The organism is Streptomyces sp. NPDC056503, from assembly GCF_042794995.1.
Lineage (GTDB): Bacteria > Actinomycetota > Actinomycetes > Streptomycetales > Streptomycetaceae > Streptomyces.
Window position 1 is genome coordinate 1 of record NZ_JBHTST010000047.1, and the last position, 52,120, is coordinate 52,120.

The following is a 52,120-nucleotide window of genomic DNA, read 5'->3' on the forward strand; positions in this document are numbered from 1 at the left end:
GCCCTCTGGGCATCAGTGACAGACAACGGCGGAATCTTCGGACCCGGACGACTCATGCCCAACTAACGACGAATCTCCGACTCAGGTCACTAGGAGGCGAAGCCCAGTTCGCGGGCGATCAGCATGCGCTGGACCTCGCTGGTGCCCTCGCCGATCTCCAGGATCTTGGAGTCGCGCCACATGCGGGCCACCGGGTACTCGTTCATGAAGCCGTAGCCGCCGTGGATCTGGGTGGCCTCGCGGGCGTTGTCGACGGCGACCGTGGAGGAGTACAGCTTGGCGATGGCCGCCTCCTTCTTGAAGGGCTCGCCCAGGACCAGGCGGGAGGCGGCGTCGCGCCAGCCGATGCGGGCCATGTGGGCCCGCGTCTCCATGTCGGCGATCTTGAACTGGATGGCCTGGTTGTCGCCGATCGGGCGGCCGAAGGCGTGACGTTCCTTCGCGTACTTCACCGACTCGTCGACACAGCCCTGCGCGAGGCCCGTGGCCAGCGCGGCGATGGCGACGCGGCCCTCGTCGAGGATGCGGAGGAACTGGGCGTAGCCGCGGCCCTCCTCGCCCAGGAGGTTCTCCACCGGCACGCGGACGTCGTCGAAGGAGAGCTCGCGGGTGTCCGACGCGTTCCAGCCCACCTTGGAGTAGGGGGCGGCCACGGTGAAGCCGGGGGTGCCGGACGGGACGATGATCGAGGAGATCAGCGGGCGGCCGTCGGGCTTGCGGCCGGTGACCGCCGTGACCGTCACCAGACCGGTGATGTCCGTCCCGGAGTTGGTGATGAAGCACTTCGAGCCGTTGATGACCCAGTGGTCGCCGTCGCGGACCGCCGTCGTGCGGGTGCCGCCCGCGTCCGAGCCCGCGCCCGGCTCGGTCAGGCCGAAGGCGCCGAGCATCTCGCCGGCGCAGAGCTTCGGCAGCCAGGCGCGCTTCTGCTCCTCGGTGCCGAAGAGGTGGAGCGGCATGGCGCCCAGCGAGACGCCCGCCTCCAGGGTGATGGCGACGGAGGAGTCGACCCGGGCCAGTTCCTCCAGGGCGATGCCGAGGGCGAGGTAGTCGCCGCCCATGCCGCCGTACTCCTCCGGGAACGGCAGGCCGAAGAGGCCCATGCGGCCCATCTCGGCGACGATCTCGTACGGGAACTCGTGCCGCTCGTAGTAGTCGCCGATCTTCGGCGCCACCACGTCGTGGGCGAACTGCTCGACGGTGCGGCGCAGTTCCTCGTGCTCGTCGGAGAGCCGGTGGTCGAGGGACATGTCTTTCGTCACTCCTTGTGGGAGAGGGCGCGGACGGTACGGGACGGGCTCGGGCGGCCCAGCTGTTCGGCCATCCACACGCTCGTGGCGGTGAGGGCGGCCAGGTCGACCCCGGTCTCGATGCCGAGGCCGTCGAGCATCCACACCAGGTCCTCGGTGGCGAGGTTGCCGGTGGCGGACTTGGCGTACGGGCAGCCGCCGAGGCCGCCCGCGGAGGCGTCCACGGTCGTCACGCCGTGCCGCAGCGCGGCCAGCGTGTTCGACAGGGCCTGCCCGTAGGTGTCGTGGAAGTGCACGGCGATCCGGGAGACCGGCACGCCGACCTCGGTCAGGCCGGTCAGCAGGGCGCCGACGTGGCCCGGGGTGGCGACGCCGATGGTGTCGCCGAGGCTCAGCTCGTCGCAGCCCATCTCGGCGAGCGCCTTGGTGACGCGGACAGTCTGCTCGACCGGGACGGCGCCCTCCCACGGGTCGCCGAAGCACATCGACAGATAGCCGCGGACCTTCAGGCCCGCCTCTATGGCCCGGATGACGACCGGCTCGAACATGGCGAGCGCCTCGTCGACCGTCCGGTTGAGGTTGGCCTTGGCGAAGGACTCGGTGGCGGAGGCGAAGACGGCGACCTCGCGGGCGCCGAGCGCGAGCGCCCGGTCGAGGCCGCGCTCGTTCGGCACGAGGACCGGGAGGCGGACGGGAAGCTCCCGGACGAGCGGGAACAGCTCCTCGGCGTCGGCCAGTTGGGGCACCCACTTCGGGTGCACGAAGCTGGTCGCCTCGACGGTGGAGAGCCCGGCGGCGGCGAGCCGCCGGACGAACTCCGCCTTCACCCCGGTCGGGACGGCCGTCTTCTCGTTCTGCAGCCCGTCCCGGGGCCCCACCTCGTGGATCCGGACCCGGGAGGGCAGGGACGGGTCGGGGACGGTCATCGGCAGGGGCGTGGGAGGGGTCATTCCGCTGCCTCCTCGCGGGGGGTGACGACGGCCAGGACCTGGTCCATGGCGACGGTCGTGCCGGGCGTGACGTCCAGCTCGGTGACGGTGCCGGCATGCGGGGCCGAGATGACGTGCTCCATCTTCATGGCCTCGACGACGAGCAGGCTCTGCCCGGCCTCCACCTCGTCCCCGACCGCCACCTTCACGACGGTGACGGTGCCCGGCATCGGCGCGGCGAGCGTGTCCGCCCCGCCGTGCCGCGCGCCGGAGAGCGCGGCGGCCACCGGGTCGTGGTCCATGACGTGCCAGGAGTCCCCGTCCCGGCCCAGCCAGGCGCCGGCCCGGCGGAAGGTGTGGGTGACGCCGTCGACGGTGACGGTGACCGAACGGTCCGTCACGCGCGCGCCGCCGGGCGCCGCGACCGTGACGGGTTCGAGTCCCGCCGCCCGGAGGGGGAAGACGAGCGGCTTCGGCGTGCCGCCGAGACGCCAGCCGCTCGGCACGTCGAACGGGTCCGTCCAGCCGTCCCGGGGCTCCGGCGCCAGCTCCGCCCGCCGGACGGCGGCGGCGGCCGCGTACACCTCGTCGGGGAGGCCGTCCGGGACCAGGGACTCCGCGTCCCGCTCGACCAGGCCCGTGTCCATCGCGCCCGACACCACGTCCGGGTGGGCGAGGAGCCTCCGCAGGAAGCCCGCGTTGGTCGGGACGCCGAGGGTCGTGAGCTCCGCCAGGGCCGCGCGGAGCTTGCGCAGGGCCGTCGGGCGGTCCTTCGCGTGGACGATGACCTTCGACAGCATCGGGTCGTAGAGGGACGAGACCTCGGAGCCTTCGAGGAGGCCGGAGTCGGTGCGCACCCCGTCGCCCGCCGGCTCGTGCAGCGCCAGGACCGTGCCGCCGGACGGCAGGAAGCCGCGCGCCGGGTCCTCGGCGCAGATCCGCGCCTCGACCGCCCAGCCGTCGAGCCGGACGTCGTCCTGGCCGAAGGAGAGCGGCTCGCCGGCCGCCACCCGCAGCTGCCACTCGACCAGGTCGAGGCCGGTGATCAGCTCCGTGACCGGGTGCTCGACCTGGAGACGGGTGTTCATCTCCATGAAGTAGTACGCGGACGGGTCCCCGCCCGGGACGATGAACTCGACCGTGCCCGCGCCGACATAGCCGCAGGACCGGGCCGCCTCCACGGCCGCCGCGCCCATCGCCGCCCGGGTCGCCTCGTCGAGGAGGACGCTCGGCGCCTCCTCGATGATCTTCTGGTGGCGGCGCTGGAGCGAGCACTCGCGCTCGCCGAGGTGCACCACGTTCCCGTGCGTGTCCGCCAGGACCTGGATCTCGATGTGCCGGGGCCGGTCGATCCACCGCTCCACCAGGAGCGTGTCGTCGCCGAAGGAGGCCCGCGCCTCCCGGCGGGCCGCCGCGATCTCCTCTTCCAGCACCGTCAGGTCCCGCACCAGGCGCATGCCCTTGCCGCCGCCGCCCGCGCTGGGCTTCAGCAGGACGGGCGCGCCCAGCTCCCGCGCGGCGGAGGCGATCTCCGGGTCGGCGGCGCCGGGCACGACCGGCACGCCGGCCGCCTTCACGGTCTCCTTGGCCCGGATCTTGTCGCCCATGAGGGCGATGGCCTCGGCGGAGGGCCCGATGAAGACGAGGCCCGCCTCCGCGCAGGCGCGTGCGAAGGCCGCGTTCTCCGCGAGGAAGCCGTAGCCCGGGTGGACGGCCTGCGCGCCGGTGCGGCGGGCGGCGTCCAGCAGGGCGGGGACGGAGAGGTACGACTCCGAGGCCGCGGGGGGCCCGATCCGTACCGCCGTGTCGGCCTCCCGCACGTGCCGGGCGTCGGCGTCGGCGTCGCTGTACACCGCCACCGAGCGGACGCCGAGCGCCCGCAGGGTGCGGATGACGCGGACCGCGATCTCGCCCCGGTTGGCGACGAGGACGGTGTCGAACATCTGCTGCATCGTCAGGGTCCTCACATCCGGAAGACGCCGAACTGGGGGTCACCCAGGGGCGCGTTGGCACAGGCGGTCAGCGCGAGACCCAGCACCTGCCGGGTCTCCAGCGGGTCGATCACGCCGTCGTCCCAGAGGCGGGCGGTCGCGTAGTAGGCGCTGCCCTGCGTCTCGTACTGCTCGCGGATCGGCGCCTTGAAGGCCTCTTCCTCCCCGGCGCTCCAGGCGTCCCCGAGCTGGTCGCGCTTGACCGTGGCGAGGACCGAGGCGGCCTGCTCGCCGCCCATGACGGAGATCTTGGCGTTCGGCCACATCCACAGGAAGCGGGGGGAGTAGGCCCGGCCGCACATCGAGTAGTTGCCGGCGCCGAAGGAGCCGCCGACGACGACCGTCAGCTTCGGCACGCGCGTGGTGGCGACGGCGGTGACCATCTTGGCGCCGTGCTTGGCGATGCCGCCGTGCTCGTACGCCTTGCCGACCATGAAGCCGGTGATGTTCTGGAGGAAGACGAGCGGGATCCCGCGCTGGTCGCACAGCTCGATGAAGTGCGCGCCCTTCTGGGCGGACTCGGCGAACAGGATGCCGTTGTTGGCGACGATGCCGACCGGGTGGCCGTGGATCCGGGCGAAGCCGGTGACCAGGGTCTGGCCGTACTCGGACTTGAACTCCTGGAAGCGGGAGCCGTCCACCACCCGGGCGATCACCTCGCGCACGTCGTACGGCGTGCGGGAGTCGACCGGGACGGCGCCGTACAGCCCGTACGGGTCGACCTTCGGCTCCTCGGTCGGCTCGACCTTCCACGGCAGCGGGCCCCGCTCGGGGAGGGTCGCCACGATGTTCCGGACGATCCGCAGCGCGTGGGCGTCGTCCTCCGCGAGGTGGTCGGTGACGCCGGAGATCCGCGAGTGGACCTCGCCGCCGCCCAGCTCCTCCGCCGTGACGACCTCGCCGGTCGCCGCCTTCACCAGCGGCGGGCCGCCGAGGAAGATCGTCCCCTGGTTCCGGACGATCACCGCCTCGTCGCTCATCGCCGGGACGTACGCGCCGCCGGCCGTGCAGGAGCCCATGACGGCCGCGATCTGCGGGATGCCGGCGCCGGACATGCGGGCCTGGTTGTAGAAGATGCGGCCGAAGTGCTCGCGGTCCGGGAAGACCTCGTCCTGCATCGGCAGGAAGGCGCCGCCGGAGTCGACGAGGTAGAGGCAGGGGAGGCGGTTGTCGAGCGCCACCTCCTGGGCCCGCAGGTGCTTCTTCACCGTCATCGGGTAGTAGGTGCCGCCCTTGACCGTCGCGTCGTTGGCGACGATCACGCACTCGCGGCCGCTGACCCGGCCGACGCCCGCGATCACGCCGGCGGCCGGGGCCTGGTCGCCGTACATGCCGTTCGCCGCGAGCGGCGCCAGCTCCAGGAACGGCGAGCCCGGGTCCAGGAGGGTGTCCACCCGGTCGCGCGGCAGCAGCTTCCCGCGCGCGGTGTGCCGGGCGCGGGACTTCTCACCGCCTCCGAGCGCGGCCTCGGCCAGCTTGGCGCGGAGCGTCTCGGAGAGCTCCTGGTGCGCCGCCTCGTTGGCCCGCCAGGCCGCCGAGGCGGGATCCGCCGCGCTCGACAGCACAGGTGCCTGCTGCATCGACCGATCTCCCTTGTTCGGTTAATGAGCGTTAACGTACGGGGTTCAGGTTAACGACCGCTAACCGCATTGTCTAGGATGGAGGGCATGACCACGAGCCCGACGCGGATGGACGCGCCGACCCGCCGCGAGCAGATCCTCAAGGAGGCCGCCCGCCTCTTCGCCGCGCGCGGGTTCCACGGGGTGGGCGTCGACGAGATAGGAGCCGCGGTCGGCATCAGCGGCCCCGGCCTCTACCGGCACTTCCCCGGCAAGGACGCGATGCTCGCGGAGCTGCTGGTCGGCATCAGCGAGCGGCTCCTGGCGGGCGGGCGACTGCGGACCGCCGAGTCGCCCGACGATCCGGCGGCGCTCCTCGCCTCCCTCATCGACGGCCACATCGACTTCGCCCTCGACGACCGCCCCCTCATCACCCTCCACGACCGCGAACTCGACCGCCTCAAGGACGAGGACCGCAAGCGCGTGCGGCAGCTCCAGCGGCAGTACGTCGAACTGTGGGTGGACGTGGTGCGCGCGCTGCACCCCGCGGCGGGGGAGCCGGAGGTGCGGGTCGCGGTCCACGCGGTCTTCGGCCTCCTGAACTCCACCCCCCACCTGGGCACCCCCCTGAGCCGCCCCGCCCTGGAGCACCTCCTGAGGACCCTCGCCCACGGCGCCCTCTCCGCCCTGCCGCGGTAGCGGCCCCGCCGTTCCGTCGTGGGCACGCGTCCCGCCGCGGCGGGACGCGTGCCCAAGGGGCGGCGGGAGCCTCGACGCGGGCCGCGGGAGCGGCAGAATGGCGGGCATGCCGATACTCAGTCGTGACGCCCTCGTCGAGCACCTTCTCCGCAGCCGCATCGCGGGAGACGTGGCCACGCCCCGCGAGAACAACCTGGACCACTACCGCAAGCTCGCCAACGGCGACCGGCACTACTGGCTCGGGATCGAGCTCGGGAACCGGTGGACGGACGAGCAGGACGTGCTGGCCGTGATGGCCGAGCGGTGCGGCGTCGTCGACGACCCGGCGCACCGGGCCGGGCAGGACACCATCGACCCCGAGCTGACCGTCGACGCCCTGGACCGGATGGCCGTCCGGCTGAAGGAGGCCGCCGCCGCCCGGCAGCGCGTGCTGTTCGCGACCGGGCACCCCGGCGCGCTGATCGACGCGCACAGCCGCGTCGCCGCCGCGCTCCGCGCGCAGGGCTGCGACATCGTGCGGATCCCGGGCGGGCTGGTCGCCGACGAGGGGTACGTCGTGCAGTTCGCGGACGTCGCCGTGTTCGAACGCGGCGCCAGCCTCTGGCACACCCACTCGCCGGAGCCGATGAACGCGATCCTCGACGGCCTCGCCCTGCTCGGCGAGGCCGCGCCGGACCTCGTCGTCGCCGACCACGGCTGGGCCGGCCGCGCCGCGCAGCGCGGCATCGACTCCGTCGGCTACGCGGACTGCAACGACCCCGCGCTCTTCCTCGCCGAGGCCGAGGGCACGATGAAGGTGACCGTCCCGCTCGACGACCACGTCGTGGACCCGCGCTTCTACGAGCCGCTGACCGCCTACCTGCTGAACGCCGCCGGACTGCTCGGCTAGGACGACGGGCCCGGGGTCGGGTCCAGGTAGACCCGCCGCACCGAGGGGAAGCGGGCGCGCAGGCGCGCCTCCGCCTGTTCGCAGGCCCGCTCCACCTCCGCCGCCGTCACCACGTCCCGGAAGTCGACCTTCGCGGCGATCAGGACCTCGCCAGGCCCCTGGATCAGGGTGATCAGGTCCAGGACGTCCACCACGTGCGCGACGCCGAGCAGCTCCTCCCGCACCTCCGCCCGCATGGGGCGGGGCAGCGGGCGGCCGATGAGGAGCTGGGCGTTGGCGTGGCCGAGGACCCAGGCGACGTACACGAGCAGGCAGCCGATGAGGATCGAGGCGACGCCGTCCCAGACGCCGGAGCCGGTGATCTGGCCGCCGAGGAGGCCGCCGGCGGCGAGCATCAGGCCGGCGAGGGCGGCCGAGTCCTCGAACACCACGGCCTTGACGGTGGTGTCGGGCGTGAGCCGCAGGTACTGCGCGAACGGCGCCCGCATCCGTTCCGCCTCCGCCTTGACCTGCTTGACGCCGGTCCGCAGGGAGAAGGCCTCCAGGAGGAAGGAGACGGCGAGCACGACGTACGAGACGAGCGGGTCGCCGAGCTCCTCGCCGTGGGTGAGGGTGTGGATGCCGTCGTAGACCGAGAAGACCGCGCCGCCGACGAAGGTGGCGACGGCGGCGAGCATCGCCCACACGTACCGCTCGCCCGCGTATCCGACCGGATGGTCCTCGTCGGCGGGCTTCTCGCTCCGCTTGAGCGCGGTGAGCAGCATGACCTCGGTGACCGTGTCGGCGACCGAGTGGGCGGCCTCCGACAGCATCGCGCTCGATCCGCTGATGACGCCCGCGACGGCCTTGGCGACCGCGATCCCGAGGTTCGCGCCCGCCGCCACGATCACCGTGAAGGTGCTCTCGCCGTTGCCGCCGTTCCCGCCGTTCTCCGCCATGAATCGGACGGTATGTCCGGTCATCGGCGCGGGACGCGAACGACACCCTCCTGGATGACGGAGATCGCCAGGCGCCCGTCCCGGGTCCAGATCCTGGCCTGGCCGAGGCCGCGTCCGCCGGAGGAGGACGGCGACTCCTGGTCGTAGAGGAGCCATTCGTCGGCCCGGAACGGCCGGTGGAACCACATGGCGTGGTCGAGCGAGGCGCCGACCACGTCCCCGACGGCCCAGCCGCCCCGCCCGTGGGCGAGCAGCACCGAGTCGAGCAGCGTCATGTCGGAGACGTACGTGGCGAGCACGACGTGCAGCAGAGGGTCGTCCGCGAGCTTGCCGTTGGTGCGGAACCACACCTGCGAGCGCGGTTCGCGCGGTTCGCCGACGGAGCCCCACGGCGGGGTCTCGCCGTACCGCAGGTCGACCGCCGCGCGGGCCTCGACGAGCCGGCGGGCGACGCTCTCGGGCAGGTGCCGGGGGAGCATCTCCTCGGCGGTCGGCAGCGACTCCGGGTCGGGCGCGGCCGGCATCTCCGCCTGGTGGTCGAGCCCTTCCTCGTACGACTGGAAGGACGCGGAGAGGTGGAAGATCGGCTGCCCGTGCTGGATGGCCACCACCCGGCGGGTGGTGAAGGAGCGGCCGTCCCGGATCCGGTCGACCTCGTAGACGATCGGCGCCCCCGGGTCTCCCGGCACGAGGAAGTAGGCGTGCAGGGAGTGGGCGAGACGGTCGCCGGGGACCGTCCGGCCCGCGGCCACCAGCGCCTGGGCGGCCACCTGGCCGCCGAAGACGCGGGGGACGATCGCGGACCGGGACTGTCCCCGGAAGATGTCCTGCTCGATCCGCTCCAGGTCGAGCAGGGCGAGCAGGTCATCCAGTGCCGAGTGCGCTTCGGGCACTTACAGGCCCATCGACTTGGCGATGATCGACTTCATGATCTCGCTGGTGCCGCCGTAGATGCGGTTGACGCGGTTGTCGGCGTACAGGCGGGCGATCGGGTACTCGTTCATGTAGCCGTAGCCGCCGTGCAGCTGGAGGCAGCGGTCGATGACGCGGTGCGCGACCTCGGTGCAGAAGAGCTTGGCGGAGGCGGCCTCGGCCGGGGTCAGCTCGTGCGCGTCCAGGGCCTCCAGGGCGCGGTCGGCGACGGCCTCGGCGGCGTCGACCTCGGCCTGGCAGGCGGCCAGCTCGAACTTGGTGTTCTGGAAGGAGGCGACCGGCTGGCCGAAGACCGTGCGGTCCGTGACGTACTGCTGGGCGAAGCGGACGGCGGCCTTGGCCTGGGCGTAGGCGCCGAAGGCGATGCCCCAGCGCTCGGAGGCGAGGTTGTGGCCGAGGTAGGAGAAGCCCTTGCCCTCCTCGCCGAGCAGGTCCTCGACCGGGACCTTGACGTCGACGAAGGCGAGCTCGGCGGTGTCGGAGGTGCGCAGGCCGAGCTTGTCGAGCTTGCGGCCGATGGAGTAGCCCTCGGACTTGGTGTCGACGGCGAAGAGGGAGATGCCGAAGCGGCGGTCCTCGGCCGTCGGGGCGGAGGTGCGGGCGCAGACGATCACGCGGTCGGCGTGGACGCCGCCGGTGATGAAGGTCTTGGCGCCGTTGAGGACGTAGTGGGTGCCGTCCTCGGAGAGCTTGGCGGTGGTCTTCATGCCCGCGACGTCGGAGCCGGTGCCCGGCTCGGTCATCGCGAGGGCCCACATCTCCTCGCCGGTGACGAACTTCGGCAGGTAGCGCTTCTTCTGGTCGCCGGTGGCGAGCATCTTGATGTACGGCAGGGCCAGCAGCACGTGCACGCCGGAGCCGCCGAAGGCGACGCCCGCGCGGGAGGTCTCCTCGTAGAGGACGGCCTCGAACTTGTGGGTGTCGAGACCGGCGCCGCCGAACTCCTCCGGCACGTTGATGCCGAAGACGCCCAGCTCGCCGAGCTTGTAGTAGAAGTCGCGCGGCGCCTGGCCGGCCGCGAACCACTCGTCGTAGACGGGAACGACCTCGGCCTCGATGAAGGCCCGGATGGTCTCCCGGAACGCCTCGTGGTCCTCGTCGAATACGGTACGGCGCACGGTGTGACTCCTCCGGTGTGCGAGCCCAGTTGTCTAAGCGCTTGCTCAGTCTGTCGGGTTCGAAGTTACCCAGCGGTCACCCGCCCTGTCCAGACTCCTCGACTGTGATCCAGGTCCGACCCGCGGAGTCGTACCCGTGGACGGGCCCTCCCCGCACCCCGCTCGTCCGGAAGGGCCGCCCGTCCTCGTCCCCGATCCGCACCGTGCCGCTCCTCCCCTCCGCGCTCCACTCCAGCTCCAGGTACCAGCGGCAGTCGCACCCCGCCGTCCGCGCCGAGACCAGCAGCTCCTCCGGGCCGGCGGCGGTGACGGCGTACGGGAAGGAGACGGCGGGGAGCGTCCGCCCCTCCGTCCCGGAGGCGTCGTACCCGTCCAGCGGCCGGGCAACCGGGCGCGGCCGGTCCAGATCCACCGTGAAGCGCCGGGGCGTCACCGCCCCGCCGCACCCGTCGTCCATCCGGTACGCCGCCCACGGCAGCGGCGTCCCCCGCTCCACCACCCGCACGTGCAGCCCCTGCAGCACCACCGCCGCGGCCCCCTTCCCCTGCACCGACACCCGCACCAGCGTCTCCCCGCCGTGCACCGCCCCCTGCGCCACCGCCCACCGCCGCGCGTCGGCGGGCTCCGGCGGGGGAGCGGGCGTCCGCTCCGCGAGATAGGTGTGCCCGCAGCCGTTCCGCCAGAGGTGCGAGGCGACCGTCCACGTCAGCGGCGCCGGTGGTTCGACGGCCCGCTCCCGGGTCTTCCCGGGCAGGAGTACGGCTCCGAGCGTCACCGTCCCCACGACCGCCAACGCCCCGCAGACCACGCCCACCCACCCCCACCGGCGCCTCCGCCGCGCGGACGGGAGGCCCGGCACGCGCGCGTGCACGGGTTCCAGCTCGGACCCGGGCTCCGCCTCCGGGGCCGGCGCGGGCTCCGCCTCCGGGCCGGGCACGGGCTTCGATTCCGGGCCGGGCACGGGCTCCGGCTCCAGGCCCGGCGCGGGCTCCGGCTTCGGCTCCGGTGCCGGAGGGCGGCGGGCGCCGTCCGCGCGGGTCCAGGCCGCCTCCACGGCGCGCCGCTCCTCCTCGTCCGCCCCGCACAGCAGGGCGAGGCGGTCGACCACGGCGAACTCCTCCGGGACGGTCGCGCCGGAGCAGTAGCGGTGGAGGGTGGACGCGCTGACGCTCAGGCGCCGGCCCAGCGCCTCGTAACTCCTCCCGTCCCGCGCCTTCAGCGCGCGCACGAGCCGCGCGAACTCCTCGACGGCGGCGTCCTTCGGCATTCCATCCCCCTCGGCCCTGCGTCCCACCCTTCACGTCCTTGCACGTCAGTGGGGGTGGAATGGTTCCGGGACGGAGGGTGGGCGCGTCACCGTTGCAGGCGGCGGGCGCCGGCGGCCACGCTGGTCGAGCACTGACCGAACGACCCGACGGGGGATCCACCACCATGAGCAAGCTCCGTACCGCGCTCGCCACCGCCGCCGCTGCCGCCCTGGGCCTCGCCGCCCTCGCCGCGGCCCCGGCGCAGGCCGCCGCCCAGCCCGCCTTCCTCGCCGCCTCCCAGATGCCGGCGTCGTCGACGCCGTGGACCGCCACCCGGGTCTTCACCGGCGTCCCGGAGAACGGCGGCGCCCTCTGCGCCCCGTACAAGATCCCGGCGCAGAACACCCGCTACCGCGAGTTCCGCACCGAGCTCGACACCAACGGCGTCCAGATCACCACCGTCGCCCGCACCGAGGCCGACGCCGTGAAGCTGGTCGACACCCTCCGCAAGGCCCTCGCCGGCTGCGGCCCCCTGCTGGAGCGGCAGAACCCGGGCCTGCACGCCGTCAGCGCCTCCCACGGCAAGGTCGCCGTCGAGGAGGGCGCCTGGGTCTACAGCCTGGACACCGCCGACCCGCAGGTCGGCAACACCGACATCCACCTCTTCTCGGTGGGCCGCGACGGCCGGACCGTCACCTACGTCCGCTGGGGCCAGATGGGCGACCTCGCCGACGCCCCCCTGACCGCCTTCCGCACCACGACGAAGACCGCCGTCAACAAGCTCTACTGAGGGCGAACCACAGCTCCATCCGCACGTCCGGATCGTCCAGGTCCCGGTCGAGCAGGACCGCGCAGCGGGCGATCCGCTGGCGGACCGTGTTGCGGTGGACGCCGAGGGCGGCCGCCGTGCGGTCCCAGCTGCCGTGCAGGGACAGCCAGGTCCGCAGCGTCTCGGCCCGCGCCTCGCCGAGGGGAGCGAGGAGCACGCGCGCGTGGGCGGCGGCCTCGGCCGGGTCGACCAGACCGGCCAGGCCGTTCACGCGGTGGCGGACCAGGGGCGTCCGGGCCGCCTCCGCCCGCCGCAGGGCCCGGCCCGCCTGGGCGTCGGCCGCCGGGAGGCCGGCGGCGTCGGCGGGGGCGGAGACGCCGAGGGTCCAGCCCGGCTGGGCGGTCGCGGGCGCGTCCGGCGGCAGCAGGAGCCGCACCGTCGGGCCCGCGTCGACCAGGTCCGTGCCGAGCGCCGCCGCCAGGGTGGCCGCCGCGAAGGGGGTCCCGTCGCCGCCCCGGGCGTGCACCACCGTCCACGGACCGGGGGAGAGGGCGGCGGCCGCCTCCGCGGCCGGGGCGCCGAGCAGCAGCCGGGTCAGGGCCCCGTCCCGTACCGACACGTCCGCGGCCCGGTGCGGGGCGGTCAGCAGCGAGAGGAGCACCACCGCCACGCCCACGACCGTGTGGTCGCCGGGGTCGCGGCGCTCCGTCGCCACGCCCAGGGTGAGCCCGTCGCCACCGCCGAGCGCGTACGCCGCCAGCTTCAGCCCGCCGCCCTCGCCGCTCGCCGACGCCGGGCCGCCCGGGCGGGGGCCGACGACACCGGCGAGCTCCGCCAGGGCCCGCGCCGCCTCCGGGGCCGGCTCCCGGCCGGCCGCCGCCGACTCCGAGCCGTCCGGCCCGTACAGGACCGCCCGGCCGCCCAGCCGCGAGGCCAGCGCGCCGAGCACCGCGGGGACCGGCGCCGGGCGCGCGGCGGCCGTCGCCAGGGACTGCTGGGCCTCCGTGACCCGGCGCAGCTCGTTCAGCCTGGCCTCCGCCATCAGCCGCCACAGCGCCCGCGCCACCGCCGTGAACGGCGTCCGGGGCGGCACCTCGATCAGCGGCAGCCCGTGCCGGACACAGGCCTCCACCAGCTCCGCCGGCACCGTGTCGTACACCGGCGTCACCCCGAAGCCGAGCGCCGCGGCCCCCGCCTCCACCACCCGCTCCACGAACCGCGCCGGGTCCGGCAGCTGCACCCCCGCCGTCATCAGCAGCTCGCCGCCGAGGAGGTACGGGTACGGATCCTCCATCTCCGAGGTGTGCACCCAGTGCAGCGCCACGTCGTCCGGGCCGGCGAGCAGCCGCAGCCCCAGCTCCCGGCGGGCGAGCAGCGCGGCGAGCGGCACCGGCGGTGCCGGAGGAGTGGAGCCGGGCGCCGAGTGCGTCACGAGCATGGTCCCTTCGTACACATCCCGCCCTGACAGTGGAGGAAACGTACACTTCAATGTGGCTTTCGGGCGACTTACGGTCGAGCCGCACCCCGACGACAGCCCAGGAGGCATCGACCATGAGCAGCGACCAGAGCACCCCGCGCGGTCCGATCGACTCGTCCCGCGTCCCGCGGTACGCCGGTCCCGCGACGTTCGCCCGGCTGCCGCGGCTCGACGAGGTCGGCACCGCCGACATCGCCGTGGTCGGCGTCCCCTTCGACAGCGGCGTCTCCTACCGCCCCGGCGCCCGCTTCGGCGGCAACGCCATCCGTGAGGCCTCCCGCCTCCTGCGCCCCTACAACCCGGCGCAGGACGCCTCCCCGTTCGCCCTCGCGCAGGTCGCGGACGGCGGCGACATCGCCGTCAACCCGTTCAACATCAACGAGGCCGTCGAGACCATCGAGGCCGCCGCCGACGAGCTCCTCGGCACCGGCGCCCGCATGATGACCCTCGGCGGCGACCACACCATCGCCCTCCCGCTGCTCCGCTCGGTCGCCAAGAAGCACGGCCCGGTCGCCCTCCTCCACTTCGACGCCCACCTGGACACCTGGGACACCTACTTCGGCGCCGAGTACACCCACGGCACGCCGTTCCGCCGCGCCGTCGAGGAGGGCATCCTCGACACCGAGGCCCTCTCGCACGTCGGCACCCGCGGCCCGCTCTACGGCAAGCAGGACCTGACGGACGACGAGAAGATGGGCTTCGGCATCGTCACCTCCGCGGACATCTACCGCCGGGGCGCCGACGAGGTCGCCGACCAGCTGCGCCAGCGCATCGGCGACCGCCCCCTGTACATCTCCATCGACATCGACTGCCTCGACCCGGCCCACGCCCCCGGCACCGGCACCCCCGAGGCGGGCGGCATGACCTCCCGCGAGCTCCTGGAGATCCTCCGCGGCCTCTCCTCCTGCAACCTCGTCTCCGCGGACGTCGTGGAGGTCGCCCCCGCCTACGACCACGCCGAGATCACGGCGGTCGCCGCCTCCCACACGGCGTACGAACTGACCACGATCATGAGCCGCCAGATCGCGGCGAGCCGATAATTCCCGGGGGTGCCCGGTCCGACCGGGCCGGGCACCCCTCGCGTACGACCGACCACGACGCCCAGGGGAACCCGAACATGACCCACGACCACGACCTGGTCCTGCGCCCGACGCCCGCGCAGACGGAGGCCGCCCTGAACCCGCCGGCGGGGCGGACCGGCGGCGACCTCGTCATCGAGACGCTCACCGGCCTCGGCGCCACCACGGTCTTCGGCCTCCCCGGTCAGCACGCCCTCGGCATGTTCGACGCCCTGCGCCGCTCCTCCCTCCGCTACGTCGGCCTCCGCGTCGAGAACAACGCGGGCTTCGCCGCCGACGCCTACGGCCGGATCACCGGAGAGGCCGCCCCCCTCCTCCTCTCCACCGGCCCCGGCGCCCTGATGTCGCTCGCCGCGCTCCAGGAGGCGGCCGCCGCCTCCGCGCCGGTCCTCGCCGTCGGCAGCCAGATCCCCGCCGCCGGACTCGGCGGCGGCCGGCACGGCTACCTCCACGAGCTCCGCGACCAGCAGGCCAGCTTCCGGGACGTCGTGAAGTCCGTCCACACGGTCCGTACGCACTCCCAGATCCCGTCCGCGCTCGCCGCGGCCTGGGAGTCGGCGCTCACCGCCCCGCACGGCCCCGTCTGGGTCGAGATCCCGCAGGACGTGCTCCTCGCGGAGACGACGCTCCCCGTCGTCACGGCGATGGACGCGACCCCCGAGGACGTCGTCCCGCGCCCGGAGCTGACCGCGCTCGCCGCGCACCTGCTGTCGACGGCCGAGCGCCCCGCGATCATCGCCGGCGGCGGGGTCGTGCGCTCCGACGCCTCCGGCAAGCTCCTCGCGCTCGCGGAGAAGCTCGACGCGCCGGTCGTCACGACCTTCGGCGGCAAGGGCGCCTTCCCGTGGAAGCACCCGCTCTCCCTCCAGTCCTGGCTGGAGGACCGGCACACCACGGACTTCCTGGAGGACGCCGACGTCCTCCTCGTGGTCGGCTCGGGGCTCGGCGAGCTCTCCTCGAACTACCACACCTTCGCCCCGCGCGGCCGGGTGATCCAGATCGAGGCGGACGCGGGCAAGCTGGAGTCCAACCACCCGGCGCTCGGCATCCACGCCGACGCCCGCCTCGCGCTCCAGGCGCTCCTGGAGACGGCCGGGGACCGGACCGACGCGACGGCCCCGGCCCGGGTCCGCGCGGTCCTGGACAAGGTCGCGGACCGCCTGGCCGCGCAGGACCTGACCCTGGAGCGGCAGGTCGTCGCGGCCGTCCGCGAGGCGCTGCCGTCCCGCGCCCCGAGCTTCTGGGACATGACGATCCTCGCCTACTGGGCGTGGTCCGCCTTCGACGCCCGCCACCCCAACACCATGCACTCCGCGCAGGGCGCCGGCGGCCTCGGCTATGCCTTCCCGGCCGCCCTCGGCGCGGCGGCCGCCGACCCGACGACCCCGGTCCTCGCGGTCTCCGGCGACGGCGGCGCGATGTACTCGATCGCGGAGCTGGCCACCGCGAAGCAGTACGGCTCCGACGTCACCTGGCTGATCGTCGACGACGGCGGCTACGGCATCCTCCGCGAGTACATGACCGACGCCTACGGCGAGGCCACCGGCACGGACCTCACCCGCCCCGACTTCGTGGCCCTCGCCGAGTCCTTCGGCGTCCCCGCGGTCCGCGCCACCCCCGAGTCCCTGACGGCCGACCTCGCCAAGGCCCTGGCGACCCCCGGCCCCTCGGTGGTCGTCCTCCCGGCCCTCCTGAGGATGTTCGAGCCGACGCACCTCTGAGCCGAAGCGCCTCTGAGCCGACGCACCTCTGAGCCGAAGCGCCTCTGAGCCGACGCGCCTCCGGGCCGCCGGGCCGCCGGGCCGACGCACCTCCGAGCCGCCGGGCCGACGCACCTCCGAGCCGCCGGTCCGCCGGGCCGCCGCGCCCGGCACCGCCCGAACCGGTCCTAGGACTTCCGCCCGGTCTTTGTTGCGGCGGGATGAAATCGCACGTCGGGCGCGTTGTGGGCTTCCGGTAGACCAGGACGGACGGGAGGCGCCACGTGGCGGCGGTGGAGCGGCAGCGGCAAGAGGGGTGGGCGCGGCGGCTGTGGGCGTACGCCTGGCGGTACAAGGCGGACGTCCTGCTGGCGCTGGGGTCGTCGCTGGCCGGCATGGCGCTGCTGGCGCTGGTCCCGCTGGTCACCAAGGTGATCATCGACGACGTGATCGGGGCCGGGACGCGGTCGCTCGGCGTGTGGACCGGGCTGCTGCTCGGCGCCGCCCTGCTCGTGTACGGGCTGACCTACGTGCGGCGCTACTACGGCGGGCGGCTCGCGCTCGACGTGCAGCGGGACCTCCGGGACGACATGTACGGGACGATCCTGCGGCTCGACGGGCGGCGGCAGGACGAGCTGTCCACCGGGCAGGTCGTCGGGCGCGCCACCAGCGACCTCCAGCTCATCCAGGGCCTGCTCTTCATGCTCCCGATGACCATCGGGAACGTGCTGCTGTTCCTCATCTCGCTGGCCGTCATGGCCTGGCTGTCGATCCCGCTGACCCTCGTCGCCCTCGCCGTCGCCCCCGCCCTCTGGTGGATCGCCAAGCGGAGCCGTACCCGCCTGCACCCGGCCACCTGGGCCGCCCAGCAGGAGGCGGCCGGGGTCGCCGGGGTCGTCGACGGCGCCGTCACCGGCGTCCGGGTCGTGAAGGGCTTCGGACAGGAGGCGCAGGAGACCGGGAAGATCCGGGACGCGGGGCGGAAGCTGTTCGCCGCGCGGCTGCGGACGATCCGGCTGAACTCGCTGTACACCCCCGCCCTCCAGGCCGTCCCCGCCCTCGGCCAGGTCGCCGTCCTCGCGCTCGGCGGCTGGCTCGCGTACAAGGGGCAGATCACCCTCGGCACCTTCGTCGCCTTCTCCGCCTACCTCGCCTCCCTCGTCGGCCCGGTCCGGATGCTCGCCATGGTCCTCACCGTCGGCCAGCAGGCACGCGCGGGCGTGGAGCGGGTCGTCGAGCTGATCGACACCGAGCCGGCCATCGAGGACGGCACGAAGGAGCTGCCGGCCGACGCCCCCGCGACCGTCGAGTTCGACGGCGTGAGCTTCGGCTACGGCGAGGGGAAGCCCGTCCTCGACGGGTTCTCGCTGGAGCTGCGGGCCGGCGAGACCGTCGCCCTCGTCGGCTCCTCCGGCTCCGGCAAGTCGACCGTCTCCCTCCTCCTGTCCCGCTTCTACGACGTCGACCGGGGCGCCGTCCTCGTCGGCGGCCACGACGTCCGCGAGCTGACCCTGGCCTCGCTGCGGGCCGCGATCGGCCTCGTCCCCGAGGACTCCTTCCTCTTCTCCGACACCGTCCGCGCCAACATCGCGTACGGCGTCCCCGACGCCACCGACGAGCAGGTCGAGGCCGCCGCCCGGGCCGCCCGCGCCGACAGCTTCATCGCCGAGCTGCCGGAGGGCTACGCCACCAGGGTCGGCGAGCACGGCCTCACCCTCTCCGGCGGCCAGCGCCAGCGCGTCGCGCTCGCCCGCGCGATCCTCACCGACCCCCGCCTCCTCGTCCTCGACGACGCCACCTCCGCCGTCGACGCCAAGGTCGAGCACGAGATCCACGAGGCCCTCAAGGCCGTCATGGCGGGCCGGACGACCCTGCTCATCGCGCACCGCCGCTCCACCCTCGGCCTCGCCGACCGGATCGCCGTCCTCGACGGCGGCCGGCTCGCCGACCTCGGCACCCACGAGGAGCTGGAGGAGCGCTCCGCGCTCTACCGCCGGCTCCTCACCGACCCCGACGAGCTGGGCGGCGTCTCGCCCGGCCACGTCCTGAAGGCCGGGGCGGCCCCCGCGGAGGACGACGCCCTGCGGGCCGAGCTGGACGCAGAGTTCGACGCCGAGCGCGGCATCACCCCCGCCCTGTGGGTGCGGGACGAGGCCCCCGACCGCGAGGCGAAGGCCGCCGGAGCCACCCCCGAGCTGCTCGCCGCCGTCGCCGCCCTGCCGCCCGCCGCCGACGTCCCGGACGTGGACGAGGCCCGGGCCGTGGAGCCGGAGACCGACTACGGGCTCCGCCGGCTGCTGCGCGGCTTCGGCGCGCCCCTCCTGATCAGCCTCGGCCTGGTCGCCCTCGACGCCGGCGCCGGCCTGCTCCTGCCGGTCCTCATCCGGCACGGCATCGACGAGGGCGTGAACCGGCTCGCCATCGGCGCCGTCTGGGCCGCCTCCGCGCTCGCGCTCGTCACCGTCCTGGTGCAGTGGGTGGCGCAGACCGCGGAGACCCGGATGACCGGCCGGACCGGCGAGCGGGTGCTCTACGCGCTCCGCCTGAAGATCTTCTCCCAGCTCCAGCGGCTCGGCCTCGACTACTACGAGCGCGAGCTGACCGGCCGGATCATGACCCGGATGACGACGGACGTCGACGCCATGTCGTCCTTCCTCCAGACGGGCCTGGTCACCGCCTTCGTCTCGGTCGTCACCTTCTTCGGGATCATGGCGGCGCTGCTGGTCCTCGACCTCCAGCTGGCCCTGGTCGTCTTCGCCTCCCTGCCGTTCCTCGCGGTCGCCACGTACTACTTCCGCCGCTCCAGCGTGAAGGCGTACGAGCTGGCCCGCGAGCGGATCAGCGTCGTCAACGCCGACCTCCAGGAGTCCGTCGCCGGGCTGCGGATCGTGCAGGCCTTCGGCCGGGAGCGGTCGGGCGCGGCGCGGTTCGCGGAGCGCGGCGACGCCTACCGGGACGCGCGCGTACGCGGCCAGTGGCTGATCTCGGTCTACTTCCCGTTCGTCACGCTGCTCTCCTCGGCCGCCGCCGCGGCCGTCATGATCGTCGGCGCCAACCGGATCGAGGCCGGCACCCTCACCACCGGCGCCCTCGTCGCCTACCTCCTCTACATCGACCTGTTCTTCGCCCCCGTCCAGCAGCTCTCCCAGGTCTTCGACGGCTACCAGCAGGCGGCCGTCTCGCTCGGCCGCATGCGGGAGCTGCTCCAGGAGCCGACCTCCACGGCCGCCGCCGCCGAGCCCCGCGAGGTGCTGTCGCTGCGCGGCGAGATCGCCTTCGAGTCCGTGGACTTCGCGTACGGGAAGGAGGAGGAGGCCCTCGCCGGGATCGACCTGCGGATCCCCGCCGGGCAGACCGTCGCCTTCGTCGGCGAGACCGGCGCCGGAAAGTCGACGCTGGTCAAGCTGGTCGCCCGCTTCTACGACCCGACCGCGGGCCGGGTCACCGCGGACGGCGCCGACCTCCGGGACCTCGACCTCACCTCGTACCGGCACCGGCTCGGCGTCGTTCCCCAGGAGGCGTACCTCTTCGCCGGGACGGTCCGCGACGCCATCGCCTACGGACGGCCCGGCGCCACCGACGCCGAGGTGGAGGCCGCCGCCCGCGCGGCCGGCGCGCACGACATGATCGCCACCCTGGACGGCGGCTACCTCCACGAGGTCGCCGAGCGCGGCCGGAACCTCTCGGCGGGCCAGCGGCAGCTGATCGCGCTGGCCCGCGCCGAGCTGGTCGACCCGGACGTCCTCCTCCTCGACGAGGCCACGGCCGCCCTGGACCTGGCCACCGAGGCCCAGGTGAACGCCGCCACCGAGCGCCTCTCCGGCCGCCGCACCACCCTCATCGTCGCCCACCGCCTCACCACGGCGGCCCGCGCGGACCGGGTCGTCGTCATGGACCACGGCCGGGTCGCCGAGGACGGCACCCACGACGAACTCCTCGCCCGCGACGGCCGCTACGCGACCCTGTGGCGCACCTTCATCGGCGAGGCGGACCCGGAGGCGGAGCAGGAGGAGGAACCGGCCGCGATCTGAGTACGGGGGCTCATGCCCGGCGGCGGCGGCCGGGGTTGGATCGACGTCATGAACGACCACGCGACCCGGCCCGCCGCACCCGCCCCCGCGTCCACCCCCTCCTCCGCCGACGCCTTCCCGCCCGGCCAGGAGGCCCGGGCGCTGCGCCGCGGCGCGCTCTGGGCCGGGCTGCTGTTCCTGCCGGCGACGCTGCTCGTCGTGCTCGCCGCCCTCTCCTCCGAGACCGGCTCGGAGTGCGTCATGCGCGGGACGTGCGGTGACGTCCCCGGCTGGCTCTACGCGGTCACCCTGGCCGTCGCCGGCACCGCCTGGCTCGCGGCGCTCACCACCCCCGACGGGCACCCGCCCGCCACCGCCCGCTGGGCCGCCCTGTGGACGCTGATCGCCGCCGAGGTGGTCTTCCTCGGCCTGGTCATGGGCCACTTCTCCGGGTGATCCGCCCCCCGGGGGCAACCGTACGGGCGTCTGGAACGTCGTAAGCGTGTACGGCCAGAAGGAGAGCGGGGGAGGAGCGGGCATGTCCGGAGGTACCGCGGTCCGGCCGCCCACGCGCACGCGCGCGTACGTCCGCCGGGCCCTGGCACGCGCGCGCGTGCACCCCGTCGCGTACGCCCTCGCCCTGGCCTTCGCCGCCGGACTGCTCACCCTGGCCGGTCCGGGCACGGGCACCGCCGACGCCGTCTCCGTCTGCCAGGGGCGGCCCGCCCGCACGGTCTCCTTCGCCACCGGCGAGCTGCGCCTCTACCGGACCCGCCACTACGCCTGCGCGCTGGTCCTCGCCAAGCGGCCCGGCGCCCCGCGCCCCATGAGACTGACCCTCCAGCCGCGCGGCGGCCGGGCCGCCGTCGTCAGCGGGAGCTGGGGCCGGCAGGCCGGACCGGTGACCGTCCACGCGCTCAACCGCTGCGTCCGCGCCACCGCGACCGTCTCCGGCCGCTCCACCGCCACCGGCTGGATCCTGTGCTGATGCAGAGGTAAGGCTCAACCGGGTCTGGCGGCCCGGACGTTCACCCCGCTAGGTTCACGGCACCGCTGTGAATCATGGGGAGGGTGCATGCGCAAGTCGCTGAGACTGCTGCTGTCGCTTTCGGTGCTCATAGGCACCGTGGGCTCCACCGGCGTGGCCACCGCCACCGCCGCCGACACCGAATCCGCGGCCACCGCCGCCGAGGCGCCGAGCTCGGACATCAAGGACCGCCTCCTGGCGATCCCCGGGATGAGCCTGATCGAGGAGAAGCCGTACGCCGGCTACCGCTTCTTCGTCCTGAACTACGAGCAGCCGGTCGACCACCGGCGCCCGTGGGCCGGTACGTTCCAGCAGCGCATCACGGTCCTCCACAAGGACACCGGCCGCCCCACCGTCTTCCGGACGAGCGGGTACGGCCTGAGCACCACCCCGAGCCGGACGGAGCCGACCCGGATCGTGGACGGCAACCAGGTCTCCATGGAGTACCGCTTCTTCACGCCGTCCCGCCCGCAGCCCGCCGACTGGTCCAAGCTCGACATCTGGCAGGCCGCCTCCGACCAGCACCGCATCTTCACCGCGCTGAAGAAGGTCTACGGCGAGAACTGGCTCTCCACCGGCGCATCCAAGGGCGGCATGACCGCCACCTACTACGAGCGCTTCTACCCGCGGGACATGGACGGCGTCGTCGCCTACGTGGCCCCCAACGACGTGGTGAACAAGGAGGACTCGGCCTACGACCGGTTCTTCGCCGGCGTCGGGACGAAGGAGTGCCGCGACCGCCTGAACTCCATGCAGCGCGAGGCCCTGCTCCGCCGCGGCCCGCTCCAGGAGAAGTTCAGGGCCTGGGCCGAGGCCGAGGGCGCCACCTTCGACACGATCGGCTCGCTCGACAAGGCGTGGGAGGCGACCGTCCTCGACTTCGTCTGGGGCTTCTGGCAGTACTACGGCGAGGACGTCTGCGACACCGTCCCGGAGGCCGCGACCGCGAGCGACGACACCGTCTACGAGACGATCGACGCCTACGCCGGCTGGTCCGCCTACACCGACCAGGGCCTGGAGTACTACACGCCGTACTACTACCAGGCGGCCACCGAGCTCGGCGCGCCCTCCATCAAGCAGCCGCACCTCGCCGGTCTCAGCCGCTACGGCTACCAGCCGGCCTCGAACTTCGTGCCCCGCGAGATCCCGATGAAGTTCAAGCCGTGGGTGATGCGGGACGTCGACGACTGGGTCCGCAAGAACGCGAACCGGATGCTCTTCGTCTACGGCGAGAACGACCCGTGGGGCTCCGAGCCCTTCCGCGTCGGCAAGGGCACCAAGGACAGCTACGTCTTCTACGCGCCGGGCGCCAACCACGGCGCCAACGTCGCCGGACTCGCCGACGCCGAGCGGGAGAAGGCCACGGCCCGCATCCTGGCCTGGGCCGGTGTCGACGCCCCGGCCGTCGACGCGGCGCGGCCGCTCGCGCGCTTCGACGCCCGCCTGGACCGGCCGGTGGACGAGGACGCGACGAGGGAGCACGGCCTGCGGCCGTAGCTTCCAGGGGGTGCGCCCGCCGGGCGCACCCCCCGTGCCGTCAGCGGCCGTACGAGAGGCCGAACCCGAGCGGGTGGAGCGTGACCGCCGGGTCCTCGGCGCTCCGCACCGGCACCGGCAGCCGCCCGCGCGGCCTCGCCCGCCCGGCGAGGACCCGGACGGCGGCCCGGAGCTCGACGTCGGTCCAGGAGTACGCGGCGAGCGTGGCCCGCTGCCCGGAGAGCCGGGCGACGTCGTACGGGTTGCGGAGGGCGACCGTCACCACCGGCACCCCGGTCGCCACGAGCCGCTCCACCAGGGTGCGCTGCGGGCTGGTCGCGGAGACGTTGTACGTGCCCACCACGATCACGTCCTGCCCGGCCGAGGCGGCCACCGCCTCCTCGATCCGGGCCGCCGTCGGGGTGATCCCGGTGGAGAGCGCGGTCGCGGTGAAGCCCAGTTCGCGCAGGGCCCCGGCGAGGGTGGCCGTCGGCGGTCCCGTCGTACCGGACGGGGAGGCCGGGTCGGCGCCGACGACCAGGACCCTGCCGTGCGTGGCCGGGGAGAGCGGCAGGAAGCCGTCCTCGTTGACCAGGAGGGTGGTGGTCCGTTCGGCGATCCGGTCGGCCTCGGCGAGGTGCCGGGCGGTGCCGACGGTCGCGTCCACCTCCGCCGGGGTCGTACGCGGCTCGGTGAACAGGCCCCGCCGGGCCTTCAGCCGCAGGATCCGCAGGACCGACTCGTCGAGCCGCTCCTCGGTCAGCTCCCCGCCGCGTACGGCGCCGAGCACCGCGTTCCACGCCACGTCGAGCTTCGGCGGGTTGAGCAGCTGGTCCACGCCCGCCTTCAGGGCGAGCACCGGGACCCGGTCGTCGCCGTACTTGGTGCGGACGCCCTGCATGTCGAGGGCGTCGGTCACCACCACCCCGTCGTAGCCGAGCTGTTCCCGGAGGACGCCGGTGAGGATGGGGTACGAGAGCGTCGCCGGGTCCTCGGACGGGTCGAGGGCCGGGACGACCAGGTGCGCGGTCATGATCGCGTCGATGCCGGCGGCGATCGCCGCCCGGAACGGCGGGGCGTCCAGCTCGGCCCACTGCGCGCGGGTGTGGGTGATGACCGGCAGGCCGTAGTGGCTGTCCACGGCCGTGTCGCCGTGGCCGGGGAAGTGCTTGGCGGTGGCCGCGACGCCGGCGCCCTGGTAGCCGCGGATCTGCGCGGTGACGAGACCGGAGACCGCGCGGGGGTCGGCGCCGAGGGAGCGGACGCCGATGACCGGGTTGGCCGGGTTGACGTTGACGTCGGCGACCGGGGCGTAGTTCTGCCGGATGCCGAGCGCGGCCAGCTCGGCGCCGGCGATCCGGGCGGCCTTGCGGGTGTCCGCGGGGGAGCCGCCCGCGCCGAGCGCCATCGCGCCGGGCAGGAGGGTGGCGGGCTCGCCGACCCGGCAGACGATGCCGTGCTCCTGGTCGGTGGAGATCAGCACGGGGACCGGCGTACGGGCGGCGAGCGCGGCCGCCTGGATGCCGTTGGACAGCTCGGCGATCTGGTGCGGGGAGCGGGTGTTGTGGGCCCAGGCGAAGTAGATGATCCCGCCGAGGTGGTAGCGCTCGACCAGCTCGGCGGCGGTGCGGACGCCGAGCTCCCGGAGGTTGGCGTCGGCGTCGGCCTGGTCGGGGGCGGTGGCCGAGTGGCCGTACACCCGCGAGACGAAGAGCTGGCCGACCTTCTCCTCCAGCGACATCCGGCCGACGATCCGGCGCAGCCGCTCCTCGGTGCGGGCGTCGGTGGCGGGGCCGGCGTGGGCGGTGGGGGCGGCGGCGCCGGTGACGGCCGCGGCGGCCGCGGCGGCGGTGACGGTGAGCAGGGTGCGGCGGGTGGGGGCGGGGGCGGGTTGGTGCACTGGTGCTCCTTCCGGCCGTGCAGGGGTGGGCAGGGGAATGAAGGAAACTTCCAAGGTGAACGGATAGTCTGAAAGTAACTACCAGGTCAAGGATTCCCGCACGAATCGCCGAGAAGAGAGGTCCGTCCCGGTTCAGGACGCCTGTTCGGGGCGCCGGTTCGGGGCGCCGGTTCGGGACGCCGGTTCGGGACGCCGGTTCCGGTCGGGCCCGATCAGGCCGCCGCCGCGATCGACGGCCACAGCTCCTGGAGCGTCCGGACCGTCTCCCGGATCGCCGGCCGCCGCGCCGCCCCCGCCCGCCACAGCGCGTGCAGCCGCCGCGTCGGCGCCGGGTCGAGCCGCAGCGGCGCCACCTCCGGCGGCAGCCCGCCGCGCCCGAGACGGGGGACGAGCGCGATGCCGAGACCGGCCGCGACCAGCGCGACCTGCGTGTGGTTCTCCTCCGCCTGATGGACGATCAGCGGCTCCACCCCGGTCGACCGCAGCGTCCGCTCCAGCCAGTCGTGGCACACCGTCCCCGGCGGCTGCGAGATCCACCGCTCGTCCGCCAGCTCCTCCCGCCGCACCGACCGCCTCGCCGCCAGCGGATGGTCCCGGTGGACGAGGATGTCGCAGCCGTCGTCGCCGATCACCGCCTGCTCCACCCCGGGCGGCGCCGGCAGCGGCGCGATGTCCCAGTCGTGCGCCACGGCCAGGTCGAGCACCCCGCGCGCCACCAGGTCGACCGACAGGTGCGGGTCGACCTCGGTCAGCCGGGCGTCCAGACCGGGATGGCGCCGGGCCAGCTCCGCCAGCACCCGGGGCATCAGACCGCGCGCCGCGCTCGGGAAGCAGCCGATCGCCAGCCGCCCGGCGGGCAGCCCCCGCCGCTCTTCGAGGCGCACCTCCGCCTCCTCCACGAGCGACAGCAACTGCCGTGCGGTGTCGCAGAGCTGCCGGGCGTCGTCGGTGAGGCGGACGCCCCGGCCGCTCCGTTCGAGCAGGGTCGTGCGGGTCTCCCGCTCCAGCTTCGCGATCTGCTGGGAGACCGCCGAGGGGGTGTAGCCGAGCGCCGCCGCGGCGGCGCCCACGCTGCCGTGGACGGAGACGGCGTACAGGGCGCGCAGCCGGCCGAGATCGAGCACGGGACCTCCCTGGATGTAGCAGTACTTCATCCAACCATGAAGAGAACCGTGCTGGTGCTACACGGTCGGGGCGGCCATGCTCGCTTCCATGCGCCCCGCACACATCGCCCTCGCCGCGCTCGTCGCCGCGGTCTGGGGGGTCAACTTCGTCGTCATCGAGATCGGCCTCGACCACTTCCCGCCGCTGCTCTTCTCCGCCCTCCGCTTCCTCGTCGCCGCCCTCCCCGCCGTCTTCCTCGTCGGCCGGCCCAAGGTCGCCTGGAAGTGGATCGTCGCCGTCGGACTCGCCCTCGGCGTCGCCAAGTTCGGCCTCCTCTTCACCGGCATGGACCTCGGCGCGCCCGCCGGACTCTCCTCCCTCGTCCTCCAGGTGCAGGCGGTCTTCACCGCCCTCCTCGCCTTCGCCGCCCTCGGCGAACGCCCCGGGCGGCTCGCCGTCCTCGGCATGGGCGTGGCCCTCGCCGGCATCGGCGTCGCCGCCGCCGACGAGGGCGCCTCCGGACCCGTCACCGGCTTCGTCCTGGTCATCGCGGCCGCCGCCTGCTGGGGCGTCTCCAACGTCCTCACCCGCAAGGCCGCCCCGCCCGACCCGCTCAACTGGATGGTCTGGGTCAGCACCGTGCCCGTCCTGCCGCTGCTCGCCCTCTCCCTCCTCCTGGAGGGCCCCGAACGCGACCTGGCGGCGCTGCGCGCCCTCGACTGGACCGGCGCCGGCGTCATCCTCTACGTCGCCTGGGTCACCACCGTCTTCGGCTTCGGCGCCTGGGGGTGGCTGCTCCGCCGCCACCCCGCCTCCTCCGTGGCCCCCTTCTCGCTCCTCGTCCCCGTCTTCGGCATGTCCTCGGCCGCGCTCTTCCTGGACGAGTCGATCAGCCCGCTGCGGTGGGCGGCGGCGGCGCTCCTCGTGGGCGGGGTCGCCCTGACGTCGCTGGCCCCCCGGCGGACCGCGACGGCCCCGAAACCCGTGGTGCGGGAGGCCCCCGTTCCCGTATCGTCCGGGGGTCCCACCAGCGAGGAAAGGCCCGCATGACCTTCGAGAACGTGACCGTCGACGCCCCTGTCCCCGCCCCCGGCGCCCTGCTCCTCGCCGGCATCCCCGGCAGCGGCAAGTCGACCGTCTCGGCCGCCCTCGCCGCCCGCTTCGCCCGCGCCGCGCACATCGAGGTCGACCACCTCCAGGAGCTGATCGTCGGCGGCGGCCACTGGCCGACCCCGGACGGCGACCCGGAGGCGGACCGCCAGATCCTCCTCCGCGCCCGCAACGCCTGCCTCCTCGCGGGCAGTTTCGCCGCCGCCGGCTTCCTCCCGGTCATGGACGACGTCGTGGTGCGCGCCTCCCACCTGGACTTCTACCGCCGCCACGCGACGGCGGTCCCGCTCCACGTGGTGATCCTCGCCCCGGGCCCGGACAAGGCCTGGGAGCGCAACAACGCCCGCCACAAGCGCCTCACCACCAACTGGGCGTTCCTGGACGAGGCCATGCGCGCCGAACTCTCCGACCGGGCCGTCTGGATCGACAACGCCGACCAGACGGTGGAGGAGACGGTCGACGCGGTCCTCGCCGCCACCGGCCTGGCCGCCCACGCGGACGCGAAGCCGAACGGCTCCGCCGGCTCGTAGAGCCCGGCCGCGCCCCGGACGGCCTCCGCCCGCGCGGGTGCGTACGGCGGGGTGCGGCGGCGGGGGCCCTACGGCGGGGTACGGGCGGGGCCCCGCGGCCGATCCGCCCGGGCGGCGCTACCCCCGGGGCGCCGCCGTCGAGTCCCGGACGACCAGCTCGCCCGGGACCGTCTCCGTGCCGGTCGGCGGGGCGTCCTCCGTGGCCATCGCCAGCCGGCCGGCGCGCGCCCCCGAGTCGTGCAGGGGGAGGCGGACGGTGGTCAGGGCGGGGACCGCGTCGACCGAGAACGGGAGGTCGTCGAAGCCGGCGACCGAGACGTCGCCGGGGATCGACAGGCCCCGCTCCCGCAGGGCCGCGCAGACGCCGAGGGCCACCGTGTCGTTGGCGGCGACGACGGCCGTGAGGTCCGGGTCGCGGGCGAGGAGTCCGGCGACGGCCGCGTGGCCGGCGGCGCGGTCGTAGGGGCCGTGCACGGTCGGGCCCTCCGGGACGCCCGCCGCCGCGAGGGCCTCCCGGTGGCCCTCCAGGCGGTGCCGGGTGGTGGTGCGGTCGGCGGGGCCCGCGACGTAACCGATCCGGGTGTGGCCGAGGCCGAGCAGGTGCTCGGCGAGCCGGCGGCCCCCCGCGCGGTTGTCGAAGACGAGCGCGGCGGTGTGCGCGTCCCCGGGCACGGGCGGGCGTCCGCACAGCACGACCCGGGTCCCGGCCTCGGCCATCCGGGCCAGCTTCGCGGCCGTCGCGGCCAGGTGTCCGGGGTCCTCCAGGGAGCCGCCCATGAGGATCACGGCGGCGGCCCGCTGCCGCTGGAGCAGCGTGAGGTAGGTGAGCTCGCGCTCGGGGGAGCCGCCGGTGTTGCAGACGACGGCCAGCTTCTCGCCGCCCGCCCGGCCCGAGCCGCCCTCGCCGATCGCGCTCTGCGCGGCGCTCGCCATGATCCCGAAGAAGGGGTCGGCGATGTCGTTGACCAGCACTCCGACCAGGTCGGAGGTGGCGGCGGCGAGCGAGCTCGCGGGCCCGTTCAGGACGTAGTCCAGCTCCTCGACGGCCTTGAGGACCCGTTCCCGCGTCGAGGCGGCGACCGGGTAGTTGCCGTTGAGGACGCGGGAGACGGTCGCGGGGGAGACCCGGGCGCGGGCGGCCACGTCCGACAGGGTGACGGTCATCGCGTGCGTACCTCCGACATCGCGTGCGTACCTCCGACTTCGCGGGTGGCCGATGACCTCGCGTGCGCGGCTTCGAGGCCGAAGGCGCGGGGCCCTTGTCCGGCGTGATGTCGGCAGGCTAGCGTCATCCGCGACAGAAAGCGCTTTCTATCGTCGCGCCGGAAGCGCTTTCTGTCGTGCCTTCACGCAGTGATCGCAGTCGAACGAGGGCGCAGGCCCGCCCGGGAGAGGAACATTCCGTGACACGCAGGACAATCCGCATCGCCATGAACGGCGTCACCGGGCGCATGGGCTACCGCCAGCACCTCGTCCGCTCGATCCTCGCGCTCCGCGAGCAGGGCGGCCTCGACCTCGGGAACGGCGAGGTCCTCTGGCCCGAACCGGTCCTCATCGGCCGCCGCGAGCACGCCCTGCGCGCCCTCGCCGAGAAGCACGGCCTGACCGAGTGGTCCACCGACCTCGACGCCGTCCTCGCCGACGACTCCGTCGACATCTACTTCGACGCCCAGGTCACCTCGGCCCGCGCCGACGCCCTCACCAAGGCCATCGAGGCCGGCAAGCACATCTACACCGAGAAGCCCACCGCCGCCGACTTCGCCGGCGCCCTCGACCTCGCCCGTCTCGCCGCCGGGAGGGGCGTCAAGCACGGCGTCGTCCAGGACAAGCTCTTCCTCCCCGGCCTGCTCAAGCTCAAGCGGCTCATCGACGGCGGCTTCTTCGGCGAGATCCTGTCCGTGCGCGGCGAGTTCGGCTACTGGGTCTTCGAGGGCGACTGGCAGGAGGCCCAGCGCCCCAGCTGGAACTACCGCTCCGAGGACGGCGGCGGCATCGTCGTCGACATGTTCCCGCACTGGGAGTACGTGCTCCACGAGCTCTTCGGCCGGGTCACCTCGGTCTCCGCCGAGATCGCCACCCACGTCCCGCGCCGCTGGGACGAGCAGGGCAAGCCGTACGAGGCCACCGCCGACGACGCCGCCTACGGCACCTTCCACCTGGAGGGCGGCGCCATCGCCCAGATCAACTCCTCCTGGGCGGTCCGCGTCCACCGCGACGAGCTCGTCGAGTTCCAGGTCGACGGCACCGAGGGATCCGCCGTCGCCGGCCTGCGCGACTGCCGCGTCCAGCACCGGAGCCTGACCCCCAAGCCGGTGTGGAACCCCGACATCCCCGCCACCTACTCCTTCCGCGACCAGTGGCAGGAGGTCCCCGACAACGCCGAGTTCGACAACGGCTTCAAGGCCCAGTGGGAGCTCTTCCTCCGCCACGTCGTCCTCGACGAGCCCTACCACTGGGACCTGCTCGCCGGCGCCCGCGGCGTCCAGCTCGCCGAACTCGGCCTGAGGTCCGCCGCCGAGGGCCGCCGCCTCGACGTCCCCGAGGTGTCCCTGTGACCCTCCTCCTCCCCGTCCCGGGCGGCGGCACGCGCGCGTACGAGCCCCGCACCGAACCGCTCGTGCCCGCCGCGCCCGGCCCGCTGACCTCCCGCACGGTCTTCTCCGCCGCGCACGTCGTCGCCGACCCGTACGCCGACACCACCCCCGACGGCCCCGCCGCCGTCGACTGGGACGCCACCCTCGCCTTCCGCCGCCACCTGTGGTCCTACGGCCTCGGCGTCGCGGAGGCCATGGACACCGCCCAGCGCGGCATGGGCCTCGACTGGGCGGGAGCGGCGGAACTGATCCGCCGCTCCGCCGCCGAGGCCAAGGCCGTCGGCGGCGCGATCGCCTGCGGCGTCGGCACCGACCAGCTCACCGGCCCGGCCGCGCTGCCGGAGATCAGGGCCGCGTACGAGGAGCAGCTCGCGGTCGTCGAGGAGTCCGGTGCCCAGGCCATCCTCATGGCCTCCCGCGCGCTCGCCGCCGCGGCCACCGGACCCGAGGACTACCTGGAGCTCTACGGCCACCTGCTGCGCCAGGCCGCCGAGCCCGTGATCCTCCACTGGCTCGGCCCGATGTTCGACCCGGCCCTGGAGGGGTACTGGGGCTCCGCCGACCTCGACGCGGCCACCGAGACCTTCCTGGAGGTCATCGCCGCCCACCCCGACAAGGTCGACGGCGTCAAGATCTCCCTCCTCGACGCGGGCCGCGAGATCGCGCTCCGCCGCCGGCTCCCCGAGGGCGTCCGCTGCTACACCGGCGACGACTTCCACTACCCCGAGCTGATCGCGGGCGAGGAGCCCTCGGCGGGCGGGCGCTTCAGCCACGCCCTGCTCGGCATCTTCGACCCGCTCGGCCCGCTGGCGGCGGAGGCGGTCAGGACCCTCGACACCGGCGACACGGCGGGCTTCCGCAAGCTGCTCGACCCGACGGTCGCGCTCTCCCGCCACCTCTTCGAGCCCCCGACCCGCTACTACAAGACGGGCGTGGTCCTCCTGGCCTGGCTCGCGGGCCACCAGGAGCACTTCACCATGGTCGGCGGCCTCCACTCGGCCCGCTCCCTGCCGCACCTGGCCCGCGCCTACGAACTCGCCGACGGCCTCGGCCTGTTCCCGGACCCGGCGCGCGCGGAGGCCCGGATGCGCGCCCTCCTCACCGTCCACGGAGTCCCCCAGTGAACCTCGACCGCTTCAGCGTCAACCAGATGACGGTCCGCCAGCTGCCGCTCCCCGAACTGGTCGCGCAGTGCGTCCGGCTCGGCGTCCCGGGCATCGGCCTGTGGCGCGAGCCGGTCCGGGAGTACGGCGTCGAGGCCGCGGCCCGCCTGGTGCGGGACGCCGGTCTCGCCGTCACCACGCTCTGCCGCGGCGGCTTCTTCACCAGCGACGGCTGGGAGGCCGAGAACCGGGCGGCGATCGACGAGGCGGCGGCGCTCGGCACCGACACCCTGGTGCTCGTCTCCGGCGGCCTGCCCGCCGGCAGCCGCGACCTGCCCGCGGCACGCGCGCGCATCGCGGACGCCATCGGCGCACTCGCCCCCTACGCCGGCGCGCGCGGCGTCCGCCTCGCCATCGAACCCCTCCACCCGATGTACGCCTCCGACCGGTGCGCGATCTCCACCCTGGACCAGGCCCTGGACATCGCGGAGCGCTTCCCGGCCGACCAGGTGGGCGTCACCGTCGACACGTACCACCTGTGGTGGGACGAGAACGCCCCGGCGGCGGTGGAACGCGCCGCGGCCGGCGGCCGCGTCCACTCCTTCCAGCTCGCCGACTGGACGACCCCCCTCCCGGAGGGCGTCCTCAACGGCCGCGGCCAGCTCGGCACCGGCGCGATCGACCTCACCTGGTGGGCGGCGCTGCTCGAACGCGTCGGCTACACGGGGCCCGTGGAGGTCGAGCTGTTCAACGACGCGCTGTGGGCGAGGGACGGCGTGGAGGTCCTGGAGGAGACCCTGGAGGCGTTCCTGAAGGTCTGAGGCCGGCTCGTCGCCCGGGATCCGAAAGCCCGGATCCGAAAGCCCGGATCCCGAATCCAAGATCCGAAATCCCGGATCCCGGATCCAAGATTCAGAATCTTGGATCCGAAATCCAAGATCCCGGCTCCCGGATCCAAGCTCCCGGGTCCGGATCCCGGCTCCCGGATTCAAGCTCCCGGATCCTCCAGACCAGGCCCCCGCGTGCGCGGCGGGGGCCCTCCAGGCCCGGCCCCGTGTGCGGCGGGGCCGGGCTACCTCTTGCCGCCGCCCAGCAGGTCGCCGAGGCCGCCGCCCTTCTTCGCGGCGGCGCGTCTGGTCAGGACCGAGAGGATCACCGGGACCAAGAGGCCGACCGCGCGGTCGACGGTGGCCGGGGGGAGGCCCGTGCGCTTGGCGACGGCGGTGGCGGCGGGCTTGGCCAGCTTGGCCAGGACGCCCGCCATCAGGCCGCCGGCCGCGAGTCCGCCGAAGGAGGCGACGCCCTGGAGCGGGGGCTCTTCCGAGGTGACCTCGTCGACGGCGGCCTTGACCTCGTCCGCGCTGGCCGGCTCGGCGGCCGCCTGCCGCAGCTCGCCAGAGAGCTCCGTGACCGAGCCGTCCACGAGCGCCCGCGCGCCGGCCGTGTCGGTGCCGGCGAGCGTGGCGATCTCCGCCAGGCGGTCCTCGCCGAGTTCGGCCAGGACCTCGTCCTGGAAGGAGTCACTGCTCTCGCTCATGTCCGAGACGCTACGTTTCATCCGCCTGTCCGGCATCCCGGAGCGGGAGTCGTCCACAGCCCCGCCCCCGCTGTCGGCGGCCTTCGCTACGGTCGGTACATGTCCAACGAGGGTCAGCCGCCCCGCCCCGTCGTCCTGGAGGGCGTGCTGGAGCGGATCACGTACGCCAACGAGGAGAGCGGTTACACGGTCGCCCGGGTCGACACCGGCCGCGGTGCCGGTGAGCTGCTCACCGTCGTCGGCGCGCTGCTCGGCGCCCAGCCGGGGGAGTCGCTGCGGATGGAGGGCCGCTGGGGGTCCCACCCGCAGTACGGCCGGCAGTTCCAGGTGGACGACTACACGACCGTCCTGCCCGCCACCATCCAGGGCATCCGCCGCTATCTCGGCTCCGGCCTGGTCAAGGGCATCGGTCCGGTCTTCGCCGACCGCATCACCACCCACTTCGGCCTGGCGACGCTCGACATCCTGGAGCAGGAGCCGGGCCGTCTCGTCGAGGTCCCCGGGCTCGGCCCGAAGCGGACGAAGAACATCACCGCCGCCTGGGAGGAGCAGAAGGCCATCAAGGAGGTGATGCTCTTCCTCCAGACGGTCGGCGTCTCCACCTCCATCGCCGTCCGCATCTACAAGCAGTACGGGGACGCCTCGATCTCCGTCGTCCGCGAGCAGCCCTACCGGCTCGCCGCCGACGTCTGGGGCATCGGCTTCCTCACCGCCGACCGGATCGCCCAGTCGGTCGGCATCCCGCACGACAGCCCCGAGCGGGTGAAGGCCGGGCTCCAGTACGCCCTCTCGCAGTCGAGCGACCAGGGGCACTGCTTCCTGCCCGAGGAGCGGCTGATCGCGGACTCGGTGAAGCTGCTCCAGGTGGACACCGGGCTCGTCATCGAGTGTCTCGCCGAGCTGGCCGAGGACCCCGAGGGGGTGGTCCGGGAGTCCGTTCCGGGCCCCGAGGGCGAGCCGGTCACGGCCGTCTACCTGATCCCCTTCCACCGGGCGGAGCTCTCCCTCGCCGGGCAGCTCCGCCGGCTGCTGCGCACCCCGGAGGACCGGATGCCGGCCTTCCGGGACGTGGCCTGGGACAAGGCGCTGACCTGGCTCGCGGAGCGTACGGGGGCCACCCTGGCGCCCGAGCAGGAGCAGGCCGTCCGGCTCGCCCTGACCCAGAAGGTGGCGGTCCTCACCGGCGGTCCCGGCTGCGGCAAGTCCTTCACCGTCCGCTCCGTGGTGGAGCTGGCCCGGGCCAAGAAGGCCAGGGTGGTCCTCGCGGCGCCGACCGGCCGTGCCGCCAAGCGGCTGGCCGAGCTGACCGGCGCCGAGGCCTCCACCGTCCACCGGCTGCTGGAGCTCAAGCCGGGCGGGGACGCGGCGTACGACCGGGACCGGCCGCTCGACGCGGACCTCGTGGTGGTCGACGAGGCCTCCATGCTGGACCTGCTGCTCGCGAACAAGCTGGTCAAGGCGGTGGCGCCGGGCGCCCATCTGCTCCTGGTGGGGGATGTGGACCAGCTGCCGTCGGTCGGCGCGGGCGAGGTGCTCGCCGATCTCCTCGCCCCGGGCAGTCCGGTCCCGGCCGTCCGGCTGACCAGGATCTTCCGCCAGGCCCAGCAGTCCGGCGTGGTCACCAACGCGCACCGGATCAACGAGGGCCTGCCGCCCACCACCACCGGTCTGCCGGACTTCTTCCTCTTCGCGGAGGAGGAGACGGAGGACGCGGCCCGGGTCGCCGTCGAGGTCGCCGCCCGGCGTATTCCGGCCAGATTCGGGCTGGACCCGCGCCGGGACGTGCAGGTCCTGGCCCCCATGCACCGGGGCCCGGCGGGCGCGGGCGCGCTGAACGGGCTGCTCCAGCAGATGATCACCCCGGCCCGTCCGGACGTCCCGGAGAAGCGGTTCGGCGGCCGGGTCTTCCGCGTCGGGGACAAGGTGACCCAGATCAGGAACAATTACGAGAAGGGGGCGAACGGGGTGTTCAACGGTACGGTCGGAGTGGTGACGGCGCTGGACCCCGTGGAACAGCGCCTGACCGTCCGGACGGACGAGGACGAGGAGGTGCCGTACGGCTTCGACGAACTGGACGAGCTGTCCCACGCGTACGCGGTCACCATCCACCGTTCGCAGGGCAGTGAGTATCCGGCCGTGGTGATCCCGGTCACCATGAGTGCGTGGATGATGCTCCAGCGGAACCTGCTCTACACGGCCGTGACCCGGGCGCGGAAGCTCGTCGTCCTGGTCGGCTCGCGTCGCGCGATCGCCCAGGCGGTGCGTACGGTCTCGGCCGGCCGGCGCTTTACCGCACTGGCCCACCGGCTCACAGGGGGTGCCCCCGTGTGAAAGATCACGGAGGACTTCCGGAACCGGGGCGAAGGGGGCAGGATAAGCAGGTTGGCGGCACTGAGTGCCGCCGATTGGCCCAATGGCGACCCCGAGTGCACTCTCCTGAGCCAAGTGGGGGATGGTAGAGACAGTCAGGGCACCTCGAAGAAGAGGCACTACGTCGGTGAGGGATGACGTGAGCGACAACTCTGTAGTACTGCGGTACGCGGACGGTGAATACACCTACCCGGTGGTCGAGAGCACCGTCGGCGACAAGGGCTTCGACATCGGGAAGCTGCGAGCCCAGACCGGTCTGGTCACCCTGGACAGCGGATACGGCAACACCGCCGCCTACAAATCCGCCATCACCTACCTCGATGGTGAGCAGGGCATCCTGCGGTACCGCGGCTACCCCATCGAGCAGCTGGCCGAGCAGTCCACCTTCCTGGAGGTGGCCTACCTGCTGATCAACGGCGAGCTGCCGAAGGGCGACGAGCTCTCCACCTTCCAGAACGAGATCACCCAGCACACGCTGGTCCACGAGGACGTCAAGAACTTCTTCCGCGGCTTCCCGCGGGACGCCCACCCGATGGCGATGCTGTCGTCCGTGGTCTCCGCGCTGTCCACCTTCTACCAGGACAGCCACAACCCGTTCGACGAGACGCAGCGCCACCTGTCGACGATCCGGCTGCTCGCCAAGCTGCCGACGATCGCGGCGTACGCGTACAAGAAGTCGATCGGTCACCCGTTCGTCTACCCGCGCAACGACCTGGGCTACGTCGAGAACTTCCTGCGCATGACGTTCTCCGTGCCGGCGCAGGAGTACGAGCTCGACCCGGTCGTCGTCTCGGCGCTCGACAAGCTGCTCATCCTGCACGCGGACCACGAGCAGAACTGTTCGACGTCCACCGTGCGTCTGGTCGGCTCCTCGCAGGCGAACATGTTCGCCTCGATCTCGGCCGGCATCTCCGCCCTCTGGGGCCCGCTGCACGGCGGCGCCAACCAGTCGGTCCTGGAGATGCTGGAGGGCATCAAGGCCAACGGCGGCGATGTCGACTCCTTCATCCGCAAGGTGAAGAACAAGGAGGACGGCGTCCGCCTGATGGGCTTCGGCCACCGGGTGTACAAGTCCTTCGACCCGCGCGCCAAGATCATCAAGGCGGCGGCGCACGATGTCCTCTCGGCCCTCGGCAAGTCCGACGAGCTGCTCGACATCGCGCTCAAGCTGGAGGAGCACGCGCTCTCCGACGAGTACTTCGTCTCGCGCAACCTCTACCCGAACGTGGACTTCTACACGGGCCTCATCTACCGCGCGATGGGCTTCCCGACCGAGATGTTCACCGTGCTCTTCGCGCTCGGCCGCCTCCCCGGCTGGATCGCCCAGTGGCACGAGATGATCAAGGAGCCCGGCTCCCGCATCGGCCGCCCGCGCCAGATCTACACGGGTGAGGTCCTCCGCGACTTCGCCCCGGTCGACGAGCGCTGAGCCGACCCCGCACAGGTCGGCTGAGAGGCCTCCCGGACGTACAGAAGCGCCCCGCCCTCCGATCCCCCCACGGGTCGGCGAGCGGGGCGCTTCTCATATCCCGGTGCGGATTCCCCCCACGGGATCCGGGCCGGGCGTCCGGCGCGCGGTCTGCCGGGGTACGTACGGGAGGGCCGCTCAAAGCTCCCCGGTGCACGTGCCCCGGCCGCGCTTGCCTGCCGGGACGTCCCCCAAGACCTCCCGGCGAAGAACGTCCCCCAAGACGTTCTGGCATCGCCCACTTAGACTCGCGAACAGCCCAGATGGTTACCCCCCAATATCTGTGATCTAGGTCTCTTTGTGAAGGACTTGTGCGTCACGTGTAGGTGAAATCAACGGAACCGCCGCAGTCGCAGGCTGTTGGAGACGACGAAGACGGACGAAAAGGCCATGGTCAGGCCCGCGATCATCGGGTTGAGCAGTCCGGCCGCGGCGAGCGGCAGCGCGGCCACGTTGTAGCCGAAGGCCCACGCCAGATTTCCCCTGATCGTCGCCAGGGTCCGCCGGGAGAGCCGGATCGCGTCGGCGGCGACCCGCAGGTCGCCCCGCACGAGGGTGAGGTCGCTCGCCTCGATGGCCGAGTCCGTCCCGGTGCCCATCGCGAGCCCCAGATCGGCCGTGGCGAGCGCCGCCGCGTCGTTCACGCCGTCGCCGACCATCGCGACCGTACGGCCCTCCTCCTGGAGCCCGCGGACCACGCCGGCCTTCTCCTCGGGCAGCACCTCGGCGATCACCTCGTCGATGCCGACCTCGGCCGCCACGGCCTCAGCGACGGCCCGGTGGTCGCCGGTGAGCAGCACCGGCCGCAGCCCGAGGCCGCGGAGCCGGGCGACGGCCTCGGCGCTGGTGTCCTTGACGGCGTCGGCGACGGTGAGGGAGCCGCGGTGGACCCCGTCCCAGGCGACGAGCACGGCCCCGGCGGCCACGCCGTCCGGCACCGCCACGTCCTCGGCGGCGAGCAGCGCGGCCCGCCCGGCGAGGACCAGATGGCCGTCGACGGAGCCGCGGACGCCGAGCCCGGGCACGTTCTCGAACTCCTTGGGGACGGGCAGTCCGCCGGTGGTGAGGCCGAGCCGCTCGGCGGCGCCGTCGGCGACGGCCCGGGCGACGGGGTGCTCGGAGGAGTGCTCCAGGGCCCCGGCGAGCCGCAGCAGCTCCTTCTCGTCGACCCCGGCGGCGGGGTGGACGCCGGTGAGGGTCATCCGGCCGGTGGTGACGGTGCCGGTCTTGTCGAGGACGACGGTGTCGACCCGGCGGGTGGACTCCAGGACCTCGGGGCCCTTGATGAGGATGCCGAGCTGGGCGCCCCGCCCGGTGCCGACGAGCAGCGCGGTCGGGGTGGCGAGGCCGAGGGCGCAGGGGCAGGCGATGATCAGGACGGCGACGGCGGCGGTGAAGGCGGCGGTCGCGTCGGCTCCGGAGCCGAGCCAGAAGCCGAGGGTGGCCAGCGCGATCAGCAGGACGGCGGGGACGAAGACGGCGGAGATCCGGTCGGCGAGCCGCTGCACCTCGGCCTTGCCGCTCTGCGCCTCCTCGACGAGCTTCGCCATCCGGGCGAGCCGGGTGTCGGCGCCGACCCGGCCGGCCCGGACGACGAGCCGCCCGGAGGCGTTGACGCAGCCGCCGGTGACGGCGGAGCCGGCGGTGACGTCGACGGGCAGGGACTCGCCGGTGAGCAGGGAGGCGTCGACGGCGGAGGAGCCCTCGGTGACGGTGCCGTCGGTGGCGATCTTCTCCCCGGGGCGTACGACGAAGAGCTCGCCGGTCCTCAGGGAGTCCACCGGCACCCGCACCTCCCCGCCCTCCCTGAGGACGGCCACGTCCTTGGCGCCCAGCTCCATCAGGGCCCGCAGGGCCGCGCCGGCCTTGCGCTTGGCGCGCGCCTCCAGGTAGCGGCCGAGGAGGATGAAGGTGACGACGCCGGCGGCGACCTCCAGGTAGATCGCGGAGGTGCCGTCGGCGCGGTCGGCGGTGAGGTCGAAGCCGTGGCGCATCCCGGGCATGCCGGCGTCGCCGAGGAAGAGGGCCCACAGGGACCAGCCGTAGGCGGCGAGGGTGCCGACCGAGACGAGGGTGTCCATGGTGGCGGCGCCGTGCCGGAGGTTGGTCCAGGCGGCCCGGTGGAAGGGGAGGCCGCCCCAGACGACGACGGGGGAGGCGAGGGTGAGGGAGAGCCACTGCCAGGAGTCGAACTGGAGGGCGGGGACCATGGCGAGCAGGACGACCGGGGCGGCGAGGACGGCGGAGACGACGAGCCGCCGCCTCAGGGCGGCGAGCTCCGGGTCGGCGCCCGGCTCCGCCGCCGCCTCGGGCTCCGGCGGCGCGGGTTCCTCGGCGGTGTAGCCGGTCTTCACCACGGTGGCGATGAGGTCGTCGACGCCGATCTCGGGCGCGTGCTCGACGTGTGCCTTCTCGGTGGCGTAGTTGACGGTCGCGGTGACGCCGTCCATCCGGTTGAGCTTCTTCTCGACGCGGGCCGCGCAGGAGGCGCAGGTCATCCCGCCGATGGTCAGCTCGGTGACGGTGGTGCTGGGCATGTGCGGTTCCAAAGGGGAGCAGGGCCGTACCCGTAACGGTACGACCCTGCCCGGACGGAGCCGCGGCGCGTGCTCAGACCAGCTCGTAGCCGGCCTCGTCGACGGCGGCGGCGACGGCCTCGCGGTCGAGCGGGGCGTCGGAGACCACGGTGACCTCGCCGGTCTTGGCGACGGCGGTGACCGAGGAGACGCCGGCGATCGCGGAGATCTCGCCGGAGACGGCGCCCTCGCAGTGGCCGCAGGTCATGCCCTTGACCTGGTACACGGTGGTGAGTTCGGTCTGGGTCTCGGCGGCCATGGGGTCCTCCTCGTTCGGTTCCGGGGTCCTACGTTCTCGATGCTATACCCCTAGGGGGTATGTGTGCCACTCCGGTCGGGCGCGAGCCGCACGGTCCCGTCCGGTTCGCCCCGCGCCAGCGATCTCAGCCACGCCAGTCCCACCAGTGTCACCAGTACCAGACCGCCCACCGAGAAGAGGGTGAAGAGGTGCTCCTGCCGGGACGTGGGCTCCGGGAGGTACCCCTGGGCGAAGAGCGAGCGGTCCAGGTTCGTGCTGGTCAGCTGGAGCACCAGCCAGAGCGCGATCCCGTGCATCGAGTCCCAGAGCGCGTGCAGGACCGCCACCCCCAGGTACGTGCCGACGACCGGCCCGGCGAGGCGGAAGCGGCCGTCGGGGCGGCGGAAGGAGAAGAGCACCGCGCCGGCGATGGCCGTCCACAGGCCGTGCCCGAAGGGGGCCAGCAGTCCGCGGAGGATCTCCGTCTCCAACAGGGAGCGCAGGTCGATGCCGTCCATGGTGACGGCGGCGTTGAAGGCGTACCCCGCGCTCTCGAAGGCGGCGAAGCCGAAGCCGACCGTCCCGCCGAGGATCAGGCCGGCCCGTCGGCCGCGCAGGTACGGCCGGTGGCGGACGACGAACATCAGGGCGGCGAGCTTCACCGCCTCCTCGATCAGCCCCACCCCGAGGAACATCCACAGCGAGGGGTGGAGCAGGTAGTACTCCATGACCGAGGCGCCGAGGACGCCCAGGACGCCGCCGGTGACGAAGCAGCCGAGGATCACCGGGAGTCCGAGGTCGCGGCCATGCCGCTCGTACGCCCACAGGACGAAGACGCCCGGGACCAGGAAGCTGCCCAGCAGGATCAGGGTGGGCAGCAGGGTGGTGTTCGCGGTGGCGTAGGTGACCACGGCCGTCAGCGCCCACAGGGCCAGGCCGCCCCAGAGGCAGCGCTTCCAGAGGCCGGGGCGCGGTCCGGCGGGCCCGGGGGGAGCCGGGGGTGGGGGAGGGGGCTGGGTCGTGGGCCGGTACTCGTACATCCGCGGGCCTCCAAGTCCCTCCGCCGACGGGGCATCTGACCGGAGCTTATGGTAGATACCCGATATGTCGCATTCGGGGAGCACGCTCGTCCTGATCATGGTGATCGCCGTCCTGGCGCCGCTGCTGGCGTACGGGGTGGGGCGCCGTGTCCCCGTGCCGCTCGCCGTCTTCGAGATCCTCCTCGGCATCGTCATCGGCCCCGACCTCCTCGGCTGGGCCCACTCCGACGAGCTGATCGACGGTCTGTCGGAACTCGGCCTCGCCATGCTGATCTTCCTGGCGGGGTACGAGATCGAGTTCGGCAAGGTCCGCGGCGACACCCTCAGGCGCTCGGTGTGGGCGTGGCTCGCCGCCCTCGCCCTCGGCCTCACCGCGGGCATCCTGCTCGGGGGCGGCTACTCCACCGGCGTCTTCATCGGCGTCGCCCTCACCAGCACAGCCCTCGGCACCGTCCTGCCCGTGCTGCGGGACTCCGGCGGGCTGCGCGGCCGCTTCGGCTCGGTCGTCATGGCCTTCGGCGCGGTCGGCGAGTTCGGGCCGATCATCGCCATGGCGCTGCTGCTCAGCGGGCGGAGCGCCGCCCAGTCGACCGTGCTGCTCGCGGTCTTCGCGGCGCTCACCGCGGCCGCCGTCTACTGGGCGCTGCGGCCCCGCCCGCCGTGGTTCGCCACCGTCATCGCCAAGACCCTGCACACCAGCGGACAGTTCGCCGTCCGCTTCGTCTTCCTGCTGCTCGCGCTGATGCTGGGGGCGTCGACGGCGCTCGGCCTCGACGTCCTCCTCGGCGCCTTCGCCGCCGGGCTCATCACCCGGCTCGTGCTCACCGGGGCCGCGCCCGAGGCCGGCCCGGAGATCCTGGAGAAGGTCGAGGGGGTCGGCTTCGGCTTCCTCGTGCCGGTCTTCTTCGTCGTCACCGGCATCGAGTTCGACCTGGACTCGCTGCTCTCCGGCGGCCGGGCCCTGCTGCTCCTGCCGGTCTTCCTGGTGCTCTTCCTGGTGGTGCGCGGCGGCCCGATGTGGTTCCTCGCCCCCCGCGACCTCGACCGGAAGGACCGGAGCGCGCTGGTGCTGTACGGCTCCACCGCGCTGCCACTCGTCGTCGCCATCACCACCATCGGCCTGGACGACGAGGCGCTCTCCGCGGGCGAGGCGGCGGCGCTGGTGGGCGCCGGGATGGCCTCCGTCCTGGTCTTCCCGCTGCTCGCGCTGAAGGTGCGGGCGGGCCGGGACCGGGAGGCGGGCGGGGAGGCGGGGGAGGAGGCGGTCAGCGGGTCGTCGGAGGCGTGGTGACCCCGGCGGCCGGAGCCCCGCCGACGACCGGGTCGAGGTAGCGGAGCATCACCTTCTTCAGCTCGCCGACGGCCGCCGCCCGGACGGTGTCGTCGGGGGCGGCGACGATCAGCGCGAGCCCGCCCTTGAAGACGGCGAAGGCCATGTCGGCGATCCGGTCCAGCTCGTCGGCGGAGAGCGGGGGGACGGCCCGCTGCCGGATCGTCTCGCGGACCTGGGCGAGCAGCGAGGCGTGCAGCTCGTCGTGCTCCTCGGCGATCCGGCCGGGCACCTCGGAGCCGTGCATGAGGGCGAGGAAGGCGGGGTTGGCGCAGTTGAACTCGATCATCGGATCGAGGATCGCGTCGATCATCTCCGGCAGCGGCAGGGCCATGTTGGCCGGGGTGAAGACCTGGCCGTGGGCGTCGCGCATCTGCTGGATGAGGCGGCCGCCGAGCTCGATGGCGATCGCTTCCTTGTTCGGGAAGTACTGGTAGAGCGTGCCCGGCGAGACCTTGGCCTCGCGGGCGATGGCGTTGGTGCTGGTGGCCGTGTAGCCGTTGGCGCAGAACACGTCGGCGGCGGCCTGGAGCAGCTGGGAGATGCGGCGTTCGCCGCGGGCCTGTCGGCGGCGCGGCTTCGGGTCCTCGGACATGGCTGTCCCCAGTCCTCCTCGATACGCGTTGACAAACACGAGAGGTCGCTCGCATTCTTGGATTACGCGAGCGATCACTCGTGTTTGCCAGTCTATGGCAATGGACGGCCCTCGTGACCTGCCGGGAAGCGAGCACGAGGACCACGGTGAAGGGGACACCGCGTCATGCCCGAAGTCAAGAAAGCGCCTTCCGCGCGGGGTGGAAGCCCGGCCCCGGGCGGCGGGTGGACGCGGTTCGTGACCGCGCGGCCCCGGCTCACCCTGCTCGTCGCCCTCGTCCTCACCGCCCTCGCGGTCCTCGCCGGCGGCGGCGTCGCTGACCGGATGGGCAGCGGCGGCTGGGAGGACCCGGCCGCCGAATCCACCTACGCCACCGGGGCGCTGGAGCGCGAGTTCCCCGGCTCCCAGCCCAACCTGCTGCTCCTCGTCGACGCCGGGAAGGCGGGGGTCGACGCCCCCGCCGCGGCCGCCGAGGCCCGTCGGCTCACCGAGCGGCTCGCCGCCGAGCCCGGCGTCGAGGGCGTCGGCTCCTACTGGACCACCGGCTCGCCCGCCCTCCGCTCCGAGGACGGCACCAAGGCCGTGGTCGCCGCCCGGATCGCCGGCGAGGAGAAGGCGGCCGGCGAGGTCCTCGACCGGATCGCCCCGGAGTACCGGGGCACCCACGGGCCCGTCGAGGTCACCCTCGGCGGCGGGCTCGCCGTCCGCCACGAGATGCAGACGATCATCCAGGAGGACCTGCTGCGGGCCGAGCTGATCGCCCTGCCCCTCACCCTGGTCCTGCTCGTCATGGTCTTCGGCAGCGCCGTCGCCGCCCTGCTGCCGCTCGGCATCGGCATCGTCGCCATCCTCGGCACCAACGCCGTGCTGCGCGGCATCACCGAGTTCACCGACGTCTCCGTCTTCGCGCAGAACCTCACCACCGCGCTCGGCCTCGGCCTCGCCATCGACTACGCGCTCTTCGTCGTCCGCCGCTACCGGGAGGAGCTCGCCGCCGGCGCCGACCCGTCGGCCGCCGTCCGCACCACCCTGCGCACCGCCGGGCGGACCGTGCTCTTCTCCGCCCTCACCGTCGCCGTCTCGCTCGCCGCGATGCTCGTCTTCCCGCAGTACTTCCTGCGCTCCTTCGCCTACGCGGGCATCGCCGTCGTCCTGCTCGCCGCGGCCGCCGCCCTCACCCTGCTCCCGGCCGCCCTGGTGCTCCTCGGCCACCGGGTCGACGCCCTCGACCTGCGCCGGCTGCTCCGCCGCCGCCGCGCCCCCGCGGAGGACGCCGGGGCGGGCACCGGCTGGTCCCGGGCGGCCGGCCTGGTGATGCGCCGGGCCCCCGTCTTCGCCGTCCTCACCACCGCCGGCCTCGTCCTGCTCGGACTGCCCTTCCTCGGCGTGAAGTTCGGCACCGCCGACGACCGGCAGCTGCCCACCACCGCCACCTCCCGGATCGTCCAGGAAGAGCTGCGCGCGGGCTTCCCCGGCGACCCCGGAGGAGGCCTCACCGTCCTCGCCGAGGGCCCCGCGACCCCCGCCGAGTACGGCGCCTACCGCGAGCGGATCGCCGGCCTCGAAGGCGTCGTCCGCGTCGACGGCCCCGTCGTCTCCGGCACCGGCGCGGACGCCCACGCCTACTACAGCGTCGTCCCCGAAGGCCCCGCCGTCGGCGCCGGGGCGCAGCGCGCGGTCGGCGAACTGCGCGCCGCGGAAGCCCCCTTCGACACCTCGGTCACCGGACAGGCCGCCGTGCTCGTCGACTCCAAGGACGCCATCGGCGAGCGGCTGCCCTGGGCCGCCGGCATCATCGTCCTCGTCACCCTGCTGCTCGTCTTCCTGCTCACCGGCAGCGTCGTCGTCCCCGTCCAGGCCGTCGTCCTCAACGCCCTCAGCCTCACCGCGATGTTCGGCGCCGTCGTCTGGGTCTTCCAGGACGGGCACCTCTCCGACCTGCTCGGCTTCACCGCCACCGGCGACATCGAGACCACCCTGCCGGTCCTCATGTTCTGCGTCGCCTTCGGCCTCTCCATGGACTACGGCGTCTTCCTGCTCTCCCGCATCAAGGAGGAGTACGACACCACCGGCGACCACGAGGGCGCCGTCCGCTTCGGTCTCGCCCGCACCGGCGGACTCATCACGGCCGCCGCCGTCATCCTCGCCGTCGTCATGGTCGCCATCGGCACCTCACGGGTCACCAACACCAAGATGCTCGGCCTCGGCGTCGCCCTCGCCGTCGTCATGGACGCCATGGTGGTCCGCAGCCTCCTCGTCCCCTCGGTCATGAAGCTGACCGGCCGCCTCACCTGGTGGGCGCCGAAGCCGCTGCGCCGCCTCCACGACCGCTTCGGCATCAGCGAGTCCGGCACGGAGCCCGAGCCCGGCGCCGCGGCCGGCGACCCGGAGGGGATACGGGAGCCCGTCGGCGCCCGGGGCTGAGACACGGCGCGGCGCCGGCCCCCGGGACTCCACCGGAGGACGGCGCCGCACGGCCGGACGGACGGGATCAGTCGCGGCGCCCCCGGTTGCCGGGACGGCTCGCGACCCAGGCCCGCACGGTGTCCGCGTACCAGAAGGGCTTGCCGGACTCGACGTGGTCGGGCGGGGGCAGCAGCCCGTGCTTCCGGTAGGAACGGATCGTGTCGGGCTGGACCCGGATGTGCGTGGCGATGTCCTTGTACGACCAGAGGCTTCTGTCCGTCATGCCTGTACCTCCCTCACGCCCCGTGCCGCGCAGCGGTGGCGGGGGGTGCCGTTCGGGGGCGCTGCGGGCGGTGGCATCGGTGATCACCGGTCCTGTGCCCGGTGAACGGCCCTTCCGGACGGCCGGGAAGCGGCTGTCGCACGCCTGTGACAGGAACCCCGCGTAACGGAGACACGTGTGACGGGCGCGCGAACCCCGTGACGGAAGTGACGCACGGCCACCGCGGCGCGCCCCCGTGCGCCGGACCCCGCGGTCACACCCCGCAGGAGCGGAGGTAGCCGCGGGTGCGCAGGGCGATCGGGTAGGGGGCGTCCGGCTCGCACGGGTACATGTCCTGCTCCACGATCGCGAAGAGCTCGGCGTCCAGCGCCGCCGCGGCCGCCAGGACCGGCTCCAGGGCCGGCACCCCGGCCGGCGGCTCGCACATCACGCCCCGCGCCACCGCCGGGCCGAACGGCAGCTCCTCGGCCCGCACCACGGCGAGCACCGCCGGATCCACCTGCTTCAGATGGAGGTAGCCGATGCGCTCCCCGTAGGTCTCGATCAGCTTGACGCTGTCCCCGCCCGCGTACGCGTAGTGCCCGGTGTCCAGACAGAGCGCCACCGCCTCCGGATCGGTGGCGTCGAGGAAGCGGGTCACGCTCTCCTCGTCGTCCAGATGGGTATCGGCGTGCGGATGGACCACGATCCGCAGCCCGTACCGCTCCCGCACCTCCCGGCCGAGGCGCTCGGTCAGCGTGGTCAGCTGCCGCCACTGCTCCGGCGTCAGCACCCGGTCCTCCAGGACCTCGCCGCTCTTGTCGTCCCGCCAGAAGGAGGGGATCACCACCAGGTGCCGGGCGCCCACGGCCTGCGCCAGGGCCGCGTTCTCCGCGACGTGCGCCCAGGTCCGCTCCCACACGGCGGGCCCGTGGTGCAGCCCGGTGAAGACCGTGCCGGCCGAGACCCGCAGCCCGCGCCGCGAGGTCTCCTCGGCGAGCAGCGCCGGATCGGTGGGCAGATAGCCGTACGGACCCAGCTCGATCCACTCGTAGCCGGCCCCCGCCACCTCGTCGAGGAACCGCTGCCACGGCACCTGACGGGGATCGTCGGGGAACCACACCCCCCAGGAGTCCGGGGCGGATCCGATCCGGATGCGGGAGGGCGACGGCGACGGCGACGGCTTCGTCATGCCAGCCACCTTGACCGCGCCCCGGACCAGCGTCAAGACAGCCGCAGGACCTGCCAGAGGACGTCCGAATGTCCGGACATGTCGTTGACACGCCTCCGGCCGGACGGTTAGACCTGGAACGGACGCCGGAGTCGAGAGGTGGCACGGGTGGAGTCGGAGCCGTACGACCTGATCACCATGGGGCGGCTCGGCGTCGACCTGTACCCGCTCCAGAGCGGGGTCGGACTCGACCGGGTCGAGACCTTCCGGCGCTTCCTCGGCGGCTCCCCGGCCAACGTGGCCGTCGCCGCCACCCGCCTCGGCCGCCGCACCGCCCTCGTCAGCCGCACCGGCGCCGACGCCTTCGGCGCCTACCTCCGGCGGGAGCTGAAGGAGTTCGGGGTGGACGCCCGCTGGGTCACCGAGGTCCCCGAACACCCCACCCCCGTCACCTTCTGCGCCCTCTTCCCGCCCGACGACTTCCCGCTCACCTTCTACCGCCGCCCCAAGGCCCCCGACCTGGAGATCCACCCGCACGAGCTGGACCTCGACGCGGTCCGCGCCGCGCGCGTCCTGTGGACCACCGGCACCGGCCTCAGCGAGGAACCCAGCCGCGCCGCCACCCTCACCGCCCTGCGGGCCCGCTCCGGCCGCGCCCACACCGTCCTCGACCTCGACTGGCGCCCCGCCTTCTGGCCCGATCCGGCCACCGCCCGCCCCCACTACACCGAGGCCCTGCGGCACGCCACCGTCGCCGTCGGCAACGCCGAGGAGTGCGAGGTCGCCACCGGGGAGCGCGACCCGGAGGCCGCCGCCCGTGCCCTCCTCGGCCTCCTCGCCCCCGGCCGGGACGGCGACTCCGCCGCCGTCCCGCTCGCCGTCGTCAAACGCGGCCCCGAGGGCGTCCTCGCGCTCGCCGCCGACGGGCGCCGCGCCGCCGTGCCGCCGCTGCCGGTCGAGGTCGTCAACGGCCTCGGCGCCGGGGACGCCTTCGGCGGAGCCCTCGTCGACGGCCTCCTCGACGGCCTCCCGCTGGAGGAGACCCTGCGCCGCGCCGCCGCCGCCGGCTCCCTCGTCGCCGGCCGCCTCGCCTGTGCCCCCGCCATGCCGGACGCCGCCGAGATCGACCGCGCGATCGCCGTCGGCTCGGGCACCCTACCGGCGGAGGACACCCACCGCTGACCACCCCGTACGACCACCGCTCCCGCCTCCTCCCCACCGAGGAATCCCGCACATGACCACCCCCGAAAGCCCGTCCCCCGCCCCCGCACCCGGCCCGGACCCCGCGCCCCGCCCGCACCCCGCACCCGGCCCGGACCCCGCGCCCCGCCCGCACCGCCTCCACCTCCCCGCGGGGGCCGCGGCCCGGGGGCCGTACGCCCTCGACATCGACCCGGGGACCGCCGGATGGAGCCGTTCCGCGCTCCGGGTCCTCGACCTGCCGCCCGGGGCGGAACACACCTTCGACAGCGCGGATGCCGAATGGGTGGTGCTTCCCCTCGCCGGGACCTGTACCGTGCGCGTCGACGGGGAGATTTTCGAACTCGGGGGCCGCGAGAGCGTGTTCGCCTCCGTGACCGACTTCGTCTACGTACCGCGCGACGCCCACGCCCGGATCTCCTCCGGCGCGGGAGGCCGCTTCGCTTTGGCAGGAGCGAACTGCGAGCGACGACTCCCCGCCCGCTACGGCCCCGCGCCGGAGGTTCCCGTCGAGGACCGGGGCACCGGCGACCGCGCCCGCCGGGTGCGCAACTTCGCCGCGGCCGACGCCTTCCCCTGCGACCGGCTGATCGCCGTCGAGGTCGTCACCCCCGGCGGCCACTGGTCCTCCTACCCGCCGCACAAGCACGACGAGCACCGCCCCGGGGCCGAGTCCGTCCTGGAGGAGATCTACTACTACGAGATCGAGGACCCGCGCGGCTACGCCTACCAGCGGATCTCGCCCTCCCGGCCCGGCGGCGCCGACCTCCTCGCCGAGGTCAGGAACGGCGACGCCGTCCTCGTCCCCGACGGCTGGCACGGCCCCTCGATCGCCCAGCCCGGCCACGACCTCTACTACCTCAACGTCATGGCGGGACCCGGAACCGAACGGGAGTGGCGGATCAGCTTCCACCCCGACCACACGGAGGGATACACGTGAGCGTCCGCCTGACCGGCAGCGTCCGCCTGACCGTCGCCCAGGCGCTGGTCCGCTTCCTCGCCGCGCAGTACGCGGAGCGGGACGGCGAGCGGCACCGGCTCATCGCCGCCACCTGGGGCATCTTCGGCCACGGAAACGTCGCCGGGATCGGACAGGCGCTCGTCGAGCACGCCGACGCCATGCCCTTCCACCAGGGACGCAACGAGCAGGCCATGGTCCACGCCGCCGTCGGCCACGCCCGGCAGACCGGCCGGCTCTCCGCCCACGCCGTCACCACCTCCATCGGCCCCGGCGCCACCAACCTCGTCACCGGCGCCGCCCTCGCCACCGTCAACCACCTCCCGGTGCTGCTGCTCCCCGGCGACACCTTCGCGACCCGCCCCGCCGACCCCGTCCTCCAGCAGCTCCAGCTCCCGCACGCCGGCGACGTCTCCGTCAACGACTGCCTGCGGCCCGTCTCCCGCTACTTCGACCGGATCGTCCGCCCCGAGGCGCTGATCCCGGCCGCGCTCGAAGCGATGCGGGTCCTCACCGACCCGGCCGCCACCGGCGCCGTCACCCTCGCCCTCCCGCAGGACGTCCAGGCGGAGGCGTACGACTGGCCCGAGGAGTTCCTCGCCGAGCGGACCTGGCGGATCCGGCGGTCCTCCCCGGACGAGGACGAACTCGACGCGGCCGTCGCCGCCGTCGGCCGGGCCGCCCGGCCGCTGATCGTCGCCGGCGGCGGCGTCAGGCACAGCCGGGCCGAGGAGGCGCTCGCCACCCTCGCCTCGCTCACCGGCATCCCGGTCGCCGCCACCCAGGCGGGCAAGGGCGCCCTGCCCCACGGCCACCCCCAGGACGTCGGGGCCGTCGGCCACACCGGTACCGCCGTCGCCAACCACCTGGCCCGCACGGCCGACCTGGTCATCGGCGTCGGCACCCGCTGGACCGACTTCACCACCGCGTCCGGAACCCTCTTCGGCCACCCCGCCGTCCGGTTCGTCAACATCAACGTCGCCGCCTTCGACTCCCACAAGCTGTCGGCGCTCCCCGTCGTCGCGGACGCCCGCGAGGGCCTGGAGCAGCTCCACGCCCTCCTCGACCCGCACCACGTCCCCGCCCACTACGTCCACGAGTACGCCGAGGAGAAGCTCCGCTGGGAGGCCCGGGTCGCCGCCGCCTACGCCACCCCCGACGAGACCGCCCGCCCCACCCAGACCCAGGTCCTCGGCGTACTCGACACCCTGGTCGACACCACCGACATCCTGATCAACGCCGCCGGCTCGCTCCCCGGCGACCTCCACAAGCTGTGGCGCACCCGCTCGCGCGACCAGTACCACGTCGAGTACGGCTACTCCTGCATGGGCTACGAGATCCCCGCCGCGATCGGCGTCCTGCTCGCCGCCCCCGGACGGCCCGTCTGGGCGCTCGTCGGGGACGGTACGTACCTGATGAATCCCACCGAGATCGTCACCGCCGTGCAGGAGCGGCTGCCGCTGAAGCTCGTCGTCCTCCAGAACCACGGGTACGCCTCCATCGGCGGGCTCTCCGAGGCGGTCGGCGCCGAGCGGTACGGCACCGACTACCGCCGGCGGGCCGACGACGGAGGCTTCACCGGCCCCCCGCTCCCCGTCGACCTCGGAGCCAACGCGGCCTCCCTCGGGCTGCGGGTGCTACGCCCCCGCACCATCCGTGACCTGCGGGAAGCCCTCGCGGACGCCCGGGCCGCCACGGATCCCACATGTGTCTACATCGAGACCGAAACGGCAGACAGTGTGTCGGGCCCGCCTCCGGCCCAGGCGTGGTGGGATGTGCCCGTGGCCGAGATCTCGACCCGCCCGTCGGCGGTCAAGGCCCGCGAGGAGTACGACCGGCACGTCACCGCCCGACGCCGCCATCTCTGAAGGCTCTGAAGGAGTAACACGTCATGACGAAGAGCGTCCACCACTGGATCGGTGGCAAGACCGTCGAGGGCACGTCGGGCAACTGGGGCCCGGTGACCGACCCGGCCACCGGCGCCGTCACCACCCGGGTCGCCCTCGCCTCGGTGGAGGAGGTCGACGCGGCCGTCGCCGCCGCGAAGGACGCCTTCGCCACCTGGGGCACCTCCTCGCTGGCCCAGCGCACCACGATCCTCTTCAAGTTCCGCGCGCTGCTCGACGCCAACCGCGACGCCATCGCCGAGCTGATCGTCGCCGAGCACGGCAAGGTCCACTCCGACGCCCTCGGCGAGGTCGCCCGCGGCCTGGAGATCGTCGACCTGGCCTGCGGCATCACCACCCAGCTCAAGGGCGAGCTGTCCACCCAGGTCTCCAACCGGGTCGACGTGGCGTCCATCCGCCAGCCCGTCGGCGTCGTCGCCGGCATCACGCCCTTCAACTTCCCGGCCATGGTGCCGATGTGGATGTTCCCGATCGCCATCGCGACCGGCAACACCTTCGTCCTCAAGCCGAGCGAGAAGGACCCGTCCCCCTCCCTGAAGATCGCCGAGCTGCTCGCCGAGGCGGGCCTCCCGGACGGCGTCTTCAACGTCCTGCACGGCGACAAGGTGGCCGTCGACCGCCTCCTGGAGCACCCGGACGTGGCCGCGATCTCCTTCGTCGGCTCCACCCCGATCGCCCGCCACATCCACACCACCGCCTCCACCCACGGCAAGCGCGTCCAGGCGCTCGGCGGCGCCAAGAACCACATGCTGGTCCTCCCGGACGCCGACCTCGACGCCGCCGCCGACGCCGCCGTCTCCGCCGCGTACGGCTCCGCCGGCGAGCGCTGCATGGCGATCTCCGCGGTCGTCGCCGTCGGCTCCATCGGCGACGAGCTCGTCGAGAAGATCCGCGAGCGCGCCGAGAAGATCAAGATCGGCCCCGGCAACGACCCGACCTCCGAGATGGGCCCGCTCATCACGGCCGTCCACCGCGACAAGGTCGCCTCCTACGTGCACGGCGCCGAGGCCGAGGGCTGCCGGGTCGTCCTCGACGGCACCGGCTACACGGTCGAGGGCCACGAGGACGGCCACTGGATCGGCCTCTCCCTCCTGGACCACGTGCCGACCACCGCCAAGGCCTACCAGGACGAGATCTTCGGCCCGGTCCTCTGCGTGCTGCGCGCCGAGACGTACGAGGAGGGCCTGGCCCTCATCAACGCCTCGCCGTTCGGCAACGGCACCGCGATCTTCACCCGCGACGGCGGCGCCGCCCGCCGCTTCCAGCTGGAGGTCGAGGCCGGCATGGTCGGCGTCAACGTGCCGATCCCCGTGCCGGTCGGCTACCACTCCTTCGGTGGCTGGAAGGACTCGCTCTTCGGCGACCACCACATCTACGGCAACGACGGCGTGCACTTCTACACCCGCGGCAAGGTCGTCACCACCCGCTGGCCCGACCCGGCCGACGCCCCCACCGGCGTGGACCTGGGCTTCCCGCGCAACCACTGAGCCGACCGAGGACCGGCCGCCGGCCCCGGGGGGCGCCCCGCCCCCCCCCCGGGGGGGCCGGTCCAGCCCCACCCGGAGCCCGGGGGCCGGCCCCCCCGCGGGGGGCCGGCGGGGGGGGGGGCGCGCGCGGACCCCCCACGAGG

The 52,120-nt window shown here is 73.6% G+C and carries 41 protein-coding genes; 22 read left to right on the forward strand and 19 right to left on the reverse strand.

Annotated elements, in window-relative coordinates; translation table 11 throughout:
- Window positions 1–89: 89 nt before the first annotated feature.
- Genes ACFQ8C_RS16605 through ACFQ8C_RS16620 form a run of 4 tightly spaced genes read right to left on the reverse strand, consistent with a single transcriptional unit; the run spans window position 90 to window position 5,750 of the window.
- On the reverse strand, window positions 90–1,250 hold the full coding sequence (locus tag ACFQ8C_RS16605; protein WP_383457492.1) for an acyl-CoA dehydrogenase family protein: 1,161 nt from the start codon (window positions 1,248–1,250) through the stop codon (window positions 90–92).
- Between the two features lie 8 nt (window positions 1,251–1,258).
- The gene (locus tag ACFQ8C_RS16610; protein ID WP_383457496.1) at window positions 1,259–2,200 is read right to left on the reverse strand and encodes a hydroxymethylglutaryl-CoA lyase; all 942 of its coding nucleotides are present in this window, start codon (window positions 2,198–2,200) and stop codon (window positions 1,259–1,261) included.
- A complete protein-coding gene (locus ACFQ8C_RS16615) occupies window positions 2,197–4,122 on the reverse strand; it encodes a biotin carboxylase N-terminal domain-containing protein (protein WP_383457590.1) in 1,926 nt (641 codons plus the stop codon). Before ACFQ8C_RS16615 ends, ACFQ8C_RS16610 begins: the two co-directional genes overlap by 4 nt.
- 20 nt (window positions 4,123–4,142) lie before the next feature.
- A complete protein-coding gene (locus ACFQ8C_RS16620) occupies window positions 4,143–5,750 on the reverse strand; it encodes a carboxyl transferase domain-containing protein (protein ID WP_383457499.1) in 1,608 nt (535 codons plus the stop codon).
- An 87-nt stretch (window positions 5,751–5,837) separates the two neighbouring features.
- Between ACFQ8C_RS16620 and ACFQ8C_RS16625 the strand changes: the two genes are divergently transcribed.
- Window positions 5,838–6,428 (forward strand): TetR/AcrR family transcriptional regulator, encoded by a 591-nt coding sequence (locus ACFQ8C_RS16625; protein WP_383457502.1) that lies wholly within the window; start codon window positions 5,838–5,840, stop codon window positions 6,426–6,428.
- Between the two features lie 106 nt (window positions 6,429–6,534).
- Window positions 6,535–7,317, forward strand: coding sequence for a phosphatase (locus ACFQ8C_RS16630; protein ID WP_383457504.1), 783 nt, complete (start codon window positions 6,535–6,537; stop codon window positions 7,315–7,317).
- Here ACFQ8C_RS16630 and ACFQ8C_RS16635 read toward each other — a convergent pair.
- The 4 genes from ACFQ8C_RS16635 to ACFQ8C_RS16650 all read right to left on the reverse strand — a co-directional run bounded on the left by ACFQ8C_RS16635 (window position 7,314) and on the right by ACFQ8C_RS16650 (window position 11,573).
- Window positions 7,314–8,255 (reverse strand): cation diffusion facilitator family transporter, encoded by a 942-nt coding sequence (locus ACFQ8C_RS16635; protein WP_383457507.1) that lies wholly within the window; start codon window positions 8,253–8,255, stop codon window positions 7,314–7,316. The two genes, ACFQ8C_RS16630 and ACFQ8C_RS16635, sit on opposite strands and share 4 nt — an antisense overlap.
- 20 nt (window positions 8,256–8,275) lie before the next feature.
- On the reverse strand, window positions 8,276–9,148 hold the full coding sequence (locus ACFQ8C_RS16640) for an acyl-CoA thioesterase (protein ID WP_383457510.1): 873 nt from the start codon (window positions 9,146–9,148) through the stop codon (window positions 8,276–8,278).
- A complete protein-coding gene (locus ACFQ8C_RS16645; RefSeq protein ID WP_383457512.1) occupies window positions 9,149–10,306 on the reverse strand; it encodes an acyl-CoA dehydrogenase family protein in 1,158 nt (385 codons plus the stop codon).
- A gap of 76 nt (window positions 10,307–10,382) precedes the next feature.
- The gene (locus ACFQ8C_RS16650; protein ID WP_383457515.1) at window positions 10,383–11,573 is read right to left on the reverse strand and encodes a helix-turn-helix domain-containing protein; all 1,191 of its coding nucleotides are present in this window, start codon (window positions 11,571–11,573) and stop codon (window positions 10,383–10,385) included.
- Between the two features lie 164 nt (window positions 11,574–11,737).
- Between ACFQ8C_RS16650 and ACFQ8C_RS16655 the strand changes: the two genes are divergently transcribed.
- Window positions 11,738–12,343, forward strand: coding sequence for a hypothetical protein (locus ACFQ8C_RS16655; protein WP_383457518.1), 606 nt, complete (start codon window positions 11,738–11,740; stop codon window positions 12,341–12,343).
- Here the strand turns inward: ACFQ8C_RS16655 and ACFQ8C_RS16660 are convergent.
- The gene (locus ACFQ8C_RS16660; RefSeq protein WP_383457520.1) at window positions 12,327–13,760 is read right to left on the reverse strand and encodes a PucR family transcriptional regulator ligand-binding domain-containing protein; all 1,434 of its coding nucleotides are present in this window, start codon (window positions 13,758–13,760) and stop codon (window positions 12,327–12,329) included. The genes ACFQ8C_RS16655 and ACFQ8C_RS16660 overlap by 17 nt on opposite strands.
- 113 nt (window positions 13,761–13,873) lie before the next feature.
- Between ACFQ8C_RS16660 and speB the strand changes: the two genes are divergently transcribed.
- From speB to ACFQ8C_RS16690, 6 genes are all read left to right on the forward strand, one after another.
- A complete protein-coding gene (gene speB / locus ACFQ8C_RS16665; protein WP_360603271.1) occupies window positions 13,874–14,839 on the forward strand; it encodes an agmatinase in 966 nt (321 codons plus the stop codon).
- A gap of 77 nt (window positions 14,840–14,916) precedes the next feature.
- A complete protein-coding gene (locus tag ACFQ8C_RS16670) occupies window positions 14,917–16,599 on the forward strand; it encodes a thiamine pyrophosphate-binding protein (protein WP_383457524.1) in 1,683 nt (560 codons plus the stop codon).
- A 272-nt stretch (window positions 16,600–16,871) separates the two neighbouring features.
- A complete protein-coding gene (locus ACFQ8C_RS16675; RefSeq protein ID WP_383457593.1) occupies window positions 16,872–20,609 on the forward strand; it encodes an ABC transporter ATP-binding protein in 3,738 nt (1,245 codons plus the stop codon).
- A 48-nt stretch (window positions 20,610–20,657) separates the two neighbouring features.
- Complete coding sequence (locus ACFQ8C_RS16680; RefSeq protein WP_383457527.1) at window positions 20,658–21,044, forward strand: hypothetical protein; 387 nt, start codon at window positions 20,658–20,660, stop codon at window positions 21,042–21,044.
- An 82-nt stretch (window positions 21,045–21,126) separates the two neighbouring features.
- Window positions 21,127–21,576 carry a hypothetical protein gene (locus ACFQ8C_RS16685; RefSeq protein WP_383457528.1) on the forward strand — a complete coding sequence of 150 codons (450 nt, stop codon included), beginning with the start codon at window positions 21,127–21,129 and terminating at the stop codon, window positions 21,574–21,576.
- 87 nt (window positions 21,577–21,663) lie between these two features.
- Entirely contained in the window at window positions 21,664–23,112 is a 1,449-nt protein-coding gene (locus ACFQ8C_RS16690; RefSeq protein ID WP_383457531.1) for an aminopeptidase, read from the forward strand.
- Between the two features lie 40 nt (window positions 23,113–23,152).
- On the opposite strand, the gene ACFQ8C_RS16695 is transcribed toward ACFQ8C_RS16690, so the two are convergent.
- Window positions 23,153–24,991, reverse strand: coding sequence for a glycoside hydrolase family 3 protein (locus ACFQ8C_RS16695; RefSeq protein WP_383457533.1), 1,839 nt, complete (start codon window positions 24,989–24,991; stop codon window positions 23,153–23,155).
- 212 nt (window positions 24,992–25,203) lie between these two features.
- Window positions 25,204–26,115 (reverse strand): LysR family transcriptional regulator, encoded by a 912-nt coding sequence (locus ACFQ8C_RS16700; RefSeq protein ID WP_383457535.1) that lies wholly within the window; start codon window positions 26,113–26,115, stop codon window positions 25,204–25,206.
- An 88-nt stretch (window positions 26,116–26,203) separates the two neighbouring features.
- Here ACFQ8C_RS16700 and ACFQ8C_RS16705 point away from each other — a divergent pair, with 88 nt between their 5' ends.
- Window positions 26,204–27,145, forward strand: coding sequence for an EamA family transporter (locus tag ACFQ8C_RS16705; RefSeq protein ID WP_383457538.1), 942 nt, complete (start codon window positions 26,204–26,206; stop codon window positions 27,143–27,145).
- Window positions 27,142–27,735, forward strand: a complete 594-nt coding sequence (locus ACFQ8C_RS16710; protein ID WP_383457539.1) for an AAA family ATPase — start codon at window positions 27,142–27,144, stop codon at window positions 27,733–27,735. Before ACFQ8C_RS16705 ends, ACFQ8C_RS16710 begins: the two co-directional genes overlap by 4 nt.
- A 117-nt stretch (window positions 27,736–27,852) precedes the next feature.
- Here the strand turns inward: ACFQ8C_RS16710 and ACFQ8C_RS16715 are convergent, their stop codons facing one another.
- Window positions 27,853–28,899, reverse strand: a complete 1,047-nt coding sequence (locus ACFQ8C_RS16715) for a LacI family DNA-binding transcriptional regulator (RefSeq protein ID WP_383457542.1) — start codon at window positions 28,897–28,899, stop codon at window positions 27,853–27,855.
- A 239-nt stretch (window positions 28,900–29,138) separates the two neighbouring features.
- On the opposite strand from ACFQ8C_RS16715, the gene ACFQ8C_RS16720 reads away from it, so the two are divergent.
- The 3 genes from ACFQ8C_RS16720 to ACFQ8C_RS16730 are packed head-to-tail and all read left to right on the forward strand — an operon-like array spanning window position 29,139 to window position 32,253.
- A complete protein-coding gene (locus tag ACFQ8C_RS16720; RefSeq protein ID WP_383457545.1) occupies window positions 29,139–30,290 on the forward strand; it encodes a Gfo/Idh/MocA family protein in 1,152 nt (383 codons plus the stop codon).
- The gene (locus ACFQ8C_RS16725) at window positions 30,287–31,453 is read left to right on the forward strand and encodes a dihydrodipicolinate synthase family protein (protein WP_383457548.1); all 1,167 of its coding nucleotides are present in this window, start codon (window positions 30,287–30,289) and stop codon (window positions 31,451–31,453) included. The genes ACFQ8C_RS16720 and ACFQ8C_RS16725 overlap by 4 nt, the downstream gene beginning before the upstream one ends.
- Before the next feature lie 26 nt (window positions 31,454–31,479).
- Window positions 31,480–32,253, forward strand: a complete 774-nt coding sequence (locus ACFQ8C_RS16730; protein ID WP_383457596.1) for a sugar phosphate isomerase/epimerase family protein — start codon at window positions 31,480–31,482, stop codon at window positions 32,251–32,253.
- 251 nt (window positions 32,254–32,504) lie between these two features.
- Here ACFQ8C_RS16730 and ACFQ8C_RS16735 read toward each other — a convergent pair whose 3' ends face one another.
- A complete protein-coding gene (locus tag ACFQ8C_RS16735) occupies window positions 32,505–32,969 on the reverse strand; it encodes a DUF937 domain-containing protein (RefSeq protein WP_383457551.1) in 465 nt (154 codons plus the stop codon).
- A 99-nt stretch (window positions 32,970–33,068) separates the two neighbouring features.
- Here ACFQ8C_RS16735 and ACFQ8C_RS16740 point away from each other — a divergent pair, with 99 nt between their 5' ends.
- A complete protein-coding gene (locus ACFQ8C_RS16740) occupies window positions 33,069–35,300 on the forward strand; it encodes an ATP-dependent RecD-like DNA helicase (protein ID WP_383457554.1) in 2,232 nt (743 codons plus the stop codon).
- Window positions 35,301–35,478: 178 nt separating this feature from the next.
- Window positions 35,479–36,768 carry a citrate synthase gene (locus ACFQ8C_RS16745; protein WP_383457557.1) on the forward strand — a complete coding sequence of 430 codons (1,290 nt, stop codon included), beginning with the start codon at window positions 35,479–35,481 and terminating at the stop codon, window positions 36,766–36,768.
- A 371-nt stretch (window positions 36,769–37,139) separates the two neighbouring features.
- On the opposite strand, the gene ACFQ8C_RS16750 is transcribed toward ACFQ8C_RS16745, so the two are convergent.
- The 3 genes from ACFQ8C_RS16750 to ACFQ8C_RS16760 form a co-directional block, all read right to left on the reverse strand.
- Window positions 37,140–39,344, reverse strand: coding sequence for a heavy metal translocating P-type ATPase (locus ACFQ8C_RS16750; RefSeq protein ID WP_383457559.1), 2,205 nt, complete (start codon window positions 39,342–39,344; stop codon window positions 37,140–37,142).
- Window positions 39,345–39,417: 73 nt separating this feature from the next.
- Window positions 39,418–39,642, reverse strand: a complete 225-nt coding sequence (locus ACFQ8C_RS16755) for a heavy-metal-associated domain-containing protein (RefSeq protein WP_383457562.1) — start codon at window positions 39,640–39,642, stop codon at window positions 39,418–39,420.
- 50 nt (window positions 39,643–39,692) lie between these two features.
- Complete coding sequence (locus tag ACFQ8C_RS16760) at window positions 39,693–40,661, reverse strand: PrsW family intramembrane metalloprotease (protein ID WP_383457565.1); 969 nt, start codon at window positions 40,659–40,661, stop codon at window positions 39,693–39,695.
- Window positions 40,662–40,725: 64 nt separating this feature from the next.
- Between ACFQ8C_RS16760 and ACFQ8C_RS16765 the strand changes: the two genes are divergently transcribed.
- Complete coding sequence (locus ACFQ8C_RS16765) at window positions 40,726–41,952, forward strand: cation:proton antiporter (RefSeq protein ID WP_383457567.1); 1,227 nt, start codon at window positions 40,726–40,728, stop codon at window positions 41,950–41,952.
- On the opposite strand, the gene ACFQ8C_RS16770 is transcribed toward ACFQ8C_RS16765, so the two are convergent.
- Window positions 41,927–42,586, reverse strand: a complete 660-nt coding sequence (locus ACFQ8C_RS16770; protein WP_383457570.1) for a TetR/AcrR family transcriptional regulator — start codon at window positions 42,584–42,586, stop codon at window positions 41,927–41,929. The two genes, ACFQ8C_RS16765 and ACFQ8C_RS16770, sit on opposite strands and share 26 nt — an antisense overlap.
- Before the next feature lie 165 nt (window positions 42,587–42,751).
- On the opposite strand from ACFQ8C_RS16770, the gene ACFQ8C_RS16775 reads away from it, so the two are divergent.
- Window positions 42,752–45,010, forward strand: a complete 2,259-nt coding sequence (locus ACFQ8C_RS16775; protein WP_383457574.1) for an MMPL family transporter — start codon at window positions 42,752–42,754, stop codon at window positions 45,008–45,010.
- Window positions 45,011–45,077: 67 nt separating this feature from the next.
- Here ACFQ8C_RS16775 and ACFQ8C_RS16780 read toward each other — a convergent pair whose 3' ends face one another.
- Together ACFQ8C_RS16780 and ACFQ8C_RS16785 are read right to left on the reverse strand one after the other, a co-directional pair.
- Window positions 45,078–45,275 (reverse strand): helix-turn-helix transcriptional regulator, encoded by a 198-nt coding sequence (locus tag ACFQ8C_RS16780; RefSeq protein ID WP_383457576.1) that lies wholly within the window; start codon window positions 45,273–45,275, stop codon window positions 45,078–45,080.
- A gap of 253 nt (window positions 45,276–45,528) precedes the next feature.
- Window positions 45,529–46,446 (reverse strand): sugar phosphate isomerase/epimerase family protein, encoded by a 918-nt coding sequence (locus ACFQ8C_RS16785; RefSeq protein ID WP_383457579.1) that lies wholly within the window; start codon window positions 46,444–46,446, stop codon window positions 45,529–45,531.
- A 177-nt stretch (window positions 46,447–46,623) separates the two neighbouring features.
- On the opposite strand from ACFQ8C_RS16785, the gene iolC reads away from it, so the two are divergent.
- From iolC to mmsA, 4 genes are read left to right on the forward strand one after another with little or no spacing between them, the layout of a single operon-like run.
- Window positions 46,624–47,607, forward strand: a complete 984-nt coding sequence (gene iolC / locus ACFQ8C_RS16790; protein ID WP_383457599.1) for a 5-dehydro-2-deoxygluconokinase — start codon at window positions 46,624–46,626, stop codon at window positions 47,605–47,607.
- Between the two features lie 52 nt (window positions 47,608–47,659).
- Window positions 47,660–48,565, forward strand: coding sequence for a 5-deoxy-glucuronate isomerase (gene iolB / locus ACFQ8C_RS16795; RefSeq protein ID WP_383457581.1), 906 nt, complete (start codon window positions 47,660–47,662; stop codon window positions 48,563–48,565).
- Window positions 48,562–50,451, forward strand: a complete 1,890-nt coding sequence (iolD, locus tag ACFQ8C_RS16800; RefSeq protein ID WP_383457584.1) for a 3D-(3,5/4)-trihydroxycyclohexane-1,2-dione acylhydrolase (decyclizing) — start codon at window positions 48,562–48,564, stop codon at window positions 50,449–50,451. Before iolB ends, iolD begins: the two co-directional genes overlap by 4 nt.
- A gap of 23 nt (window positions 50,452–50,474) precedes the next feature.
- Window positions 50,475–51,977: a CoA-acylating methylmalonate-semialdehyde dehydrogenase gene (gene mmsA / locus ACFQ8C_RS16805; RefSeq protein ID WP_383457587.1), complete on the forward strand. Its 1,503-nt coding sequence runs from the start codon at window positions 50,475–50,477 to the stop codon at window positions 51,975–51,977.
- Window positions 51,978–52,120: the final 143 nt, after the last annotated feature.

Excerpts from the sequence above, each read along its gene's own strand:
- ACFQ8C_RS16605 (WP_383457492.1), bottom strand. The coding sequence starts at position 1,250 with ATGTCCCTCGACCACCGGCTCTCCGACGAGCACGAGGAACTGCGCCGC.
- ACFQ8C_RS16610 (WP_383457496.1), bottom strand. The coding sequence starts at position 2,200 with ATGACCCCTCCCACGCCCCTGCCGATGACCGTCCCCGACCCGTCCCTG.
- ACFQ8C_RS16615 (WP_383457590.1), bottom strand. The coding sequence starts at position 4,122 with ATGTTCGACACCGTCCTCGTCGCCAACCGGGGCGAGATCGCGGTCCGC.
- ACFQ8C_RS16620 (WP_383457499.1), bottom strand. The coding sequence starts at position 5,750 with ATGCAGCAGGCACCTGTGCTGTCGAGCGCGGCGGATCCCGCCTCGGCG.
- ACFQ8C_RS16625 (WP_383457502.1), top strand. The coding sequence starts at position 5,838 with ATGACCACGAGCCCGACGCGGATGGACGCGCCGACCCGCCGCGAGCAG.
- ACFQ8C_RS16630 (WP_383457504.1), top strand. The coding sequence starts at position 6,535 with ATGCCGATACTCAGTCGTGACGCCCTCGTCGAGCACCTTCTCCGCAGC.
- ACFQ8C_RS16635 (WP_383457507.1), bottom strand. The coding sequence starts at position 8,255 with ATGGCGGAGAACGGCGGGAACGGCGGCAACGGCGAGAGCACCTTCACG.
- ACFQ8C_RS16650 (WP_383457515.1), bottom strand. The coding sequence starts at position 11,573 with ATGCCGAAGGACGCCGCCGTCGAGGAGTTCGCGCGGCTCGTGCGCGCG.
- ACFQ8C_RS16655 (WP_383457518.1), top strand. The coding sequence starts at position 11,738 with ATGAGCAAGCTCCGTACCGCGCTCGCCACCGCCGCCGCTGCCGCCCTG.
- ACFQ8C_RS16660 (WP_383457520.1), bottom strand. The coding sequence starts at position 13,760 with ATGCTCGTGACGCACTCGGCGCCCGGCTCCACTCCTCCGGCACCGCCG.
- speB (WP_360603271.1), top strand. The coding sequence starts at position 13,874 with ATGAGCAGCGACCAGAGCACCCCGCGCGGTCCGATCGACTCGTCCCGC.
- ACFQ8C_RS16670 (WP_383457524.1), top strand. The coding sequence starts at position 14,917 with ATGACCCACGACCACGACCTGGTCCTGCGCCCGACGCCCGCGCAGACG.
- ACFQ8C_RS16680 (WP_383457527.1), top strand. The coding sequence starts at position 20,658 with ATGAACGACCACGCGACCCGGCCCGCCGCACCCGCCCCCGCGTCCACC.
- ACFQ8C_RS16685 (WP_383457528.1), top strand. The coding sequence starts at position 21,127 with ATGTCCGGAGGTACCGCGGTCCGGCCGCCCACGCGCACGCGCGCGTAC.
- ACFQ8C_RS16690 (WP_383457531.1), top strand. The coding sequence starts at position 21,664 with ATGCGCAAGTCGCTGAGACTGCTGCTGTCGCTTTCGGTGCTCATAGGC.
- ACFQ8C_RS16705 (WP_383457538.1), top strand. The coding sequence starts at position 26,204 with ATGCGCCCCGCACACATCGCCCTCGCCGCGCTCGTCGCCGCGGTCTGG.
- ACFQ8C_RS16710 (WP_383457539.1), top strand. The coding sequence starts at position 27,142 with ATGACCTTCGAGAACGTGACCGTCGACGCCCCTGTCCCCGCCCCCGGC.
- ACFQ8C_RS16715 (WP_383457542.1), bottom strand. The coding sequence starts at position 28,899 with ATGACCGTCACCCTGTCGGACGTGGCCGCCCGCGCCCGGGTCTCCCCC.
- ACFQ8C_RS16730 (WP_383457596.1), top strand. The coding sequence starts at position 31,480 with ATGACGGTCCGCCAGCTGCCGCTCCCCGAACTGGTCGCGCAGTGCGTC.
- ACFQ8C_RS16735 (WP_383457551.1), bottom strand. The coding sequence starts at position 32,969 with ATGAGCGAGAGCAGTGACTCCTTCCAGGACGAGGTCCTGGCCGAACTC.
- ACFQ8C_RS16740 (WP_383457554.1), top strand. The coding sequence starts at position 33,069 with ATGTCCAACGAGGGTCAGCCGCCCCGCCCCGTCGTCCTGGAGGGCGTG.
- ACFQ8C_RS16750 (WP_383457559.1), bottom strand. The coding sequence starts at position 39,344 with ATGCCCAGCACCACCGTCACCGAGCTGACCATCGGCGGGATGACCTGC.
- ACFQ8C_RS16755 (WP_383457562.1), bottom strand. The coding sequence starts at position 39,642 with ATGGCCGCCGAGACCCAGACCGAACTCACCACCGTGTACCAGGTCAAG.
- ACFQ8C_RS16760 (WP_383457565.1), bottom strand. The coding sequence starts at position 40,661 with ATGTACGAGTACCGGCCCACGACCCAGCCCCCTCCCCCACCCCCGGCT.
- ACFQ8C_RS16765 (WP_383457567.1), top strand. The coding sequence starts at position 40,726 with ATGTCGCATTCGGGGAGCACGCTCGTCCTGATCATGGTGATCGCCGTC.
- ACFQ8C_RS16770 (WP_383457570.1), bottom strand. The coding sequence starts at position 42,586 with ATGTCCGAGGACCCGAAGCCGCGCCGCCGACAGGCCCGCGGCGAACGC.
- ACFQ8C_RS16775 (WP_383457574.1), top strand. The coding sequence starts at position 42,752 with ATGCCCGAAGTCAAGAAAGCGCCTTCCGCGCGGGGTGGAAGCCCGGCC.
- ACFQ8C_RS16780 (WP_383457576.1), bottom strand. The coding sequence starts at position 45,275 with ATGACGGACAGAAGCCTCTGGTCGTACAAGGACATCGCCACGCACATC.
- ACFQ8C_RS16785 (WP_383457579.1), bottom strand. The coding sequence starts at position 46,446 with ATGACGAAGCCGTCGCCGTCGCCGTCGCCCTCCCGCATCCGGATCGGA.
- iolC (WP_383457599.1), top strand. The coding sequence starts at position 46,624 with ATGGGGCGGCTCGGCGTCGACCTGTACCCGCTCCAGAGCGGGGTCGGA.
- iolB (WP_383457581.1), top strand. The coding sequence starts at position 47,660 with ATGACCACCCCCGAAAGCCCGTCCCCCGCCCCCGCACCCGGCCCGGAC.
- mmsA (WP_383457587.1), top strand. The coding sequence starts at position 50,475 with ATGACGAAGAGCGTCCACCACTGGATCGGTGGCAAGACCGTCGAGGGC.